We start from the raw sequence: 52194 nt of genomic DNA, 5'->3' as shown, positions 1-52194 counted from the left end.
GTCAGGCTGCGCACCGTCGCCACGTCGATCTCCTCCCGGCGGTAGAGGTTGCGGATCCGCGGCAGCAGGTGACCCAGGGCCAGCGTCCGGCGCACGACCACCTCCGAAAGGCCGAAGGTCGCCGCGATCTGCTCCACCGTCCGGCCCGCCGCCACGAGGCGCGTGAAGGTCTCCCAGCAGGTGACCTCATCCGGGGGCAGCCGCCCGAGATTCTCGATCAGGGACGCCTCGAGCGCCCCGGCGTCGTCGCCGGGTTCGAGGATGCCGATCGGCACGGGGTCGATCTCGACGCCCTCGGCGATGGCGGCGAGCGCGGCCTTCCAGCGCCGCCGGCCGGCGACGATCTCGAAGCGGTCGGGGACCACGGCGCCGTCGACGACGCTCTCCAGGACCAGGAGGGTCAGCAGCACCCCGCGCTGCCGGACGGAGGGCAGGATGTCGGCGATGTCCGGGTCGGGACGACCGTGGTGCATGTTGAGCGGTGACAGGGTCAGGTTTCGGGGGTCGGTGAATGCCAGTCTCATGAAAGTCTCCTTGGGGTGAGCCAGTCCGGGGGCCGCCTTGGCGGGCCGGACAGGCATGTGCGCCCGCGGGCGCGGTCAGCGCGCCCGGGGCCGCGGCCCCGGACGCGTTCGGCGGCGGCCTGAAGCCGCCGGCGAAGGGGCGGTCAGGCGTCGGGCGCGACGCGCGGCAGGGCGGCGACGACGGCTTCGGCCGCCGAGATCGAGCCGGTCTGGCGCGCCGCTTCGGCCCAGGCCGAGATCGGGACCCGCGGCTTGAAGTGGACGTCGCGCTCCAGGGTCAGGCCGAACGGCAGCTTCACCGAGGTGAGCTCGCGGAGGCTGACCGAGCCGAGCTCGGGAAAGCCCATGCCGAGGTCGCAGAGCCCGAACAGGGTGTCGCCGTCGGGGTCGAGCTCGGTGATCAGCCAGGTCCCGGCGCCGGCCGGATTGAACAGCTTGATCACCGGCAGGTGGTCGCCGCCGGGATCGGCGGCGTTGGCCAGCAGCCGCGGCCGCAGGCTGTCGGGGATCAGGACGAGGCCGTCGTCGTGAGGAATGGTCATGGCAGGCGCTCCGGGCCGGCGGCCCGGACCTCCCGTCCGCCGCGCCCGCCCGAACCCGCCCTTCCTCCGTCCTCCCTCCCCGCCACGGCCCCAGCCGCCGACGCCTCGTTCCAGTCCCCGAACGGCGCCGGCGGGAACCGGACAAGCACGTCGACGCCCTGCGCCCGCAGGCCCACAGCCAGCGCTTGCGCCGAAGCCTCGCCATCGGCGCCCCGGTCGGCGGCGATCAGCACGGAGCGGACGCCGGCGGGCGCGCGCCAGCCCCTGAGGTTGCGGGTGGAGAGCAGCGCCCAGGCCGGCCAGCCGAACCGCCGCGCCGCAGACAGGCAGGTGAAGACGCCCTCCCCGACCAGCAGCCGCTCGCCCGCCGGCGCAAGGCGTACCGCCGCGCCGGCCGGACAGAGGCCGACGGTCTTGCGCGGGATCGCCAACCGGGCCCGTCCGGCGTCGGCGGCGAGATAGGTCAGCTCCAGACCGACGAGCGCGCCGTCCGGCGCGCGGATGGCGGCCAGCAGGGCCGGCCGTCGGGGCCCGGCGGAGGCATAGACGGCCGCCGGAACTGCGGGATGGTGGCGCAGCCCCTCTATGGGCGCCCCGACGCCGCGCTGGGCCAGGTGTCGCTCCGACAGCGTGCCCGCCAGCGCCCGGCCCTCGTCCCAGAGCGCCCGCGCCGCCGCCACCCGCGCGCGCCGGCTCGGCTGCGCCGCGGCGGCGCGGTCGGCGCCCGGCAGGCGCCCCTCGGCGTCGGTGAGCCCGCGGGCGGCCAGGTCGGCGCGGACGTCACGCCAGTCGTCGCCGGCGAAGCAATGGATGATCACGCGACCGCCGGACACCAGGAGCGAGACCGACCGGTCCTCCGGACCGTGGCCGGGACCGGGCACATTCGCGCGCCGGCCGCCGGCCCAGAGGTCGCCGCCCAGCGCGCGCACGATGGTCGCCAGGCTGGCCCCATTCCGAGTGGAGGAGCCGCTCACAGCAGCCCCAGGGCGCGGTAGCTGACCACCGACTCGCCGGCGACCAGGAAATGGTCGTGGACGGCGATCCTCAGGACGCGGCCGGCCTCCTGGACCTGCCGGGTGGCGTCGACCTCAGCGGCGGAGGGCGTTTCCAGGCCGCCGGGGTGATTATGGGCCAGCACCACGGCCGCGGCGTCGAGTTCGAGCGCACGGCGCACCACCTCCCGGGGATAGACCGGCACATGGTCGATGGTGCCTTCGCCGAGCACCTCTTGGAGGATCAGCCGGTTTCGTTTGTCGAGGAACAGGCCGAGCAGCTGCTCGCGCGAGCGCCCGGCGAGCATGGCGCGCAGATAGCCGGTGACGGCGTCCCAGCCGCCGAGCACCGGACGACGGCGCAACGGCGCAATCAGCAGCCGGCCGGCCAGGTCCTGCGCCAGGCAAAGACGCGCCGCCCGCGCGGCGCCCACCTCCCGGGCGAGCGAAGCGTGGGCGGCGGCCAAGACCTCCGGAAGGGAGCCGAAGCGCGCCAACAAGCCAGCGGCCTGCGCGGGCGTCAGGCCGCCAGCGATCTGCAGCGCCTCACGATCGTCGAGCGCGGCCGGCCCGGCCGCCAGGAGCCGGGCGAACGCCTCGGCGGTCTCGGGATGGGAACGGGCCATGGCAAGGCCCTCCGGAGTCAGCGACCCCCAAGGCGGGGCCGCTCGCCCGTCCCTCCCTCCACCTCCCGCCGCCTCTCAGCGCCGGATGATCCTCCTCTGCGCATCGAGGGCGGCCCATCTTCGTACGGGGCGTTACGGCCGCCGCCTTGCCCTGCGCCATGGCCCGGCCGGAGCGGACCTCCGCTGCGTATCTCCCTTGGCCCCGGCTCCAGCCTCCGTACAGACAGAATTTGACTTTTTGTCTGTACAGGATATGTACAGACAGAAATCAGAAACCTGTCTGTATGACCCCGTTCGCACTCTCGCCCGCGATCCAGACGTTGGTCAGCGACCTGCAACAGCAGGTGGCCACCGCGCCCCAAGCCGGCTCCGTCTACCGTCGCACCCGGGACGGCACGGAATACATCTACGCGAAGGTCCCGGTGGGCGCCGCCCGGATCGACCGTTTCATCGGCAAGGCTGGCGACCCCGACGCCGAGGCGGCGGCCGCCTCGCTGCAGCAGGGCGCGGCGCTGGCCGCCGAACGCCGTCGGCTGGTCTCCATCCTGCGCGGCGAAGGCCTCCCGGTCCCGGACCGCACAATGGGCGCCATCCTCGACGCCCTTGCCCACGCCGGCCTGTTCGCGGCGGGCGGCGTGCTTGTGGGCACGGGCGCCTACCTGGTGAGCGCCCCCTGGTCGGCGCCCGCCTGCCCGCCCCCACCCTGATGACCGGCGACCTCGACCTGGCGACGGCCAGCGTCGCCCTGCGGTCCGATCCCCCGAGGCGTTCGAAGCCATCCTCAGGCGCGCCGACCCCACCTTCGAAGGCGTCGGCCAGATCCGGCCCAGGGCCCCGCCGTCGCGGTTCCGCAATGCCCGCGGCTACCTCGTCGACCTGGTCACCCCCCACCCGCCACCGGGACGACGAGACCCCGGTGGTCCTCGAAGGCCTGGCGGCCGGCGCCCGCGCCCCTGCAGCACCTCGCCTGGCTGATCGACGCTCCGGTCCGCACCGTGGCGCTCAGCGGGGCCGGCGTGCTGGTGAACATCCCCCAGCCGGCCCGCTTCGCGGTGCACAAGCTGATCCTGGCCCAGCGGCGTGACGACGCCAGCCGCCTCAAGCGCGCCAAGGACCTCGCCCAGGCGAAGGCGCTGATCGAGGTCCTCCGTGACCTCGACCCTTTCGCCCTGGACGATGCGCTCGCCGACGCCCGGGCCAAGGGAGAGAAGGGATGGCGCAGCCCGATCGCCCGGTCGCTGAAGGAGATCGGCCATGACGACCTCGACGCCTGAGGCCGGTCGGCCGCGGGAGACGATCCCGGCGCGCGCTGCCGTCCGCCTGCTGGCCGCCTGAGGGATGCGCAACGACCGGCCGCCGACCGGGCCGACGCGGCGCGCTGCGGCCGCCGCCCTGTTCAACCGCCGGTCCGGCCGGAACGGGCGGCTTCAGCAGTAGGCGCGCCCGGCCACGCCCGCTCCCGGCCTCGCCGTAGCGCCTGCATGGGACCGGCGGCCCTCACCCCACCCAGAGCTTCAGCAGGACCACGGCGCCCAGCAGCAGGATCACCACCGGCACGGCGAGCACGCCCCAGCCGGTCGCGTTCGCCTCGAACCACTGGCCCAGCTTCAGCGACAGGGTGGCGGGCGGCGAACGGCGGCGGGCGGAACGGGTCGACATGCTCGCAGTATAAAACATACAGTGAACATCGGCAAAGAATATCTAACCTACAGGGCGGTGATCCGGCGGGTCATCGGTCAGGGCCCCGCGCCGCGCCTGCCTCCGCGCATGCCAGTCGAGATGGCGCTGCTGGGCGGCGTCCGGCGTGTAGCCGAGGCGCGCATAGACGTTGGCCATGCCCCCGAACCTCCGGCAGAACCAGTCGGCGCTGGCCAGTTCGGGATCGGCGTCGATCGTGTTGGCCGAGATCCGCCCCACCCGCCGCCAGTGGCGTGCGAGGGCGATCAGCGCCTCCTCCTCGTTCAGGGGCGCGTGGCCGCGCCAGCGCGCATCACGGCCGCGCGCCGAATTCTGCTGCCCTGCCCGCTGCCGCCGGGACGGCGTATATCCGAGCCGCGCATAGGCCGCGTCCATGGACCCGAAGGTCTTGATCATGGTCGCGCTGCAATGGGTCTCCGGATGGGAATTGATCAGCAGCGTGCTGATCCGCCCATGCTCGATCCAGACCCGCCGAAGCTCGTCGAGCAGGGCCTCCTGGGTGGGCCGGCGCGACCTGGGGAGATGGAATTGCCGCTGGGCCAGGGCGAACATCTGCGGCGTCACCAGCGGCGCGACCGCGCCCTCCACCCGGACCCAGTCCTTGCGTGGCACGAACCACCGGTGGGTCAGCATCCCCTCGGTCTTCCCGAGGACCAGGACGCCCGCATACTTCTCGCTGGTGAGGATCCGGCGCACACGGTCGAAGGTCCAGCGCACCCCGCCCTCACCGGGCACGCCTTCCCCGTTTAGCAGATCGGCGATCGTCGCCGTCCGCATCCCGGCGACCACGAACAGGCTGTAGATCCGCCGCACCGTGGCGACCTCCTCCGGCGGCCCCGGCACAAGGATCGTCCGGAGGCCACGAAACGCCTTGTGCTGCCCGGACTGCATCAGGTGGTGCTCGCGGCCGTCCGCGCTGACCGCCAGGCGGCGGAATCCGTATCCCGCCGGCCCGCCGGGCCAATAGCCCTTCAGCCGCAGGCCCCGCTTGGCGCGGCCCACCTTCACCGAGAGCTCGCGGCTGTACTCCGCGGCCATCGCCCGCTTGAGCTGCTTGAGGATCGCCGAGGACAGGCTGCCGTCGTTCGGGAACGGCTCGGCGGTATAGATGATCTCTACTCCCGCCTCGCGACAGACGAACTCGTAATGCGCGCCCTGGTCCACGTCCTGGAAGCGGCCCCAGCGGCTGACGTCGTAGACCAGGACGGTCGCATACGGCGCCCCGCCGCCCAACACGTCGGCCAGCAGCTGCTTCAGCCCATCGCGGCCCTGCAGCCGCAGCCCGCTGATCCCGGCGTCCGTATAGGTCTGGACGATCTGCAGCCCGTGCTCGGCGGCATAGGCCGCATTGGCGGCGGCCTGGAACTCCAGGGAGTAGTTCTGGTGCTCCGTCGACATGCGCAGGTACTGAGCAGCGCGGGGACGAACAGGCGTCGGCATCGGACGACCTCCACCCGCCCATGCTAGGCGATACGGCGGCGCGGTCTTATCCGGCAGACGCCCTAGTCGGCGGGCGCCGCCTCAAAGCAAAACCAGAGCCTCTATCCCGGCGCCAGCCCGGCCTGTGTAGCCATGGCGGATCTCGTGAACGGCGGATAAATCGGGGCCCGCCGCCCCGCGACCCACGCCTCCAGATCCACGTGAGGCCCGAAACCCGGCCGCTCCACGGGGCTCGCCGCTAGGCTCCGGCGTCCGGACCGGCCTCAGCGGTCGGGTGCCGCGCCGCCAGGTCCTGATGCTCGGCCTCCCGCACGGACCGGGCCACGTTCAGCCGCGTGAACAGGCGCGCCCCGCGCTGGCCGCCCGGCGGACGGCGGCCGACGCTGGAGAGATCGTTGGTAAGCCCCACCAGCACCACCGCACCACCCCCTCGCCCTTCGGGCGCAGGTAGGCGTAATTCCCGGCGATCCGCTGGTGCTCCGCCCCGTCCGGCAGCCGCCGGAAGCGATAGGTGGCTCCTGAAGCACCTTCGAGATCGACGAATTCCTGCATGGCGGCTCCGGCGGCGGGGCACGGGGGTTAGCCGAGAGCGATGGCGAAATCGAGTCCGCATCCGCCGGACGCCCGTCATCGCCGCGACGGACGGAGCGCGGCGGCCCAGCGCACGACTGTACAGACAGGGCTGCAATTCCCGTCTGTAACGTGGTCCTTTGAGCGCCTCGCTGAAGGAGATCGGCCGCCCAGACGTTTCGCCGGACTGAGTCCGGCCCGCCGCCGGATCAGAACTTCCGTTCGGTGGGCGCCGTCTCGGCCTTCTCGCAGACCCCTGTGAAGTCGCCGTACCTGGCGTCCCCGGTCTGCCGGTCGACCGTCAGCCGCAGCTTGCCGCTCAGGATTCCCCCATAGGGAGCGCGGGCCCGGATCTGGGTCTCTGCGATCTCCACCTCGCCCATCTCATACCAGCCGTCCGCCGACTTCTTCTGGCCAAGGCCCGGCCTGTTGTTCTCCGGCGGCCGGACCCGGATAGCCCCGCCCGCTACGGCGATGCTCATCCGCGCCGGCACCCGCACCTCACCGTAGGTCGGGCTGCTGGTGGTCCGCGTGGTCGCGGTCTGCGCAATGACCGCAGCCCGGTGCGCCGCCCCGCCGATGCCGGGATCCGTCCCAGGCGTCACCGTCACCGTCGAGGTCGAGCCTGTCTGCTGGATCTCCTTCTCCGTGCCGGCGCAGGTCAGCATCAACGTCGGCGGCGGCTCCTGCGCGCCGACGGCGGTTCCCGCTCCGAGGATGCAGAAGACGGTCAGGAGGCGGACGGTGCGCATGGAATCTCGCGGGGCTCAAAGGAGTCATTTACGCAACCGCGCAGCTCGGCTTCCGTCAAGCAGATGCCCGGGGTAACCGGTTTGGTCATGATGACGCCGGACCGCCTCATCCGACTGCTCGCCGCCATCAGCGTGCTGCTAGCGCTGGGCTGCGCGGCCCTGGCGGTCGCCTGGTCGCGCGCCAACGACGAGGCGCTCTGCTGGCGGGACCTGCACGAGCTGGGCGAGGTCCCCCCCGAGGGCGACTGCCGCCGGCTCTAGGCGCAGCCCAGCCCAGGTCGCCAAGGTCTCGCGGTCAGTCCGACCGGGCGCCGCCGAACATCTCCAGCGCCCGCTCCAGGTCGTCCCGGCTCCGGAATCGCACGCGCAGGCTCGCCGTCCCCGAATGGCTCGACCAGTCGCCCCGGCAGTTCAGGGTCAGCCACTCGGTGACGACGGTGTTCCGGGTATAGCCCGGCGGAGCGGAAGCAGGCTTGCGCAGCCGCGCTTGCCAGAAGCCCTTTCCTTCCTCCCCGGTGTCCTGCCACTCCAGTCGCACGCGTCCCTCCCCCGGCGGGCGAGGCTCGGCGAGTCTGTCCAGGTCACGCAAGAGGGCGATGGACCCCGACGCCCCCCAGGCCCCGCGCCCCGGGGCCATCCGGCTGCGCCGGCCGCCTCAGCGTCCCAGGTCCGCCGGCGCCGCCTCCGAGTTCAGGATCGTGGCGCCATCGCCACGCCGTGCTCGGTGAAGGGCCAGGGGCGTTAGCGCGCTCCTCCGCGGCGCGGCGCGTTTGAGGCCGCAGATTGCGACCTCAAACCCTCAGCTTCCTCAGGGGTCAGCTGGAACGCCCCCGGGAAGCGGTCGAGGTTGCGTCGGAACTGCTCATCCAGCCGCCTGGTGGGCCACGCCAGGTCGTCCGCCAGCACGACCGTCGTCGGCGGAGCTCATGGGCGAAACGCCGCTGGCGTCCCGACGCGACCCTGGCTGGACGACGAGGTCTTGAGCCAGGGACCCGGCTCAGCCCCACTTCACTTGCAGCGGTTCGCATGACTGCGCCACGTTCGGCTGCGCGACCTCCGTGGGCTTCGGCGCCGGCGTGGGAACGGGCGCCGGCGCAGGCGGGGGCAGCGCCAGGCCTTCGCGCCGCGCCCAGGCTTCCAGGTCCGACTGCGCATAGACCACCCGCCGGCCGATCTTCCGGAAGACCGGCCCGACGCCCATCCAGCGCCAGGTCTGCAGGGTCCCCACGGTGTTGCCGAGGAAGGCCGCGGCGGCGGGCGTGTCCATCCACCGGGCTCGGCGGACCTCGCCCAGGATCGAGGCGGCCCGTTCCTGGGCGGCGGCGTCCCGCGCCGCCCGCTCCCGCGTCGCCACGTCGTCCACCGGCAGGTCCGGCATCTCGGCGCCGATCAGCAGCGCCGCCTCCTGGGCGATCCGGTCGGCGGCCTTCTTCACCGGGTGGTCGGCGAGGTGGGCGTATCGCGCGGTGGTCTTCGGGCTGCGATGGCCCAGCAGGGCGCCCACCACATAGAGGCTGTCGCCGCTGGCGACGCCGAGGCTGGCGAAGGAATGGCGCAGGTCGTGGATCCGCACGTCCTTCAGCCCGGCGGCCGTGCGGATGCGGTCCCACGGCTTCTGCAGGTTGATCAGCCGCCCCGCTCCGCCGGGCCCCGGCAGCAGGTAGGGATTGCCGTCCACGGGCTCGAGGTCCTGGATGATCTTCAGCGCCGCGGCGCCCAGGTGGACGCTCTTCTCGCCCGTCTTGCTGTCCGGCAGCCGCAGGCAGCGGTGGAAACTGTCCAGGTAGGCGTGCTTCGCCGTCAGGATCTCGTTCTTCCGGCAGCCGGTGAGGATCAGAAGCCGGATCGCCGCCAGCGCGTACCGGTTCTCGACCCCCAGCGACTCGGCCACCGCGATGGCCTCGCCAAGCCGCCCCAGCTCGGCGGGCGACAGGAAGCGCGCGAGCTTGCGCTCCCGGAACCGCCGCACGCGCCACGCCGGGTTGTCGGTGCGCACCCCGCGGGACACGCCGAAGGCGAAGGCCGCCGAAAGGGTCACCACCGAGCTGTTGGCGGCGCCCTTGCCGCCGCGCACCCGGGAGAGGCCGCGCGTCCGGGTCTTCATCCGCTTCGCCGTCTTCCCCTCGGCCACGGCCAGCAGAAGCTTGTCGACGTCCTCGCGCGTCACCGCCGCCGCGGTCTTCGGCCCCAGCAGCGGCTTGATGTGGTTGTCGATGTCGCTGCGGGCCGACTCGATCGAGCTGTCCTTGCAGGTCGCCATCCCCTCGCGGAGGTAGAGGTCGCAGAGCTCCGCCACGGTCATCGCCTTCCGCGCGGCGAATTTCTCGGCCTGCGGGTCCACGCCGTCCGCCACCTGGCCGAGCACCCAAAGCGCCTTCGACCGCGCCGTCTCGACCGTCCAGGGCGAGCCGTAGAGGCCGATCTTGTAGCGCCGGGACTGGCCCGCGAACCGGTACTGGACCAGGAACGTCCGGGTCCCGCCGGGCTGGATGCGCACCGCGAATCCTTTCACCACCGAGTCCCAAATAAATGCGTCTACTTCGCCGACCGGCGCTCCCTCGACGATGCGGAGGGTCAATTTCTTGCGCAGCATCAGACCGTTCTCCTTATGGCCCCGCCAGCGACCTCATCCTTTCCGACCCGGAAGCCCACCGGAAGCAGATTGACTGAAAATCCGTACAAACGGATCGCAGCCGATGCAATTTCCAATGAGCTTTCGTCGAGTAGAAACGTAGCTTATCGTAGATTTCGCGGTCGTTTTTACTGTATTGGTAAGGCTGAGGTCGGCAGTTCAATCCTGCCCGGCGGCACCACTTCTGAAGTGACGACGGCCCCGAGCGCCATGCGCCCGGGGCCGCTTCGTATCGGCTGCTCACCGGGGCACGGGTTTTGGGGCGGCCCCTTGGACAAAGTCGATTGCGTGAACGCCCAAAATGGGCGGTGCTGATCCGGCGGGCCAGTGAAGGCCCGCGATCCGACGAACGCGCATGCCCAGGTCCCGCACCGATCTGACGTCGATCATCGCTCGCAACACCCCCCGCCTCGCGTCGGGGGTCAGCGAGCCGCTTGTTCACTTCCTGGTCGTGGCGCGGGAGTTGTGTGAGAGCGACCTCGATACGCTCCTGGTGATGATGATCATCATCCAGCGGGCCAATCTCCATCCGGATTTCCCGGCCCTGGACGGCCAGGCCGTCATGGAGGGCCGCATCGACCACCTGCCGATGCTCGACGTCAACACCCAGTCGATCGCCGATTCCACGCACATTCCCCGCGAAACGGTCCGGCGAAAGGTCGCTCAGCTGGTCGAGCTTGGTTGGGTCGTTCGTGAGGGCCGGAACCTGCGCTACACCCCCGAGGGATACCGCGCGATGGAGCCCGCACGGGCGGCGCTGGTCCGTATGGTGGCGCGGATCGCCGAGACCCTCGACGCGAACCTCGGCGACGGGCTTGACGCGTCTGCGACCCGGAACTGAGGTCCGCGGAACTTCCAATTCCAAAGTTCTCCGAGCGCCCATTTTGAGCGCTTTCAGCGACCTTGCTTGCCTGGCCAATGGTACTGCTTGGCCATGCTCCGGGTTCTCATCGCCGACGATCATCAGATCGTGCGCCGCGCCGTCCGTGAGGTCGTGGCGGAACATCCCGGTTGGGAGGTGTGCGGCGAAGCCGCCGACGGGCGCGAAGCGCTGGAGCTGGCGATTCGCGAACAGCCCGACGTGGCTGTCCTCGATATCAGCCTGCCGCTGCTGAACGGCGTCGCCCTGACACGCCGGCTGAAGCAGGACCTGCCGAAGACCCGCGTCCTGCTCTTCACCATGTGCGACGATGAGGTAACCGTCAGCGCGGGGCTGTCCGCCGGCGCCGGGGCTATCTGCTGAAGGCCGACGGCGCCGGTGACGTCGGCGCCGCCATCCAGGCCCTGGGGGCAGATCGGACCTATTTCTCCCCGGAGATATCCCAGTTGCTGCTCGACGCGGCTCGGGGCGGGCGGAAGCTGACCGGTCTCGAGGCCTTCACGACCCGGGAATTAGAGGTCGCGCAACTCCTTGCCGAGGGCAGCAGCAACAAGCAGATCGCGCGCCGACTGGTGATCGCGGTCAAAACCGTCGAGACCCACAGGGCGTCGGTGTTCAGGAAAGCCGCCGTGCGCACGGCGGCCGAGTTCGTGCGCTTTGCCGTGAGACACAACCTGATCACGGCCTGATCACGGAGGCAGCGGACCGACGCCGGGGCTCGCGAGCGTGGCGTCACCTCCGGTCAGCGCAATCCGGTCCCGCCGCGCTATGGGCGCCGGTGCGCGGTTCTGTCCGCGGTCTGTCCTGCCGACGGAGATTGCCGCCGGCCCCGTCGCCGACTATCTGCCCGCTCACCGACCATGCCGGCGTTTTCGGCGTCGTCAGTTCGGGCGGGGGATGATCCTTGCGCCGGAGGGCCGCCCGCGTTTGAGGTCCGCCGGTTCGGAGGCAGCATGACGGCAACGAGTTCTGCGTCCGGCGCGGTCGCGGGGGCCCGCAAGGCGCCCTCCAGCGACGGCGCGACGCCGGCGGCGCCGACGCCCGTTCGTGAAGCCGCCCGCCTCCAGCGTCCCGCGGGAGGCCGCCGTTACGACCTCGACTGGATTCGCATCATCGCCTTCGGGCTGCTGATCCTGTTCCACGTGGGCCTGGTCTACGGTCCGCTCGATTGGCACGTGCAGAGCACCCACACCTTCTGGTGGATGGAGGAGGCCCTGCTGGCCACCGGCCCCTGGCGGCTGACCCTGCTGTTCCTGGTCTCCGGCGCCGCGCTCCGATTCGTCGCCTCCGGCCTGTCGGCCGGCGATCTCGCCCTTGAACGGCTGAAGCGGCTGGGGCCGCCGCTGCTGTTCGGCGTACTCATCCTCGTCCCCGTACAATCCTGGCTCGAGGCTCTGGACAAGGGCTGGTGGTCGTCTGGCCTGCTGCCCTGGATCGCCGCCGAGTTCAGCCCGGCCGGGCTCGCCAACGGCGTGCCGGTGAATCACCTCTGGTTCGTGGTCTATGTGGCCGCCTACGCGCTCATCGCCAGCCCGCTGCTGGCGGCCCGCGGGCCGATCGGGATTCTGGGCGACCGCCTGGAGGCCGCTCTGCGCGGCTGGCGGGTGCTGGCGATCCCGACGCTTTATTTCGTCGCCATCCGGATCGCGCTCTTCCCGTTCTTCGGCGTGACCAACAACCTGACCGGCGACTGGTACAACCACGCCCAGTCGTTCGCGGCCCTGCTCTTCGGCTACCTCATGGTGGGCCGCGAGCGGGTCTGGGACGACCTCGAGCGGAACCGGCGAACCAGCCTGACCATCGCCGCTCTGGCCCTGCCCCTGGTCATGATCCAGCACGGCCACCCGGGAGGCGGCGCCTTTCTGGGCGTCCCGCGCGCGGTGGTCTTCGGCGTCTTCCAATGGATGGCGATCGCGGCGGCGCTGGGCTACGCGCGCCGCTACCTGAGCCAGGCGTCCGGTCCGCGCCTCGCCTATCTCAATCAGGCGGTCTTCCCCTGCTACCTCGCGCACCAGACCATCCTGGTGGTCGCCGTCTGGGTGATCCGGCCCGCGCACTTGCCGGCCCTTTTCGAGGCCCTGCTGCTGATCGGCGTCACCTTCGGCGGCAGCCTGCTCACCTATGAGGCAGCCCGCCGCCTTCCCGTCGTGCGCACTCTGTGGGGTCTGAAGGCGCCGAAACCCCATCCCGCCGGACCTCAGCCGTTCGCCCGTCGTCGGCTGATGCTTGGGTTCGGCGTCGCCGCGCCGGCGGTCGCCCTGATCAGCGTGACGCTCGCGGTGGCGTCCTACCCGGGGTTTAACCACGCCCGGCAGTACTTGAGCGAACTGGGCGGCGCCACCGCGCCGGCGGCCATCTTCTTCAATGTCGGGGTGCTTGCGGCCGGTGTCATGGCGGGCGTCGCGGGCGCCGGCTTCGGCCTGGCGGTGGCCGGCCTCGCCAACGCGCGCGTCAGCGGCGGCCTCACCGCCGTCGCCTTCGCCTTGGCCGGGGTCGGCCTCGCGATGTCGGCGGTCTACCCATGGCCGGATCCCCGCCACATGGCGATCAATCTCGGGCTCGGCATCCAGATCGCCCCCCTGCTCCTGCTGTTCGGCCTCCGTAGCCGGCGCGACCTGCCGCGCCTGAAGGTCTTCCTGGCGGCTGTCTTCGTCGTGATGGCGGCGCTCACCGTGATCACCAAACATCTCGTTTTCCCGGGGACGGTGAACGACGCCAACGTCGGCTGGTGGGAGCGGGTCTATGCCTTCGTGCTGGTGGGGTGGGTCGGCGTGGCGGCGATCGTGCTGGAGCGCCGCCTGCACCTGGATGGTTCACAGGCAGATGCGGCTTAAGTGACGCACAGATGCGTCTTGTTATTGCACCATTCACAAGTCCGTGATTGATCAGGCCGGAATCTGACACGAGGCTGAATCCGGTCCGGCTTGGGCGGCGATAGCGCCCCTCGAGTCTGCGGGTGCGGGGTGGACGCAGAATGAGCATTCTCGCAGGGCGATTGGCGGAACCTCTCGAGACCGCAGAGCTGGATTCCCAGCCGTGGCTCCCGGTCGAGGCCCCGCTGGCCATGCCGCGCCAGGACTTCAACGCCGAATCGCCGGCGATCGCGGAAGTCATGGTCACCTCGCCAGCAGACATCGGTCTGCGCCGGATGGCGCTGGCCGCCGGCACGCTGCTCTTCACCCTGCTCGTGGCGATCGCGCCCTACGTGCTCTATGCGCGCAAGGGCTTCGAGCCGTTCGAGGTCCTGGGCCTTGGCGTCTTCCTCCTGCTGGTGACCCCGCTCTCCTGCTGGTTCTGCAGCGCGCTCTTCGGCTTCTTCAACATCCTGAAGGGGCAAGAGCAGGACGACCTCGCCTTCTCGCCGCGTCCGGCCCATCCGACGACGCGCACCGCGCTCCTCATGCCGCTCTGCAACGAGGACGCCTCGGCCGCCTTCGCCCGCCTCGCCGGGATCGACGCCTCGCTGGCCCGCCTCGGCGTCTCGGACTCCTTCGACTTCTTCGTCCTCAGCGACTCGAACAACCGCGTCGCCCCGGCCGAGGAAGCCGCCTTCCTCGCCTTCCGCGCCCACGCCCACAGCCGCATCTTCATGCGCCGCCGCACGGAGAACCTGGAGCGGAAGGCCGGCAACATCGCCGACTGGGTGAGCCGTTTCGGCGGCGCCTACGAGTGCATGATCATCCTCGACGCCGACAGCACCCTGGCGGGTGAAACTGTCCTGCGCCTCGTGGACGCCATGGAGCGCAACCCGACAATCGGCCTGATCCAGACCGCGCCGGTGATCGTGGGCGCCCAGACGCTCTTCGCCCGCGTCTCGCAGTTCAGCGTCCGCATGTACGGCAAGGTCGCGGCCGCCGGCTACGCCTGGTGGACGGGCGCGGAGTCCAGCTACTGGGGCCACAACGCGATCGTGCGCACCGGCGCCTTCGCCGCGTGCGCCCGCCTGCCCATCCTCCCCGGCGAAAAGCCGTTCGGCGGTGACGTGCTGAGCCACGATGTCGTCGAGGCGGCCCTGCTCCGCCGCGCCGGCTGGGCCGTCCATGTGACCGCCGCCCTCGACGGCAGCTGTGAAGAGACGCCGCCGACCATCCTCGACTTCATCCGCCGCGAGCACCGCTGGTGCCAGGGCAACCTGCAGCACCTGCGCCTGCTCACCGCGCGCGGGCCTGCACCCTATGAGCCGCCTTCAGCTCGGCATGGGCGCGATGGCCTACCTGTCCTCGCCCCTGTGGTTCACGGCGCTCGCCATCGGCCTGGCGCTGCAGCTGCAGCATCCGACCAACTGGGCCTCGCTCTGGTACTTCCTGGATCCCGAGTTCAGCCCCTTCATGCTGGGCTCGCTGATCGCCGCCGTCCTGCTGATCGGCCCCAAGATCATGGGCGCGGCCATCGTCCTGATGCGCCCGCGCGAGCGCCGCGCCTTCGGCGGCGGCCTCGCCGTGGTGAAGAGCGTCGCCACCGAGATCGCGCTGTCGGCCCTGGTCGCCCCGATCCTGATGGTCGCCAACGCCAACGCCGTGATCCAGATCCTGCGCGGCCGTGATGTGGGTTGGCGGCCGCAGCAACGCGACGCCGACGGCATCGCCTGGTCCGACGCCTGGCGGGTGATGCGTCCGCAGATGTTCTGCGGCCTGGCGTTCACCGCCGCCCTCTGCTTCCGCCCTGACCTTGCGATCTGCTTCGCGCCGATCGTGCTGCCCCTGCTGTTCGCCGCCCCGATCTCCGTCTGGAGCTCGCGCCGCAGCACCGGCGACGCCTTCGCCGACCGCGGCCTGATGGTCACCCCCGCCGACGACGTCGCCAGCTCCATGCCGGCGGTGTTCGGCGCCGCGCCGCGAGGCGCCGCCGCCTTCCCGCTCCCGGCCCGCGCCGCCGTCATGAGCCAGCCGACGGAGTAGGCTGGCAGTCCCCGCCTACTCTCGGTCGAAGTTGAGGCCGGTCAGGTAAGCCAGTTCGGCCGCAGGCACCCCGAAGATCGCGCCAATGTCACGCGGCAGGAAATGGTCGACCCGATAGTTGGGGAGTTCCCGATATGCTTGGGCCTGCCGGCCTTTGAGCTGCTTATGTGAACGCCCGAACTTCGACTCGATGATGTCCGCGGTTTCTCCGCCCCAGTCGGTGCTACGGCTGTCAGGCACAGTCCACCCCTCGGAAAGATACTCCCGTGTCTTGCCTCCAGGGACGGTCTTCTCACCGCGGGCGGCGGTGCGCAGCTCGGAGAGGTCCTCGCCAAGTCTTCCCTTCGCTCTCCGATCGAGAGCGTCTACCCGCTTCGCGGCCGCGCCCGTGGCGACGCCGCCGGTGATCGCCCCCAGGGAAGCGGCCTGTTGAGCGTTCACGATCGCCGGGACCCAGTCATCGACTGAGCGGATGCGTCCGTTGAACATATCCTGAGCCAGCGAAGTCGCTGCGCCCCCGGCCGCTCCGGCATGCGCGCCGTGAAACTTGAGCGCAACGGGAGCCGCAACCGCACCGCCAACGGCCGCTCCGGCGTAATCTCCGAGCCCGCTGACCTTTCCGCTGAGCGCATCAGCCACGCCTTGCCCAGCGACGCCCGTTCCCGCTCCGACGCCAGCAACCGTCCCGATCTCGCGAAGAGCCAGGGGCGTGGCCTGCTTCATCCGAAGGCCCAGCACTGCTTCTCCGCCAAGGCCAGCTAGCTTGGCCACGCCGGGCACTCCGCCCGTGGCGACGAGTTGTACCGCTGTGGCTCCGAGCTGACCCGCAAGTCTTGCCCCTCCGTGATGCTCGGCATCGTACTTGTCCCGCGCATGCTCTTTCGCCATGCGGTCGTCGTACGCCTTGCGCAGGTCCTTACCGTCGACGGCGTCCAAGACAGCCCCACCGGCAGCCCATGCTCTGTCTGAGATTCCCAAGGTGCCGGCGTCCGCCGCACCGCGTAGAACGGCATACGCTTCATTCCCGACCGGACGGAGTTGCTTTGCAGCTTGACGCAGCTGTGCGGGGGCTTCCTTTGCAGCCGCCCTCACACGCTCTTTGACCGTCTGAGCTGTGCTGTTTAGAGCCGCCGCAGGCGCCTTGACCTGCTGCCGCAGCACCTGCGCTCCCAGCCGAACAACATCGCTCGGCTGGGCCGCCGCAACATTCTTGCCCAGGCGCGTGGCCTTGTCCCAAGCCTCCCGCCCCGCAGCCTCTCCACGCCTGCGAAGATCTCTCCAGTTCGTTGCTTAGCCGCATCCACTCGTTGATCGGCAGTCGATCGCTCAGCCCACGGCGCTGCGTGCCTGGCATGGTGCTATTCCTCGTGATCGGGTTTTGGAGCCCGCGGCGATATTGCCCGGGCGAAAATCGACAAATCGAACATGGCGGGCTATTCCGGCGTATGACCCGGTACACGGCCTTCTCGGCGCGCCGACTGATCGCTGAAGGGGGCGCGGCGGACGTCGCCGCAGCCGCAAAGCAGGCCCGCGGCTCTGTCCTGATCTTCGACGACAGGACCGGTCGCGCGGTCGAGCTCGATCCCTTCGCCGACCCGCCAGCGCTGGCGCTGCCCCTCCCCCGACTGCGCCCAAGCCGGGCCGCGGGCGGCCGAAGCTGGGGGTGGTCGCCCGCGAGGTCACCCTCCTCCCCCGGCACTGGGACTGGCTGGCCGCCCAGCCCGGCGGCGCCTCGGCCGCCCTCCGCCGCCTCGTCGAGGAAGCCCGGCGCAGCAATGAAGGCGCCGACCGCGCCCGCGAGGCCCAGGAGGCGCTCTACCGCGTGATGTCGGCGTTGGGCGGAGACCTGCCGGGCTTCGAAGAAGCGATCCGCGCGCTCTACGCGGCCGATGACCCCCGGTTCGACGCGTTGATCTCGGCCTGGCCCGACGACATTCGGGCCTACGTCACCCGCCTCGCGGCCACCGAGCGCGCCGCGCGGACAGCCTAGCGCGTCCGCGACATCCGGAAGGCCTCGTCCTCCAGAGCATGCTCCGCGTCGTGCGTCTGCACGGCCAGGCGGCGTGCGGAGTCACAGGCGACCAGATCGGCGCCCCGTGTTCATGGCGTCGGCCTCGATGTTGGCGGCCAGCACGCTCATGGCGGGCTCCAGGATGCGCTCGGAGAAGTCGTCCAGGTTCATGGTCAGGTCGACCGAGGTGAAGTTCAGGTCGACGCCCTTCTGGGTCTGCACCTTCAGGTCCACCGAGCTCTCGGTGGTGTCCTGGGCGGCCAGCGTCGAGCCGGTGCGGACCACGTACTGGTTCGGCAGGCGCACCTTCAGGGTGTCGCCGACCTTGGCGCCCTGGCGGGCGAAGCTGTCGTCATATTCGCGCGTGATCGAACCCACGAAGTTGAGCTTCTGGTGGAGCACGCGCAGCGCCTCCCGCGTCACCGCGGTGGCGGTCAGGATCGTATTGGGCATTCAGTTGTCCTTGGGATTGGGTTGGAATTGGCCGCGTGAAGGCTCCCGAGGCGCGAAGGACGCGCATGCTCGAAGGCTGCCGGCGGAGCCGGCGGCGGCCTGGATTTCGGTTCTGAGCGGCCGCAACCGGTATTCCGAGGCGATGGCGGAGATCCGCACGCATCGGAATCGGCATTGCGGCCTGCGCCGGACCTGCTAGAACAAATCAGAAACAACGCGAGGCGTTTGAGGTGAAGACCTTCATCGTCTTACCCGCGCAGGTGCTGGCGGCTTCGATCCTTCTGGTCGCGATCGCCTGGGTTGCGGGCAGATTCCATCCGGGCTTCGAGGTGCTGTATCTGGCCGCCCTCGCCGCGTACTTCGTCGGAACGGTCTGGCTGATCGTGAACCTTGGGCGCGCGCCCGCCGCGTCTCGGCGCGAGGTCCTCATCCGCAGGGTGGCGATCGGCGCGCTTGGCCTCCCGACGCTCCTGCCTGCCGCGGCGATCGCCTGGATGATCGCCGATCAGGGCGACAACGCCTGGATGATGGCGCCCCTACGCCGTCGCCTTGGTGCTTCCCGTCTGGCCCTTCGTCATCTGGGCCTGGATCGCGACGGGTCGGACCGGGAAGGTCGGCAGCTGATCGGCTGGCGCGGGTCAGAATCTGGGCGGCCGGCCTCCGACTGTCTGCCGGTCGCCGACGCTCACGCCGGGCCTTTGGTTCATATGCTCCCGGATCACCGCGTTCGAGTTCGATCCGAAGACCAGGTAGGGACGTCCCGAGCCTTCGATCTGCGCGGCATGGGTTCTGGCCGAGCCGACGGCGTCGGCCGCGGCGACGTTCGGTAGCGTCGTCTCATAGAGCAGCCGCTCGCCTTGATTGAAGTCACGGCTTCTCTCGGCCGGCGTCACCTCGGCGTGAAGGCCGTGCCGCGACGGCCCGGCGCGATAGATAAATCGGTCCCGGCCGTCGTCGTAGAGTTCGTACATGTGGTCTGGGGAAAGCCCCTTGAGGACCTTCGGAATTCCGACGCCCACAGCCTCGCGCAGGATGCGGTCCGGCACGTCGTAGGACCAGACCTGGAGACGCGTATCGCCCGTCGGCGCGGGCCGCCGCCGCGGCGCCTTCGCGAGGCTGACACGCTCTTCCAGTGTCAGCCGATGGGCCGCCGGCGGCTTCGGCGTGGCCGCCGGCCTCGAAAAGCGGTCGACGTCGTCCCATCCAATCGGTTTCGTCGGCTGTACCATCACCGCCCCCGCGCCATCTGCTCGTTGCGCCGGGCCATCCAGTCCTTGAGCGCCAGTTCGTCGCGCACGCCGCCGCTAGCGCCCGCCGCGCCGGTCACCTGCACCGCCGGCCGCACCGCCTGGGCCCGGGCCGCGATTTCCTGCCCGCCGGCCTGATCGGCCCGCCAGGCCTTGTGCAGCAGCTTCCAGAGCCTCGGATCCGCCGCCTCGGCCAGCTCCTCGAGCGTGACGCCGAACGCCTGGGCGTATTCCACCAGCTTCGCCGCGGTCTCCGGCGACCAGCCGTCGATCTCCTCGGCCAGCTTGCGGCCCGTCTCGGCCATCCGGTCGGCCGCCTCGCGCGCGGCCTTCAGTTGGTCGCGCTCGTCGGCGTGGGCGACGGCGCGGGCAAGCTCCTCGCGCGCCCGGCCCATGGCCTGGTAGCGGCCCCAGAGCGTCTCGGCGCCCTGGCGGTCCTCCTCGGCGAAGGCCCGCCAGTCCACGCCGTCGAAGTCGGCGAGCTGCTCGTCCAGCGCCGCCAGCCGCATCCGGTCGCGGCTCGCGCCGGCCGAGAGCTGCGACTGCTGGGCCAACGCCTGCCGTTCGGCCTCCACCGCCCGGCGCTGTTCGGCGAGGTCCTGGGTCTTGCGGGTGTAGTCGGCCTGCCGGAGGAACGCGCCCTTCAGCGCCGCCGGGATCTCATAGACCTGGCCGTCCAGCTCAATCTCAAGCGTCTCGGGCTCGAGACCCTCCGCGCCGTCCTGCTCCAGCTCCTCGGCCTCCAGGCCGAGCTCTTCCGCGCGCGCGAGGTCGTCCCCGCCCGCCATGATGGCGTCGTCGTTGTCCATGGGTGTCCTGTTTGATGAGGCCTCGCGCGGAGGCGGAGTGGCGGCCGCTCAGCGGCCGTTGCGGCGCTGCTCGGCGTTGCGCCGGTCATTGATGCGGCGGGTCTCGGCGACCTTGCGGGCGTTCACGTCGCGCCAGTCGAGGATGTCGGAAACGATCTCCTCGCCGGCGTCGTAGAGTTCGCCGCCGGCCCAGGCGCCCGCCGCTCCGCCGATCGGCGCGGTGATCACGGCGGCTGGCCCGCCGCCGATGCCGGCGATCCACGAACCCGCGGCGCCGCCGGCTGCCTCGGCGATGGCCCGCCCCTTGTTCTCGGCCGTCGCAATGGAAGCGCAGTCCAGAACTCGGGCCGGCCCCCAGAAACGGGCGGCCTTGATGCCCTTGACGACCTTTGGCGCGTGCTTCTTCGCCCGATCCAGGCCGATGTCGAGGATCCGTTGCTGGGCTTCGAGCGCGCCGGCGGCGATGGACTTGCCGGGCGACGTGCGCTCTTCGTTGCGGCGTTTCGAATCCATGTGCGAATTTTCCTGAGGTTGTGGGAATCAGGGGCGACCGCGGTGTTGACCGAAGAACGCAAGGCGCAGTGGTCGCGCCGGGAAATCCGTCGGGGCGGCGCTGACTTCAGCTTCCTGGGGTTCGCTCTCTGGGGAACGGCCCTGTTCACGCGCGACCCAGAACTGTTCGTGATCGGCCCGCTCTCGGCCATCGGCGCTCAGATCACCCTGGGCTGGCTGACCCTTGCCCGGGCCGACGCAAAGCGGTTCGTGGGCGGCGATTTCTGGGTCGCCGCCGCCTGGCTTGGACTCGGCGGAGTTCTGTGGGCGCCGCTCCTCTACGCCTGGGGGCCGATGACGGCCTCGTGGGTCGGCTGGCCCTACTTCGCCATAGTGCTCGCCGTCAGCATGGCGACCCTTTGGCTGGCGGCCTATCGACAGACGCTTTCGTCCCTTTGGGAGACCCGCCTGCTGCGCGGATCCGTCATCCTCTGGACCGCGGTCGGCGTGATTGCGGCGCTTGGCGCTGTCGTCGGCGGGACAATCGGCCGTCTCGGCCTCGTCGTCGGCGGCGTGCTCCTCAGCCCCTTCAGCCTCTGGCTGGCTCGCCGCTTCTTCCTCCGCCACCGCGACGGCCGCCAGACGCGCTGACCCCCTACCGCTGCAACGCTCGCAGCCGGTTGGTTTCAGCCTCGAAGGCCTCGATCTGCAGCTTGCGGGCCTCGTGCGCCCGGTCCTGCTTCAGGGCCGCGATCTCCGCCTTTGCCGCCTGCAGCGCCTGGGCCAGCTGGCCCAGCTGCTGCTTGGCCTGCTCGACCTCAGGCGCCGCGCCCTTCGCCTGCGGCGGCAGCAGGGCCGCCAGGCGCGTGGCGATCTCGTCCGCTCCCGGCCAGTCCAGGTTCCGCGCCAGCAGGTCGCCGATCACCGGCGCCGCGGCCGGGAACGCCCGCATCAGCTCGATCATCTGGTTCGCCGCCTCCTCGCGGCGGCTGGTGAACGACGGTCCCGAGCGCACCGTCAGGTCGTACTTGCCGGCCCCCAGGTCGTAGATCCGCCCGAGCTTCCGCAGCGCCTCGCCGCCCTGCCCCGCGGCGGCCTGACCGCCAGGCGCCGCGGCCACGCTTTTCGCCTGGCCGTCCACCCCCAACACGCGGACGACCCGCGGCGTCGCGTACACCTTCGGGATCAGGTCCAGCATGATCCGGCCCGCGTGCCGGATCGCCCGGCTCAGGTTGTCGATGTAGTGGAAGGTGGAGGTGTCCCCCTCCCGCTGCCGGGCCATGATCGCCCGGCCGCTGGTCTCGTTCGACCGCGCGCCCAGGCTCGCATCTTGCAGGCCCATGATCGCCTTCATGTCGTCGGCGGCGTTCAGCGCCTCCTGCAGCGCGCCGGCCGGCGGACCTGCGAACGGCTGCCGCATCGGCGGGTCGTTCCCGTCATATTCGATGTAGGCGTGGCTCTCGGTGTTGGCCGACGCCCACTTGGCGCTGTCCGTTTCGAACGCCCCCTTCCGCCCGATGAACGGCGTCTTCGGCGCCAGCGCCACCAGCTCGGTCGAGGCCGTGCGCCAGTAGTTGAACATCCGCTGCGGGTCCTTGGCGTCGCGCACCAGTCCACGCAGCCGCCGGCGGCCGTCGACGAACAGCTCCTCGCCATAGACCGGGACGATCGGGATGTACTTCCCCGCCCAGTCGACGGTCTCCAGCACCTCCCCACCGGTCAGGATCCGCTGGGTCACCTTGTGCCCCGCCACCGTCCGCGGCTGGCCGACGACGCTGACCCCCAAGGCGTCGAACATCGTCTTCTGCGCCTTGTAGGTCGCCTCCTCGATCACCTGCCCGTCGGAGAGCGCCAGGATGGTCTTCTCCACCCGCTCACGCCGCCACCACTCGGCGACCATCACCCGCTCCCCCTCCAGCCAGGGCGCGCCCAGGCTCGCATAGGCGTCCGCCGTCCAGTCGACCGCGTCGGCTCCCTTCCAGCGCGCCTCGAAGGCCGTCTTCGGCAGGCTGTCGACCACGAAGGCCGAGTTCCAGTCGGCGCTGTCGGCCGCCGTCGAGTCCGGGTCGCCGTAGATCGAGAACGGGTTGGCCACCCGCTCCACCACCAGGTCCTGGTCGAAGCCGTCGTCGGCCGCATAGCGGGTGTTGATCCGGAAATAGCCGAAGCCGCCGGTCACCGCGAAGTCGAGCGCCGTGTCGTAGGCGACCTCCGCATCGGAGCTCTGCTCCACGTGGCGGATCAGGCCGTTGAACACCTCCGCCGTCTCCGGGTCGGCGCCGCTGTCCACCGGATGCACCGCGATCGCCGGCTTGTTCTGCCGGGCGTCGTTGACCACCTGGCGGATGAAGGCCGGCAGCCGGTTGATGGTCAGGGTCGGCCGGCCGTCCAGCTCGCGCGCCCGCTTCATCGCCGCCGGCCACTGCTCGCCCAGCCTGGCGAACTTCAGGTCGTCGAGGGCGTCGCGCCGGTTCTCCGCCTCGGCGTCGGCCGCCAGCTCGAAGGCTTCGCGGGCCTCCTTGATCAGATCTTCGTCGGACAAGGGTGATGCCCCATAGGCTATCGCCCCGCACGGCGGCCGGGCGGGGTGAGCGGCGCAGACGCCGCGAGGGAATGTCGGGATCGGCGCCCGCCGGGCGCCGGAGCTCAGGTCAGGTCAGGGCGGGCTCAGTCGCAGGGTCAGGGCGGCGCGGACGCGAGCGCCACATGAGCCATAGGCCGGCGAAGAACGCCGCGCCGGCAAACACGTCCAAGAACCGCAGCTCGAAGTTGGCGAGATCAAAGACCAGCGGCCACCAGAGCAGGACCGCGGGTACCGCGAGCAGCAAAGCCGCGCCCCGAAGCGTCAGGGCGGACACAAGCCGCCGGCCACGCGCAACCCGCCAGACCCATGCAGCCGGTACGATCAGCCCCGCCAAGCGCCAGCCGTGGCAGCGCCGCCAGCGCCTCGCCCGCCGGCCTCAGCACCCGCTCGCGCATCCAGTCGCCCACCGGCAGGTCGTCACTCGGCATCCGCCAACCGCGCATCGCGTCCAGCCCCTTCGTTTCAGACTGTTGGGATCGGTCCGCCCACCAGCGGCGCCGCACGTCCGTGGCGATCAACGCCTTCGACGCACCGCACCCGCCGGGGCCCTCAGGCCGCCGCGGGCGCACGCATCAACGCTGACACAACTCTCTCAAAGACGCGCGCGAATGTCAAGAACAAAATGCGAACATCTTCGCTCGCGGTGGCGGCGGATTTCGCATCGCCTCGGAGCCGTCCCCCGCGGCGCTGATGACGCGCTCGCTGCGGGGACCCTCATGAAGAACAACATGCGAACACCGCAGGGCCGTTAACGTTAAGCCCTTAATATTCCATTGACTCTACCGCCAAGCTCTGGCGCCGTCGAAGGAGCGGGGATTGGGGATTTTCGCGATGCGATTCTGCGCCTTCGGGCTCGGAGCATTGATGGCCCTGGCGGTGTCGGCCGGCGCCGCGCAGGCGGCGGACAGCGGCGCGGGCGTCGCCGTGGCCGGCGCGCGGGCGACGGCGTCCGTGGGCTTCGAAGGCCCGTCCGACCGGCTCTGGACCGGGGTCTCCACCAACGAGGAATGCGTCGGCCCGCGCCGCCGCCGCCTGCTCTCCCTCTTCCAGCCCGCCCAGCGCTACGCCGTCGCCGAACGCCGCGGCGAGTTGATCGGCGAGTTCCTCACGCCCACGCCCGCGCCGCAGGTGGTGGCCGCCGCCCGCAGTTGCGCCGCGGCCGCCGGCGACAACGCCACGGCCCGCATCATGCTGGCCGGCGGCCCGACGGGCCTCGTCCGTTTCCAGCGCGCGTTCTCGGCCTGCATGACCCAGCACGACGCGGGCCAGGCGGTGGGGTCGCTGACGCTCTGGGTCGACAATCACTGCAACTGGTGAGTCCGGACGCGTCCGGGCGCCGCTAGGCCTGGAGGTCCTGCCGGTCGCGCTCCAGGAGCCAGCGGCGGCTGTCCGGCGAGCCCAGCGTCGCGCCGGCCAGCCGGATTTCGTCGACCCGCTCGGGACTGAACCCCGGCACGTACTCCACCTCTTCCCAGCTCAGATAGGGCCGGAAGAGGATCAGGTCATAGGCGGCGGCAGGCCCCACGGTCGGCAGGGTGGCGAGTTCGTCCGCGGGCGCGGCGTTCAGGTCGGTCATGACGGAATTCCCGGGCTTACTCGGGCAACGCCGGTGGTCGACCAGCGTTCCTCTCGCGTCATTGTTACATCGAGATTTGATCACCCCTCATCCGGTCGATCCCCCCACGGGCCGCCGGGCCGCCACCGTGCCCGCCACCTCGTCGAGCAGGTCGGTGATCTCGCCCGCCACCTCGCGGGTGAGGTCGGGGGCGTCGATCTTCGCGCGGTAGAAGCCGGTCCTCTGGAAGCCCTCGACCAGGCTGCGGAAGGCCGCGGCGTCCGAAAGCGCCAGTTCCGCGAGCAGGGCGCGGAGCAGGAAGTCGTGGGCGGTCAGCGCGCGCTGGGCGTCGGCGAGCTGAGCCTCCAGCGAAAGGATCCGTCCCGTCTCGTCCATGCGTCCTGCGCCCTCGTCGACCCCAGGCCTCCAACAAGCCGCAGGCCGCCCGCGACGCAACCCCTGTCAGGCCGCGCGGCTCTCCCGCCGGGCGTCGCCGTTGGCCGCGGCCAGCCGGATCAGGCCCTCGCGCACATGGATCGCCACCGCCATGGCCTCGCCGGCGTGGAGCTCGGTCTGGATCAGGCGGGCCACGGCGGGATCGGCGTCCCGCATCGGGGCGAAAGCTGTCTCGAACTGGCGCATCAGGGTCTCCCGGACGGTTCTGGCCTCCCCCGCAGCAAGCCCGGCGCCGCGGTGGCGGCAGATCGCGGGCCTTTCGCCGGACTGCGACCCAAGCGCACGCGGGGCTCTGCTCGCGCAAGTTGTCCGAAGGTGCTGAGCGGCAAGATTCGACCCCGATTCACGACGACTTGCTTCACTGTCATCCAGGATCGACCGTGCGCATCGCGAGTCTTTACCGGCGCCGCGGTCCTGCCATTTGATAAGACACACGCGAACACTCGCGCCTAAGGGAAAACCCTGGGTCGCCAAGCCGTGAAATCTCGGCCTAGGATTTTCGCCATGCCGTGAAGACCTGGTGGGGCGCGATGAGGGGCGAAGGACCGATCAGGTCGGCAGGACGCATGTCCTTGCTGCGGGGCGCCCTCGCCCAGGCGCTGACCCTCGCCCTGTTGGCGCTGGCCGCCCTGGTCCGCGCGCGCCTGGGCGCGGTCTTTCCCGGCCTCACGGCGTTCAGCCTCTTCTACCCGGTGATCATGGCGGCGGCGCTGGCCGGCGGTTGGCCCGCCGCGGCGACCGCGCTGGCGGGCGGCGGCCTGCTCGGCGGGTGGTTCATGCTGGAGCCCGTCGGGGCCGCCAGCCCGATCCCCGCCCACGTCGCCGTCAACCTCGGCCTCTATGCGTTCGCCGGCGCCTGTATCGCGGCGGGCGGCCTGTACCTGCGCGCCCTCCTCGCACGCCAGCGCGCCAACACCCTGCGCCTCGCCGAGCGCGAGTTGCGCTACCGCACCCTCTTCGACACCGTCTCGGAAGGCTTCGCCCTGCTCCAGGCCGTGCGCGGCGCCGACGGCCGCCTCGTCGACTACCAGGTGCTGGAGGCCAACCCCGCCATCCTGCGGCTGCTGGGCCTCGACGCCAGCGTTATCGGCCGACGGCAGAGCGAGCTCACCCCCCGCGCCTCCGAGGCCTGGCTCCAAGCCTGCGGCCGGGCGCTCGACGGCATTCCGGTGAGCGTCGAATATCAGAGCCCCGCCACCGGCCGCTGGTACCAGATCCGCCTCAGCCGGGTGATGGCCGAACAGTTCGCCCAGGTCGTCCAGGACATCACCGACCAGAAGGCGGCCGAGGCGCACCAGGCGGAGATGTTCGACGAGCTGAACCACCGGGTGAAGAACAACCTCGCCATGGTGTCCTCGCTGCTGAACATGCAGGCCCGCGGCGCGTCGGCCGAAGTCTCGACCCAGCTCCAGAGGGCGGTCGGTCGGATCCACGCCATCTCCGATGTCCACGCCAGCCTCTGCCGCTCCGGCCGCAAGGACGACGTCGACCTCGCCGCCTACCTGGGGGACCTCTGCCGTCGGCTCGAGGGCTCCGTGATCGAGAATGAGCGCGTGCGGATCACCCTGGCGGCGGAACCGGCCATCCTGGCGGTGGACCGGGCGGTCGCGCTGGGCGTGGTGGTCAACGAACTGATCACCAACGCCGCCAAGCACGCCTATCCCGCCCCGGCCTCCGGCGAGATCGCCGTACGCCTGTCCCGCACCGACCACACCCTGGTCCTATCGGTCACCGACCACGGCCCTGGGCTGCCCGACCCGCCGGGCGCCGGGCTCGGCATGCGGCTGGTGCGCTCAATGGTCCAGCAGATCGGCGGCGACCTGGAAGTCGAGGGCGGACCGGGCGCGGTGTTCCGCGTCCGCCTGCCCGACGCGCCGGCCGGCCCGTTCGCCGCGGCCCCGCCGCAGGGACGGCTGCTCTAGACGGCTGCCCATCGGGCGGCCGCGCGGCGCGCGGAAGCCCTCAGACCAGGTCCGGCCCTTCCGCGCCGCGGATGATCTCCAGCGCGCGGCGGCGGATCTGCGCCTCGATCTCGCTGCAGTCGGCTGTCTCCCGGCCGATCGCCTCCACGAGCTGGCGGCGGACGGCCGGCGGGTCCAGCGCCAGCCGCAGGCTGACGATCAACTCGAGGGCGAACATCTGCTGTTCGAGCTCTTCCATGCGCGGATATGTACGCGGTAAGCCGACCGCCGCAACTCATTCGCGATTGCGCGGGCACCATGCACGGTTGAACCATCGTCGGATATCCGACCGAGAGTAGTATCTGCTCTGCAACCTAGAATATCCATCGGGTGCGATAGGCCGAGGCCTGGAATCCCGCCTGGAACTGCATGGACTGCATCTGGATGACCTGCATGAGCGGCAGGGCGGCCTGGTTCGCGAACACCGTCTTCGACGTGGCGATCTTTAGCGCGCTGGCCCGCTGGACCTGCTCGGTCTCTCGGCGTTTCGTCTCGGCCGGCGCCACGCGCTTGGAGAATGGCGTGGTCGGATAGAGGGCCAGCGGCTGTTCGTGCAGCCGGTCGCGGACGAAGCCCACGAACTTCGGCGTCGCCCTCTGCTCGGCCGTCACTGGCGGCGGCGGGAGCGGCGCCGGAGGCGCCACGACGGGCGGCGGCGGCGCGACGACCGGCGGCGGCGGCGCGGGCGGCGGCGGCGTCACCACCGGCGGCGGCGTCACCACCGGCGGCGGAGGCGGAGGCGGAGGCGGCGGCGGAGGCGGCGGCGGCGGCGGCGGCGGAGGCGGCGGCGGCGGCGGCCGAGGCGGCCGAGGCGGCCGGCCGTGACCCTGGCCGTTGCCCTGCCCGTGCCCGTGCCCGTGCCCGCGGCCCTGTCCACGCCCGACGGCGCCGAACAGGTCCATGAGGCTATGCAGCGCCTGGCCGAGGGTGGTCTTCGGATCCCTGGAGTTGGCGTCGCGCACCGTCTCCTGCACGGCCAGCAGCACCGACATCACCGCCGACGAGAGCCTCCCGTCGCGGCCACGGTCGCGGCCGCCCTGGCGGACCGCGGCCGGCGCGGCGGGAGCCGCGGGCGGCGGCGTCTCGTCCCTGGTCTCCACCGGCGTGATCGGTCGGGTCTCGATCGGCGCCGGCGCTGGCAGCGGCGCTGGAGGCGCCGCCACGGGCGGCGGCGCGGCGGCAGGCGGCGCGGCGAGGGGCGGCGGCGGGGCGGCGACCGGCGGGGTCGGGGTTGGGGCCGGCGCAGGCGCCTTGTCCTTCTCCGCCTTGGCCTTCGCGGCCTCGGCGGCGGCCTTTGCGGCCTCGGCCAGGGCCTTGGCCGCCTCCGCGGCGGACTGGCCCGGCGTCGTGTCCGGCTTGGCCGCCTCGGCCTTGTCCTTGATCTGGCCGGCGATCGACTGGGCGGCCTTCGCGGCCTGTTCGACCAGCGCCTGCACCGTGGATCCGGCCAGCGGGTTCGCGGCCGTGGCTGGAGCGGCCGCGGCCGGCGTCGGCGCGACCGGCGTCGGCGCGACCGGCTTCGTCGACGTGATCACCGGCGTCGGCGGCGACGGCGTCTGCGCACGCTGGGTGTTCTTGGCCTTCACGGCCTCGAGGGCGGCCAGCGCCTGATCCATCGGGTTTGTCACCCGCGCGGAGCGAACCGCCATCGTTATCCCACCATGTTTTATGAGCTTTTCGCGTGGGATACCGCGGGTATGCTTGACGCTTCGCCAAGGAACATCCTTAGCGCGCAACTTATTTTCCGAGAGCCGCGCCGTTCACCATCCGCGCAAAGAAACCCGCGCCGGCGAGGCCGGCGCGGGCTCTTTCCGACGATGGGTCGTCGCTTACCGCAGCACGCCCCGGCGGCCCTGGAACAGGCCGAGCAGGAACAGCAGCAGGATGGCGCCGGCCGTGGCGACCAGCAGGCTGCCCAGGATGCCGCCGAACGAGATGTTCAGCATCCCGGCGATAAACGCGCCCAGGAACGCCCCCACGACGCCCACCACCAGATTGGTCAGCAGGCCGTGGTTCCGCTTCATCACCTTCTCGGCGATCCAACCGGCCAGGATGCCGATAATGATCGCCATGATCAGTCCTACGCCACTCATAAGCTCTTCTCCCTTCAGGTGTCGTGTCGACCCCCAAATGCGAAGCGCCGCGCACCGGTTGCAGCCGGTAACGTGAAGTTAAGCCTGGATGTGTCACAAGGCGAGCTATGTCGCTGAATGTCCAACCCGTGACGTTCTTCCCGGTCCCCCCGGTCCGGCCGGTCGTCTATGACCGCGATCGGGCTGCCGAGAAGTCGGTCCAGACCCAGCAGGCCCCCGCGCCGGCTCGGGCGCTGACCGGCTCCAGCACCGGCCGCCTGGTCGACATCCGCGTCTAGCCGCCCGCCGCGTCGCGGCAGGAAGACGTGGCGCCACATGAAGGCTCGCCGCTGTCCGGGCTACGAGTAGGATCCCAAGCAGGATCGCTACGTACCCAAGTCCCGGATCGAATGGACCCAGGAGCACTACGACACCTCGCTTACCCTTGAGATCGATGGCGGCCGCGGACGTATCCGGCCGGCCAAGTCCATGGTCCCGCCGGTCAGCTCGGGCTCCGACCACGGCGGGTACGAGCTCAGCGACCTCTCGGTCACGCCCGACCGCATCGCCGGCCGCTTCAGGCTGAATGGCCTCAACCGCCCGACCGTCACCATCGACCGCCGCAGTGGCCGCATCGTGCTCGACGGCCTGACCAAATTCCGTGGCGCCTGCGACCTGGTGGGAGACGGCGACAGGCGGCGGTTCTAGGCCTCAGAGCAGCGCGACGGGCACGACGATCAGCAGCATGTAGCCCAGCGCCCTGACCACGGACCACACTGTGAGCCACAGGCCGCGCGGCCAGCGGACGCTGAGCGTCCTGGAGAACCAGCGCGTCTGGACGGCCCCGAACCAGGTCGCGCCGGCCAGCATGATCGCCAGGCCAAGCGCATTGGGCAGGTCGGGCCGCTGGAGGATCACGCTGCCGAAGCCCACGAAGATGGACACCGCCGCGGCCAGGTAACACTGGGCGTAGAACGGCGGCCGCAGCGTCTCGCGGGCCAGGCGGATGTTCTGCTCGCGCACCAGCGTTGCGGCCGAGACGAGTGGGATCAGGCTGAAGATCAGCGCCCGGAAGAGCGCGAGGTTCTGCGGGGAATTGGACACCGCCGCGCCCAGGGTGGAGTCCACGTGCGGCGTCGGCACGTGCAGGGCCATGCCCACGAGGTTCACCAGCACCACAGAGAAGAGCAGGAACAGCGGCGGCGAGATGGCGTCGTCGTAGCGGCCCTCCTCGTCGTCCGACTGCTCGGCGTCGGAATAGGCCATTGCGGCCAGCGGCCGTGACATGATCCGCCACAGCGTCCGGGGATAGAACAACAGCCAGCTGGCCGCCTCGAAGATCAGTTCCTCGAAACTCCGCAGCAGTTTCAGGAAGTCCATGCGCGCGCCGTGGGTCCGCCGCCCCGTCCGGCGACGCCACCAGCAGGTCCGCTTTCCGAAGAGGCGTCAACCGCCGCCAGGGGCGGCGAAGCGGCAAAAGAGAACCACCGACCACACGGAAGTCCGCGCTCTTCCCGCCCTTCATGGTTTGCTCTCCTCCCTGTGGTCCGTGTATTCCGTGGTTCCCACTCCTATTCTGGGCTTCACCCCATCCAGCTCAGCGGCCCCGGCTCCCGACGGTAGTGCGTGCGCTCCTTCGGCCGCGCCGGGCCCAGCCGGTTGGCCGCGAACTCGCCGAACGCGTCGGCCCCATGGCTGGCGTCGTCGTGCAGCGGCCCGGTGTAGGTCCGCGTCGCCCGGCTCCAGCGCTTCTTGTAGGCGCGCAGCCGGTCCAGCCCGACGGCGCATTTCTCCGCGTCGAACCAGGTGATCGGGATCATCGTCCGCGCCGCGTTGATCCGCTCCTCCCGGTCCATGGCCACGCCCACGGTGATCGGCCAGACGCCGAGGTTCTGCAGCGTCTCGTAGCGGCTGCGGCCCGCATTCCCCATCTCGCGCACCATCACGTCGTGCGGCAGGTGGTGGGTTCCATAGACGTAGGGCTTGGACTTCAGCGCCTCGCGGGCGATGGCGTCGAACCCCTCCCCCGAGGTCTCGTAGTAGTCGATGGCCCGCACCTCCCGGCCGACCTGCTGGAAGAACCAGATCGCCGTGTAGTCGTGGATGCCCAGGTCCCAGGCCGTGTCGACCTTCAGCGCCGGGTCGTAGGGCACGCGTCCGATCCGCCCCTGCGCATCGGCCTCGCGCAGCGCCGAGCCGTAGTAGCTGCCCGGGACCGCCGCGCTGAAGTCCACCAGGTACTCCGAGGCGAACCGGGCCTCGCCCTCCTCCACCGAGCCCAGCTCGGCGATCATCTCGCGCCGCTCCCGCTCGAGCTGCTCGGCCGTGAAGACGCCCGTGTCCCGCGCCGAGGCCTGGATGGTCAGCCACTCCTGCGGCCGCAGCTTGCGCTCTCGAAGGCCCGCGTCGCGTGGTTCAGCCCGCGCGGCGTCCAGAGGAAGAGCGCCCAGCCGCCGTTCTCTGCCAGGATCGGCCGGAGGTAGCCCCAGGCCTCCGGTTTCGCCAGCGACCACTCCGAGAACACCACCCCCACCGGCGGCGAACCGACGAGGGAGTTGTAGTTGTCCGAGCCTGCCACCTGCCAGGTCGAGCCGTTCTTCAGCTCGACCTTCATGTCGGCCTCCCAGCGCTTGTGGCGCACCTCGCGGGGGAAGGCCTCGTCGATCCTGCGCTTGCCGGTGTGCGGGTTGATGGCGTCCCAGATCGCCTTCTTGGCCTGGGCGGCCTCGGGCAGCAGGTGCCAGTAGGTGCCCTGGGTCCGGATCGCCGCCTCCGCCGCCCAGGCCAGCGCCACCTCGTCCTTTCCCCAGCGCCGGTGCGCGGCCACGTCCGCCCGCTTGCAGCCGCCGCGCAGCGCGAAGAACAGCTCCTCCTGGTGGGGCTTGGGCGTCCAGTGGCGCCCGATCGGCGTCACCGGCCCCTCGGCCGCCGGGCAGACCGGCGCCTTGGCGCGCGGCGTGCGCGGCCGCTTGGTCGTCTCCGCAGCGCTCATCGCTCGACCTGCTGCACGCGATCGAAGGCCAGCAGCCGGCTTGTGCCGTCTTCCTCGATGACCTTCTCGAAGTGGCGGATGACGAAGGTCTGGACGTGGCCGCCGCCCTCGCCCGGCCGCCCGGCCGCCCCCCGCCCCCGTTCGCTGAACTGCGACGGGTCCAGGGCCGCCGCCTGCTTCATGCAGAGATCGACGTGCGCCTTGTCCTTGGCCAGCGTCTCCATGGTGGAGCCCACCGACGTCTCGTATGCCTCCTCGAACCGGTCCTCGGCCGCGATCGCCCGGGCGACCCTGACCGCATGATCGAACTCCGGGTGCTTCCGCCGCCAGTCGAAGAACGTGCTGTGCGACGGCATCTTTGGCAGGCTGGACAACGACTTCCAGGTCTTGCCCGCGGCCAGCCCGTCGCAGATCCGGCGCACCGCCGCCTCCGTGTAGCGCACGTACTCGACGCCGCCGTCGGCGCGGCGCGACTTGTTCCGCAGCCGGCGCGGAGCCGGCGTCATCAGGTCGTCCTTCATCAGGTCCTCTCCTAGGGTTTCGAGATTGGTGGGCAGGTCGCGGCCGCCGTCTGCGGCGATCTCGCGGGCCTGGGCCAAGGCTTCGGCGAAGGCGGGATACCGCTTGCGCCATTCGTAGATTGCGCCCGGGTTGGGCATCCGCCCGCGGCGCGCCATATGCGCCCAGACCTCGCCCGCCGCGATCCGCCGGCAGATCTCCGCCCCGAGGTCGGGTGAGTAGCGGGCGTAGATCACGGCGCCGCCCACCCGCGGCCGTTGCAACGACGGCTTCCTCTTCCTTCGCGCCATGCGTCATCGCCGCCGCCGTTTCCGGCGTCGGTCCTCCTGGGGTTTGGGGGTATCAGGGCGGCGAGGGCCGCCCGTTCAACGGCGGTGGCGAGCCTCTTCCTCGCGCTCGCCCTTGAGAGCCAGCTCTGGGTGCTTCGCCACAAGCGCCGCGCGGTCGGCCGCCAGCGTCTCCCAGTGTTGGGCCATTTCCAGCAGTTGCTCGCGCTGCTCGGGCACGTCCATGGCCGCGGCCAGGTTGCGGCATTCCTGGGCGTGTTGCCGGTATTCGGACGCCTTCTTCACGAACCTCATATTTCCGAAGGCGGTCCTCGCGATCAAGCGGCGCCGCGGCCACGGTCGCGGCTTGTTTGCTCAGGGACCGCCGCCGGGCGGAACCGCCGCGCCCCGGGCCGCCTTTGACAGAGCGGCGAAACCCAAAGTGATCAATGAAAACTGCCCAGGAACTTCAGGCCGAGGCCGAGGAGGTCGAGCGCATGGCTCGCCTCGTTAGCTATCGGAAAGACAAGGAAGCCCTGCTGGCCCGCGCCGCGGAGCTGCGCCGCGCTGCCGAGCGTGCGGCCGCTGACGAACGGCGGAATTGATCACGCCTGTCGGAAACCTGAGGCCGTTCCTCGCCGTTGTGTGTCTTGATGTCCGGCGCCCTTTCCAACACCCAGATTCCGCCGTCGGCTGACGACGGCGAGGCGGCGCTGGTCGATCTGCGCCGTCAGCTCGACGCCGTGAAGCAGCGGATGTCCGAGCACCGCTCCCAGCTCCGCGCCGCTGGCCTCACGCGGGACGAGCCGGCCGATTCCCCGGACGCCTGAGCCGGTCCGGCCGCCGGCGGACCCTGCACGCCTGATGATTTTCGAAACGTCGGAACCTCGACCCAGCCTTCGCCGTTGATCGGGTGCATTCGGTCGCCATCGAGTGCTGCTTACCTGGTCGCCGCGGCGTTAGACGAGCCCCCCGACAGTCTGCCCGCACAGGTCTTAGTGAGAGCCCCCGGCCCCTGGCCGGGGCTTTTTTCCTTCGCCGCCGCCGCCATTCCCCGTGCCTTTCGCCGGTCCCTTCACCGCTTCTTCATCGGCACTCGGCCAGGTTGCGCCTGAACACGACAAGGTTGAGGGGGCGGATGGTGTCCGAGTGGTTGGTCGAGGTCTGCTGTCGCGCCTGCGGCTCGCCCATCGAGGCGGCCCTCTCGACCCTTGAGGATCAGTCCGCGCTCGTCTGCCCCGCCTGTGGCGGTTCCGCGCCCCTGCCGGAGGATCTTGCAGCGACCGCGCGCTATCTATTCGAGGAAAGCCGCCGCCGTCTTCGCGACGCGACGTGAAGCCTTGCGTCCGGCGGCGTCACTCCTCAGGAGGCGGCGGGGCCTTCGGACGCGCGAGGATGAAGCCCAGGGCGATCATGGTCAGGACGATGGGCAGGCCGATTCCGGCCACCAGAAGAACAGTCGACACGGTTACGTACTTCCCCCCAACACGAGGGGTTTGCGTAACGCAAAGGCATTAACGCGGAGCTTATCCGTGGGCGGAGTTTATTGTCGGATTCCCGACACTTGGCCGTCTGGCCTAGCCGGCGGACGCCTGCTGCGACCCGCCGTCCCAGCCCCTGGCCAGGGTTTCGGCATCGAGGTGGCCGAGGATGTGCTCGGCAAGATCGCTGACCTTGAGCGGCTTGCGAAGCGTCAGGCTGTCCTCGACGGCGTGCGCCGCCGTCTCCATCTCGAAGGCGGTCATGTAGATCACGGCCAGGCCCGGCTGGATCGCCCGGGCGGCCCGCGCGACGTCGAAGCCGGTGGTGCCGTGGCCGAGGTTGATGTCGGTGACCAGCGCGTCGAAGGTCCGTGAGGCCGCTTCACGCAGGGCGGTGTAGGCTTGCTCGTCGTCGGCCACCGCTGTGACCTGCGCGCCGCGCTGTTCGAGCGCCGCCGAGATCATCTCCCGTTCCGACGTCAGGTCCTCGACCAATAGGATATGCGGCAAAGCCCCCCGAGCCTCTCAAATGCTAAGTCCCGTGAGGCGCGAAACGCGGAACCCGGCTGCGGGTTCCTGGAAAAGGCGCCTTCGTGCCTCCACCGCCGCGCGCAGCCGGGGACAGAGACCCTCGTGACCCTGGCCGCGGGACGCGCTTGGCGCGGTGAGAGCAGCCACCGAGCCGAGGCTGCGGACGAACAGGGCTTCAGGCGGGGACGCTCAAGGCCCGCCCTGCCGAACAGCCGTCTAGCGGTCGCCATCCGTGATGTCGGCGACGGAGCCAGGAATCGGCTCGCCGGCTGCAGGGGCCGGCTCCACGGTCGCGTTCTCGCGGAACTCCTGCGCACGCGTGAACGCCGCGCCGGCGTCGTCCAGCAGCCACATCCCGACGAAAGCCTCGTGCAGCGGATCAAGGTCCTCGTCGAAGAGCTCGCCCTCGTAGAGCGCCACGTGGCTGTAGTCGAAGTCGAGGGAAAGCTGATCCGCCAGGCCGAGCATCTCCTCGGCCATCCGCCGCGAATAGCCCAGGGCCTCGCTCTCGTTCTCGAATTCGTCGGAGAGGGTGTTGACCTCGGCTTGGTCGCTCCCCTTGCGTCGCACTGGTCGTGACGATGGTGTAGGCGGACATGGTCCAGTTCCCTCGGTTCCCCTTCCCCCTACCCTGTTCGCGACGACCCGTCGGGAGTTTCTCGCCGAACTGGGTTCGCAAACCCACCCAGCCCTCCGCGTGCACCGCGAAAGAACGCGCTCATCCTTGGGAAGCGCTCCGACAGAAGCATAAGGGGCGACAGCGGCGAGGCGCCAACCCGGGCGCACTGCTCAACGCTGAAATGTTTCTCGCAGAAACGCGCGCCGCCGTCAAGAACAAACTGCGAACATCGAACTTCGGGAACCAAGCTCTGCCGTTCGCGTTCCCTTTCGCGAAAGGGGGGGCCAGATGAGCCAGAATACGCACAGAGTCCGTGACGACTTCGAGGCGGCGCTCCTTGAGACGACGCCGTTCCTGCGCGCCTTCGCCCGCACCCTCTGCCATGACGCCGACCAGGCGGAGGACCTGGCCCAGGAGACGCTCGTCAAGGCGCTGACCTGCCGCCACCAGTTCCAGCCCGGCACCAATCTGCGCGCCTGGCTCTCCACCATCCTGCGCAACCGCTTCTATTCCGGCCAGCGGCGCCTGCGCTGGCGCGGAGAATATGACGCCGAGGCGATGGAACGCACCCTCGTCGCCCCCGACGACCCGGCCATGACCTGCGAGCTCGAGGACGTCCGCCGCGCACTCGCCATGCTGCCCGACTTTCAGCGCGAGGCCCTGATCCTCGTCGGCGCCGGCGGCCTCTCCTATGAGGAGGTCGCCAACATCGCCGGCTGCCCCGTCGGCACCGTCAAGAGCCGCGTCCGCCGGGCCCGCGACGAACTCACCGCCATCCTCTTCGAGGGGCGGACCGCGCCCCAGCCGAGCGCCCCCGCCCCGCTCGCCGCCATCGTCGACGACTTCGACCGTCTGCGCCGCGGACGCAGCGCGGCCTGATCGAGCCCGACGGACTGCGCCGGCGCCCTTGCGCTGGCGGGCCCGCCGGTCGAGGGTGCGCCGGGGGACGCTCGGCCTATGGGATTCGACGCGGATTTGAGGTCCGACAGTGAGCGTGCGGCGGTCACCCGCCTGGAAGCCGTCCTGGAAGCGGTGAGCGATGGCTTCTACGCCGTCGACCGCGGCTGGCGGATCACCATGTTCAACCGCGCCGCCGAGGCCTACTTCGGCCTCGACCGCAATGACGTCATCGGCCGAAATCTCTGGGATCTTTTCCCGCAGGGCCTCGGCCAGCCCTACGAGCACTACTGCCGGCTCGCCATGGACGACGGCCAGGTCTCCACCTTCCAGGCGCCCTCCGGCCTCCGGCCCGGCCGCACCGTCGAGCTGCGGATCGCCCCCATGCCGGGCGAAGGCATCGCCGTCTCCCTGACCGACATCACCGAGCGCCGCGCCGCCGAGGAGCGCCAGCGCCTGCTGGTCAACGAGCTCAACCACCGGGTCAAGAACACCCTGGCGTCCGTCCAGTCGATCGCCGGCCAGACCGCCCGGCGCGCCACGGGCATCGCCCAGTTCCAGGAGAGCTTCGAGGGGCGGCTGCTGGCGCTGTCCCGCGCCCACGACGTGCTCACCCGCCAGAGCTGGGACAAGGCCGACCTCGCCGAGATGGTCCACAAGGTCCTGGCGCCGCTCCATCCGGGGGACCGCCTGGCGGTCTCCGGCCCGTCCGTGCGCCTGAGCCCCGGCCAGGCCCTGGCCTTCGCCATGGCTTTCCACGAACTGGCGACCAACGCTGCCAAATATGGCGCTTGGTCCGTCGGCGCCGGCCGCGTGAACGTCGACTGGTCGGTCGAGGGCGAGCGGCTGCGGGTCGTCTGGCGCGAGGAGGGCGGGCCGCCCGTCACGCCGCCGGACCGCGAGGGCTTCGGCTCGCGCCTGCTCCGGCAGGGTCTTGTCCGCGAATTGGCCGGCTCGGTCGATCTGACCTTCCCGGCCGAAGGCGCGCTCTGCGTGATCGAAGCCCCGCTGGAGTCCCGCGGCTAGCGCAGCAGCAGCGGCGCCGGCGTCGTGCGCGCGGTCATCACCCAGGCCGCGGCCGGCGAGGCCGCCGGCTCGAAGTCGGCGAACCTCACCCGCCACCGGGCTTTCTGCCGCGCCCGGAGCGGCACGATCTCGTCGGTCACATAGTCCAGCACGCCCCAGTCCAGGCCGTCGAAGCCCTTCACCAGCAGCACGATGTGACGCTGGCCGTCCGGCAGGTCCACCAGCCCGATGGCCAGCCGGTAAGGCGACCAGCCGAACTCGTCGCGCAAGGTGCGGTACTTGGCGGCCGCATAGTTGCCAGCGTCCCACATCCCGTCCGGATCGCTGGACAGCCGGGTCCCCGGCGCATGGCTGTCGTTCACCGACTCGTTGACCATCTGCAGCAGGCCGCTCTCGCGGGCTCCGAACTTGAGGACATCGCTGTTGGCGCCGGCCGCCCCCGCGGCGGTCAGCACGGTCATGGCGGCGATCGCGGCGATCATCTGGCGGAGCATCGGACGTCCCCCCTCGGGAGCTTCACTGTCCGGAGAGCTACGCCCTGCCCGTCCCGTCCGGGGTGACGGGCGTCACATGCCTTGACCACCCTGCAGCGACGGGGTTTCTCGCCGTTCCGATCCGCAGGAGAATCCCGATGCACAAGCGCCGCCTGGGCCCGTTCGAAGTCTCCGCCATCGGCCTGGGCTGCATGAGCCTGTCGCACGCCTACGGTACGCCCCCCGCCGCGCGAGACCGCCGAGGCGGTGCTGAAGGGCGCGTTGGACGCGGGTTACACTTTCTTCGACACCGCCGCGGTCTATGGCCTGGGCCACAACGAGACCCTGGTCGGCGAGGTCCTGAAGCCCCATCGGCGCGAGTTCGTGCTCGCCTCCAAGTGCGGCCTCACCGACGCCACCGGAACGCAGCGCGGCATCGACGGGCGGCCGGAGACCATCAAGGCGCTCTGCGAAGTGAGCCTGCGCCGCCTGCAGACCGACGTGATCGATCTCTACTACCTCCACCGCTTGGACAGGAACGTGCCTATCGAGGACAGCGTCGGCGCGCTTGCCGACCTCGTCGCCGAGGGCAAGATCCGCACGATCGGCCTCTCCGAAGTCTCGGCCGTCACGCTGCGCCGGGCCCACGCCGTCCACCCCGTCACCGCGCTCCAGACCGAGTACTCGCCCTGGACCCGCAACCCCGAGATCGCTGTCCTGGAGGCCTGCCGCGAGCTGGGGACGACCTTCGTGGCCTTCTCGCCGGTCGCCCGCGGCTTCCTGGCCGGCGGCGTCCGCGACGTCTCGAACCTCGTTCAGGGCGATCTCCGGGTGGCCATGCCCCGCTTCCAGGGCGAGAACTTCCGGCACAACCTGGGCCTCCTCGCCCAGTTCGAGGCCCTGGCCCGCGAGGCCGGCTGCACGCCGGCCCAGCTCTGCCTCGCCTGGCTGCTCGCCAAGGACGACACGCTCGTGCCGATCCCCGGCACCGCCAACCCGGACCACATGCGCGAGAACGCCGCCGGCGAGCAGGTGGTCCTGCCGCCCGGCCTGGTGGAGAAGGTCGACGCTGTGATCAACGAGCAGACGGTGGCCGGCCATCGCTACCCCGCCGCGCTGCAGGCGGCGATCGACACCGAGGAGCCCTGAGCGCTCATCTGGCAGCCAGGATGTCGAGCGCGACCTTAAGCACTGCCTCCATCCGGGCGGCGTCGCGGTCGCACCCCGCAGCCTCGCGAGGCGTCAGTTCCTGCCCGCAGACCAGGTCGCAGGCCGCGACGAGGTCCGACTGCTCGAACAGCCGGCGTCGGTAGCCGCCTAGTGTGGCTTCCGCCTCCCGGCGCCCGCGCGCCATCCGCACGAGCACCGCCAACGGCGGGCCGGCCTTCAGGCCGGGGCCGGGCTGCACCTCCAGGGTCGAGCCGATGTGTGGCGTCGCCGCCGCTCGCCGGAAGGCCTCGCCATAGAGTTCTCCGGCCTTGGCCTGCCGTGGTGTGATGCGTCCCTTGCGCAGCAGCCAGGCCAGTCCCGCCTGCCGGCGGTAGGGCGTCGCGCGCGCCTTGCTCTGCGCATCCTTCGTGAAGGCCGCACCGCGGGCCTGCGACAGGCCCACGGTCTCGGCCACGCCCTCCGCCACGGCGCGGGCCTCTGTCCGCGCCCTCTCGCGGGCTTCCAGAACCTGCAGCCGCGCGCGGGTCTCGCGCGCAGGATCGAACGGTCGTCCCATGCTCACTCTCTCGTCAGGGTGTCGGATCAGGGCGCGCCGCGGGCGACGACGGCGTCGGCCAGGCGATAGACCGCCTCCCCCCGCCGCCCGGTCGCCCTCGATCACGACCAGGCCGGCGGCGGTGTGGGCCAGCAGTTCCCGGAGGAATTTCGCCCGTTCCTTGGGCCGGCGCTTCGCCAGCGCGCCCGCCACGACCGCAGCGGCGTCCTGAGCGGGGCTCATCGCCGCCCCCCCGCCAGGGCCGCGAAACCGCCCGCCGCGAGCACTTCGGCGACGTGCTGGTCGTGGCGGGCGAACCTGGGCCGTCGGCCGAGGAACGTCCGTTCCAGACGTAGGCTTGCTTCAGGGTCGAGCCCAAGCTGCCGTTGAACGAAAGCTGGCGGCGCGCCGCCGCAACGAAGCGCAGCGTAGCTGGTGAAGGTGGAGGGGTGCGATGGAGCCGTGGTCATACGAAGACTGTACATTTCCTACAGCATTTGCGCCAGCGGAATTTGTAGGTTATCTACAGCGACGTTCCGCCACAGGCCTGTTCATGGACGACCGCGCCCAGAGACTGCGTGAGGCCCGCATCGCCCGGGGCTTCGAGACCGCCGCCGCCGCGGCCGAGGCCTTCGGCTGGAACCGCAACACCTATGCGTCCAACGAGAACGGCAACGCCCCCTTCTCCTATCGGCGCGCCAAGGACTATGCGGCCGCCCTGGGGGTGCGCCCCGACTGGCTCTACGACGCCGCCGGCCCCATGCGCCCCACCGCCGAACCGGGCTTCGTCCCGATCATCGGCCGCGTGGGCGCCAACCCCGAGGGCACGGTCCTGTTCGCAACGGGCCAGGACCCTACGGATCTGGCGCCGATTCCGCCGGGCGGCACCGAGAACGCCCGGGCGCTCCTCGTCGTCGGCCACTCCATGCGCGGCGTCGCCGACGACGGCGCCCTGATCTATTTCGAAGACCAGCGCACCCCGCCCACGCCCGACATGCTGGGCCACGTGGTGGTGGTCGAGATCGACACCGATGAGGTCCTGGTGAAGCGCCTGCTTCGCGGTTCCGCCCCCGACCTGTTCGACCTGGAGAGCGTCGCCGGGCCCACGCGACAGGACGCCCGGATCCGCTGGGCCGCCCACATCACGGCGATCATCCCGCCCTACCAGGCGCGGCGCATCATCCGGGGCGCGGCGTAGGCCGCCTATAAGAGAGCTGTACATAAGATACGATGTGTAACGAGTTCCGCTTCCGGCAGTCCCTCGACCGCATCGCCCAGGCGTTCAGCGAGCTGAAGCTGAACCTGCACTGGCTCGGCGGTGCGCCGAACCTCGAACCGCGCGACTCGATCAGGCCGACCGATCCTGCCGCCATCCTCATGGGCTCCCCCGAAGGCGTCGAGCTGAGGCAGCTCCGCTGGGGCTTCGCCCAGCCGGGCCGGCCGCCGGTGATCAACTTCCGCTCTGAGGGCCGCCGTTTCCCCACGGGACGTTGCCTGATCCCGGCCGATGGCTTCTACGAATTCACCGGGAACACGCGGCCCAAGTCGAAGTGGTTATTCGAGCGCGCGGACGGCCTGGAGCTCTTCTGCATCGCCGGCCTCGTTCGGGAGGACCGCTTCACCATGCTGACCTGCAAGCCCGGTCCTGATATCGCCCCCCTACCACGACCGCCAGATCGTCATCCTGCACCGCAGGCACTGGGCCGACTGGCTCGGACCGGCGGAGGCTCAGCCTCCGCTCGGCCCCCTGCCCGCCGGCAGCCTCAAGGTCACCCAGGTCCGCTGAGCGGCCGGCCGGGGCGATTAGAACGGGCTCAAGCTTTTGGCGCTAGCGTCCCCCGGAAGGAGTCGCCCGATGCGTCCGATCCTGCCGGTCTTCGCCGCGCTCGCCGTCGGCCTCACGCTCGCCGGCTGTTCCGACGTCCATTGGGCGATGGAGCGCCAGCTCTTCGAGACCTGCCAGCGCAAGCCAACCCCCGACTGCTTCGGCAACGGCTACCTGCGGGCCGGCGCCGGCGTTCTCGAGGATCCCTACTTCGGCCACGCGCCGCGCGCGCCGTCCGACCTTGGCGAACCGGCGCCGATTGCGACTGTCACGACGCCCTAGGGGGAACCCGCCCCGCCGCCTCCGGTTGATGCTCCCATGAGGGAGGACATCCGCATGAAGACGCCGCTTATCGCCCTGACCGCCATCGCCGCCTTGGGGCTCTCCGCCTGCAGCCAGGAGCGCAAGGCCGAGGCCGACACCGGGACGGCGACCGCCACGGTCACCACCGAGGCGCCCGCGAGCGAAGTGCCCGACGCCCAGCTCCAGGCGCAGGCCCAGCAGGCCGCCACCGCCGCCAGCCTCCCCCGTCGACGGCTCCGGCCCTGTGGAGAGCACGACGCCGGTCCCGCCCGCTAGCAGCGAGGCCGCCCCGCACTAGCCGACCGCCCGGGGCCCCAGGTCCGTCCCATAGAGTTCGCGCGCCCAGCCGGGCAGGTCCGGGGCGACCAACCCCGGGCGACCGGCGATGAAGGTGATGAGCAGCCGGGGTCTCACGCCGATCCGGCTGTTGTCGAAGACGTGCCCGACATCGGCCAGGAGCACGGCCTCACGGATCAGGGCGGGGTTACGCTCGTAGCGACCGCGGAGCTTGTCCTCCGGCACCGGATGGCCGCCCAGCTCCGTCCGCGAGGCGACACGTCCAAGCGCCTGATCAACCGTGGCCACGTTCACATGATAGACGTCGACCTCATACCCCAGCGCCTTGGCCCGCCGGAGCAGGTCCAGCTTCGAGCTGTGCGAGAAGGTCGACTCGGTCACGAGGCTCTGGCCCTCCGCAATCAGGGCGTCGCGGCGTTCGTTGGCGAGACGCTGGCCGAGTTGAGCCTCTTCGAGCGTAAGGGCGTGGTGGCCAAGCGCCTGGAAGGCCAGCAGGTCGGCATTGACGAACTCGCCGGCCAGCGCATGGCGAAGGACGAGACTGTAGAGCGTCGACTTTCCAGCGCCGTTCGGCCCGGCCAGGATGTGGAGGACCGGTCTCCCGGCCATCACTCGATGGGTACGAGGCGCCCGCCGGCCTCACGCCGTACGAGCCGGCCATTCTCGTCGGACCCCACCGCGCCTTCCTGCATCCCGAGCGCCGCATAGGCCGCCTCGACGTCCGGCGAGAATATCTGGCCGAACTGTAGCTGAAACGAGACGCGCTCGGCTTCGCTCAGGTCCTCGTATTTCAGCTTCCCCTCGAGCGCCTGGCGGACGCGGTCGATGCCCACCCCAGGGGGTCGCCTCGAACATGCGGCCGAGGCGGGCCCAATGCTCCACCTGGGCGCCCAGGGAACGGTTGAACACTTCCGCTTCCCGACGGGCCTGATCCAGGAAGTCGGCCGAAAGCTTCACCGATGCGTGGCGGGGCGCCATGGGGCAAACTCCTTCGCTGGTGGCAAAATGCCACCAATCGATCGGAATTTCAAGTTTTGCCCTGGTGGAGCGCCTTACGGCAGGTCCTCGGCAAGGATGGCCATCTCGAACATGTACGAGCCGTCCTCGTCCTCGTCCTGGAAGACCACGCCTACGAACTCCTCGCCGACATACACCTCGGCGGAGTCCTTCTGCTTCGGGCGCGGCACGAGCTTGATGCGCGCATTGGCGAAGGTCCCCCGCAGGTGGCCTTCGATCTTGCGGATAGCCTTCTCGTCCACGCCAAAGCTCCAGAATTCAATCGGTCACGGGTTCGGCGCGAACCTACCCGCTCGGGCGCGAGACGGAAACCTCAGATCACGTAGTCGTACACAGCCTCGGCGAGCGTGTGATCCATGCTGCGCGCCGGTTCCTCGCAGGTCGGGCAGTTCACCAGGCGCGCCGGGACCCCGGCGGCCGTACAGTGGGCGGGCACAGGCTTCAGCACCACCGAGCCCGAGGCCACCTTGGCGTAGTCGCCGACCGTGATGTTGCCGAGCACCTTGGCGCCCGCGCCCAGCAGCACGCCCTTGCCGATCTTCGGGTGGCGATCGCCGCGCTCGGCGCCCGTGCCGCCGAGCGTCACGCCCTGCAGCATGGAAACGTCGTCGCCGATCACCGCCGTCTCGCCGATGACGATGCCGGTGCCGTGGTCGATGAACACGCCGCGGCCGATGACCGTGGCCGGATGGATGTCGACCTGGAAGATCTCGCTGGAGCGGCTCTGCAGATAGAGGGCGAGCGTCTCGCGGCCCTGCTGCCACAGCCAGTGGGCCACGCGCTGCGTCTGCAGCGCCTGGAAGCCCTTGAAGAACAGGAACGGCTGGACATAGCCCTTGCAGGCCGGGTCGCGCTCGAACACCGCCTGCAGGTCCGCCTCGGCGATGGCCACGAGCTCGGGCTGGCTCTCGTAAGCCTCCTCCGCGATGTCGCGGAGGCTCATGGCGCGCAGCTCCTGGTCGCCCAGCTTCCGGGCCAACTGGTAGGAGAGCGCGTCGCCCAGGTTCTTGTGGTTCAGCACCACGGCCGCCAGCAGGCTGGCGAGCGCCGCCTCCGTCTTCGAGGCCGCATAGGCCTCGTTGCGCAGGGCGGCCCAGACCGGCGGCGGGGCTGCCGGGTCGATGACTTCAAGGCGTTGGCTCAAAGCGCGTCCTCCCGACCCATCTGCCGGTCTCCCCTAGCCTAGCATGGCTCGGGCCATCTGGCCCGGCAAGGCTCCCTCGCGAGCCATATGGTAGGCGCGAAGCAGCATCGCCAGGGTCAGCACATCCGGCAAATGCCCGGCCACCGCGGCGTCCAGCGCCTCGCGGAACGGGACCCGGGCCATGACGATCTCCTCGGTCTCGTCGGCCTGGTGGCCCTCGGGACAGGGCGACAGGCCCCAGGCCAGGAAGCCCACGGCCCGCTCGTCGGTGATGGAGTTGGAGAGCTGGGCCCGCAGCACCTCCTGCCAGTGCTCGGCCTGCAGGCCGGTCTCCTCGGAGAGCTCGCGCCGGGCGCTCACCAGGGGATCGACCCCGAGCTTGCCGCCGCCCTCGGGGATCTCCCAGCTGTAGTCGGCGAGGGCGAAGCGGTTCTGGCCGACGAGGACGATGGTCCCGTCGTCGTGGACCGGCAGGACGGCCATGGCCAGGTTCTTCATGTGCACCAGGCCGTAGAGGGCCGGGCGGCCGGTCGGGGCCTCGGCGTCGTATTCAGTCACCGTGATCCAGGGGTTGTCGTAGATCAGCCGGCCGGGGCCCTTGTGGCTCCAGGGCCGGCCGTGCGGCCGCAGCCAGTCGGGTTTTTGCGACATGTTCTCAACTGGCCTTGCGGTTGCGGCGCCAGCCCCCATAAACAGGCGCACGTCCCCGCGCTCAAGACCGGAGCCCCCTTGCCCCACCGCCTGCCTGCCGCGCCCGAGTTCGGGCAAGCCCTGCCGCTGCGCACCGTCCCCGAGGTCCTCGACTTCCTGGCGCTCCGGCGCTCCACCTCGGCGGTGACGCTCGCCGAACCCGCCCCGGACGCCGACGACCTGGCGACCATCCTCAGGGTCGCGGCCCGCGCGCCGGACCACGGCAAGCTGGCCCCCTGGCGCTTCGTGATCCTGGAGGGCCAGGCCAAGGCGGAATTCGCCAGGCGCCTGGAATCGCTCGCCCTTTCGCGGGGCGACAACCCGGCGGCGGCCAAGCTCGGCAAGCTGAAGGCCCCGCCCCTGGCCGTCGCGGTGGTCTCCTCGATCCGCGGCTCGAACATCCCGGAGTGGGAGCAGCTGCTCTCGGCCGGCGCGGTCTGCACCAACCTGCTGAACGCCGCCCTGGCGCTGGGCTACGGCTGCAACTGGATCACCGACTGGTATTCCTACGACACCGAGGCGACCGCGATCCTCGGCCTCTCGGGCGGCGAGCGCGTCGCCGGCTTCATGCTGATGGGCACGCCCTCGGAGCCGCCGCTGGAGCGCGAGCGGCCGGACGTGGCGGCGCTGACCACGCGCTGGGAAGCCTGAACCCGGGCCCGGAAGCACGACGGCCGGACAGCGCGCGACGCTGCCCGGCCTGAAGTGACACGCCCGAGGAGAGTTTGGGCGTCGAGGAGTATAGGCGCGCCCGTCCGCTTTGGAAACCCTGAGCGGGCCTTAACCGCGGCCCCGGTAGGGCGCCACGCCCTGGTCCGGCAGCCACAGGCCGGCGGGCGCAGCCCCGGTCTGCCAGAAGACGTCGATGGGGATCCCGCCGCGCGGATACCAGTAGCCGCCGATCCTCAGCCACTCGGGATCGAGCTCGGCCACGAGCCGCTTGCCGATCGCCACCGTGCAGTCCTCGTGGAACGCCCCGTGGTTGCGGAACGAGGCCAGGTAGAGCTTCAGCGACTTACTCTCCACCAGCCAGGCCTTCGGCGCATAGTCGATGACCAGGTGGGCGAAGTCCGGCTGGCCGGTCACCGGACAGAGCGAGGTGAACTCCGGCGCCGTGAAGCGCACGAGGTAGGTCGTGTCGAGGTGCGGGTTCGGCACGCGCTCCAGCACCGCCGCCTCGGGGCTCGCAAACCCCGGCACCTGCCGGCCGAGCTGGCTCAGATGGGTCTCTTCCATGGGCCGGGAGATAGCGTGTGGGGCGCGGTCGGGCTAGGTGGGCCCTAGTTCAAGCACGAAGGTAAACGTCCCCTCCACACCACCCGTTGCAGCTTCGGGGGGCGGGGGGATCGTCTCGGAGGGCTCGATCATCGGCATTAACGATCCACCAAAACCAAAGCGCAGCGACGCTGCCCACAATTCCGAATAAAATCGCCCAGCCGTCGGCGAGGTTCACGGCGAACACGAGAACTAGCGCGAGGCTGCCGAACACCCATGCCAGCAGCTGACCTAGCGCCCTGAGACTTCGCAGCGTTTCGGAGATTGCTAGCTGCATGGCCGCCCCGCCAAGTATCGCGGGGTAGTATGTCGCGATCGCTGAACGAAGCGCCGAGGTAGATTCCTCAAAAGTTCCGAGGCCAAAGATCATCTTCATGAGCTCGAGCCAGAACCCAGCCCCAGAAAGCAGGATAAGGCTCGTTATGAAAAATAGGAGATAAGTTGGGTCCTTGCTCGGAGCCCGCCACCGCCGGATCACCTCCTCTTTCAGACGGCGATGCCCGTCGTATTGACCTGGCGTAGGCCCTTCTGAGCTCGCCATACGTATCCTCCCCCACCTCGGCCGTTGCCGATCGCCGCCTCGGTCTAAAAAATCGCGCGGGAGTTGTCGAGGTTCTCCGTGCACGCCCGAACTGTTCGGGATCCGGGATGCACGAAGAGGACGCTGCAGCGTTTCGCATTCCCCCAACCTTCCCCCTCCGCGTCCCCCACGCTAGACCTCGGCCCAGACAACCAAGGGAGACGCGTCGTGGCGGGCAGGGATTTCGACGGGTTCGTGGTGCTGGTGACCGGGGCGTCGACGGGGCTCGGGCGGGCGATCGCGGTGGCGGTGGCGGAGCGCGGGGCGGCGGGCGTGGTGGTGAACTATGCCCGTAGCGCGGCGGAGGCCGAGGAGACCGCGCGGCTGGTGGAGGCGGCGGGCGTGCACGCCGGCGGGTGTCGGGCGGTGCTGGTGCAGGGCGACGTGGCCCGCGACGACGACTGCCGGAAGATCGCCGCGGCGGCGGGGGAGGCGTTCGGGCGGGTGGACGTGCTGTTCAACAACGCCGGGACGACCACCTTCGCGGCGCACGGCGACCTGGACGCGGTGTCGGCGGACGACTTCCAGCGGCTCTATGCGGTGAATGTGGTGGGCGCGTTCCAGATGGTGCGGGCGTGCCGGAGCCTGATGGAGGCCGAGGCCGGCGTCGCGGCGCGGGGCGGGCTGGCCGCGGCGGTGGTGAATACGGCGTCGATCGCCGGCGTGACGGGGATCGGCTCGTCGATCCCCTATGCGGCGTCGAAGGGGGCGATGATCACCATGACCCAGTCGCTGGCGCGCGCGCTGGCGCCGGCGATCCGGGTGAACGCCATCTGCCCCGGGTTCATCGACACGCCCTGGTTCGGCAAGGGCCTGGGCGAGGCCGGGGCGGAGAAGGTGCGGGCCAATGCGGCGGCCTCGACGCCTTTGCGGGCCGCCTCCACGCCGGACGACATCGCCGAGGCGACGGTGTTCTTAGGGGGGCGGGCGTCGCGGCACGTGACGGGGGAGACGCTGCTGGCGGATGCGGGGATGCATCTGGGGTATGCGGCGCGGGTGGCGCGGTAGGGCGCTTCGTCCCGCCCTTGATGGGGAGGGGCGGGCTGCGTTCCTCCCTCCCTTGATGGGGAGGGACAGGCCGCGTGAGCGGCCAGGGTGGGGCGGTGTGGGGCTAGAGTTCTGACTCTGAGCTTGGACGTGACTTCCCCACCCCGCTCGCCTTTGGCGAGTCGACCCTCCCCATGAAGGGGAGGGATGGAAGTGCACAAAAATCGGGCGCCATTGCGTGGTTAAGCTCGCTCAGGCGTCAGGGCGCGCCCGATCCGGCGGCGCCTTCCCCTCTCCGTTGAACTCCGCGCCGCGGCCACGACGATGGCCGCGCAGGCAGCCCTCGACGGCGCCGGAGACCAAGGGGATAGATGATGAAAGCTCTGAAACTCGCGCTGCTGGGCGCGGTCGGCGCGCTGGCGCTCGCCGGAACCGCTCAAGCCCAGGAAGACGCGGGCCCGATCTCGCTCAGCTTCAACGTGGGCGCCGCCTCCGACTACGTCTTCCGCGGCATCAGCCAGACCGACGAGGACCCGCAGATCTTCGGCGGCGTCGACGCGACGATCGGTTCGATCGGCTACGCGGGCGTCTGGGCTTCCAACGTCGAGTTCAACAACGGCACCGACCTGGAGTTCGACATCTACGGCGGCATCAAGCCGACGGTGGGCGCGGTGACCTTCGACATCGGCCTGATCTACTACGGCTATGTCGACAGCCCGCCCGGCCCGGACCAGGACTACTGGGAAGGCAAGCTCGCGGCCTCCACCGCCGCCGGCCCGGCCACCATCGGCGCGGCCCTCTACTATTCGCCCGAGTTCTTCGGCGAGACCGGCGACGCCACCTATGTCGAGGTGAACGGCGCCCTGCCGCTGGGCGAGAGCAAGTTCACCGTCTCCGGCGCGCTCGGCTACCAGTCGGTGGACGTCGGCGTCGACTACACGACCTGGAACCTGGGTCTCGGTCTCGGCCTGACCGACAACATCAGCCTCGACCTGCGCTACTGGGACACCGACGAGCACGACGCGCTCGGCAAGCTCGGCGACAGCCGCGTGGTGATCGGGGTGAAGGCCGCCTTCTAGGGCCGGTCCGCCCTCGAGCGTACCAAGGCCGCCACGGGGCTCCGCGGCGGCCTTTTCGTGTGCGCCGGGCCACGCGGCGCCTCGCTTCCGGCCCGCGCCTCAATCCGGGCCATCCCCCGGATTAGGCGCAGCTTTCGCGGGTTTGGCTGACGACCCGTGTAGGCTATGGTGGCGCCCACGAGCCGACGAGCCGACTGGAGCGCGAGCAGATGGAGCGGATGGCCTTCCGGGCCCAGACGATCGTGGTCGACGCCCTGATCGCGGCCGGCGCCTTCGCGCTCGCCTGGCTGATCCCGCTGACCCCGGCCATCGCCTGGTCCGAGCTGCCGCGCAGCGACCTGCCGCAGCTCACCGCGCTCTACGCCTCGATCACCGGCGTGCTGTGCATCCTGTTCCGCCGGGAGCTGTCGCCCTGGCGCTACACCTCGATCCCCGACGCCCTCGTCCTGGCGCGCATCTGCCTGCTGACCGTCGGCGTCTTCCTGCTGGCCGTGTTCCTCGCCAATCGCGCCCAGATGCTGCCGCGCTCGACGCTGTTCATGGCCCCGCTGTTCCAGATGGCCGGCTCCATGGGCGTCCGCGTGCTCCGGCGCGCGCTGCACGAGCGCGTGCTGGAGAGCTTCTCGCCCCTGAAGGCGGTGACCGACCGGGTCGCCCAGGGCCCGTCCCTGCTGCTGATCGGCCCGACCTCGCTCGCCGACACCTATCTGCGCGACGTCGCCCGCAGCCACGACCGCAGCTACACCCCGGTGGGCATCGTCGGCGTCGACGCCCGCGACGTGGGGGCCCAGGTGCGCGGCGTCTGCATCATCGACCACCTGGAGAACCTCGACGCGGCGCTGGCCGACCTGCGCCGCTGGAACCGCTATCCGCGGGCCATCCTGTTCCTCGAGGAGCCGGGCCGGCTGAAGGGCCTGACCGCCGCCCAGCTCGGCCGGCTGATGAGCGACGGCATCCGCCTGCTGCGCCTGCCGTCCATCGTCGAACTGCCGCAGCACGACAGCCTGCGCCTGCTGCCGATGCGCGAGATCAACATCGAGGAGCTGCTGGCCCGCGACCCGATCGAGCTCGACCGCTTCGCCGTGAGCGAGCTGATCCGCGGTCGCCGGGTGCTGGTCACGGGCGCCGGCGGCTCCATCGGCTCCGAGCTCTGCCGGCAGGCCGCCGCCTTCCAGTGCGCCAGCCTGACGCTCGTGGACTTCTCCGAGCCCTCGCTGTTCGCCATCGACCGCGAGATCGCCGAGGGCTACCCGGGCGTCGACCATCGGCCGGTGCTCGCCGACGTGCGCCAGGGCCAGCGGCTGGCGGACATCTTCGAGGCGGCCAGGCCGGACATCGTCTTCCACGCCGCGGCGCTGAAGCATGTGCCGATGCTGGAGCTGCATCCGTCCGAGGGGGCGCTCACCAATGTGATGGGGACCTGGAACGTCGCCGAGGCGGCCCGCGCCTGCGGGGCCGGCCACATGGTGATGATCTCCACCGACAAGGCGGTCGACCCCACCAGCTTCATGGGCGCCAGCAAGCGCCTGGCCGAGGCGCTGATCCAGGCCCAGCAGGGCAACGGCGGCGGGCCCCGCTTCTCGGTGGTGCGGTTCGGCAATGTGCTGGGCTCGGCGGGGTCGGTGGTGCCGATCTTCGCCTCGCAGATCGAGCGCGGCGGGCCGGTGACCGTGACCGATCCGGACATGGAGCGGTTCTTCATGACCATCCCGGAGGCGGCCCAGCTCGTGCTGCACGCCACCGCCACCCGCTCGCGCGAGGAGGGCCGCGACGCGCGGCTGTTCGTGCTGGAGATGGGCGAGCCGGTGCGGATCATGGACCTCGCCCGCCAGATGATCGCGCTGTCCGGCCGCAGCGACGTCCAGATCAAGATCACCGGCCTCAGGGCCGGAGAGAAGCTGACCGAGGCGCTCGTCGACGACAACGAACGCGCCCAGCCCCTGCTCGCCCAATGTGGTGGAGGTGGTCTCCAGTCCGGCGCTGCGTCCGACGGCCGAGCACCTCGACCAGCTCGAGGCCCTCGCCCGCGCGGGCCGGGACGACGAGGTCCGGCGGCTGGTGTTCGACCTCGTGGCCCAGATCCGCGGCGAGAAGCCCGGCCCCGCGCCGAGCCTGCGCGTGATCGCCGGCGGCTGAGCCTCCCCTTCCAGGACGCTAGAGACCCGTGACCCAGACCGTGACCGCCGCCGAGCTGCGGCGCGCCTTCCTGGCCCAGGCGGCCGGCGACGTGACGGCCGCGGAGGCCGGCTACCGCCGCTGCCTCGACACGCCGGCGCTCGCGGACGCGGCGCGGCGCCACCTCATCCACCTGCTGGAGGCCGCACACCGCTGGGACGAGGCGCTGCAGGAATCCTTCACCGCCCACCGGCTGGCGCCCGACGCGGCCGACCTGGCGGTCCACCTGGCCAATTCCTTGCTGGGGCTCGGCCGGTATGCGGAGGCCTGGCCGCTGCTCGAGGCCCGCGCCCGGCTGTCCGGGGCGACGCCGCGGCCGGAGCTGCCCTATCCGGAGTGGGACGGCGGTCGGGTGCGCTCGCTCACCGTCTGGGACGAGCTCGGCGCCGGAGACACGGTCCAGTTCGCCCGCTTCGTGCCGGACCTGGCGGCCCGGGGGATCGACGTGACCCTGTTCGTCCGGCCCGAGCTCGCGAGCCTGATGGAGAGCCTGGGCGTCAGGGTGGTCGCCGCGCAGGGGCCGCCTGCAGGTTCCGCACGCCGACGCCTGGGCGATGATCGGCTCCCTGCCCGGCCGGCTCGGCCTCACGCTGGACAGCCTGCCCGGCCGCACCGGCTACCTGAAGGCGACGACGGAACGCCTCAACGCCTGGGCGCGGCGCCTGCGCCCCTCGGCCCGGATCGGCGTCGCGGCGAAGGGCAAGGCGACGCATCCGAACGACCGCAACCGCTCGCTGACCCCGCCCGCCGCGGCCTTCCTGCACGCCCTGCCGGGCGCGGAGAACCTGCTGCCGGGCGAAGGCCCGCTGCCGCTCAAGGACTTCGCCGACACGGCGGCCGTGGTCCAGCACATGGACCTGATCATCACGGTGGACACGGCGCTGGCCCACGTGGCCGGCGCGCTGGGCAAGCCCTGCTGGGTGCTGCTGCCGTGGGAGGGCGAGGACTGGCGCTGGCTGCACGACGGGCGCACGACGAGCCCGTGGTACCCGTCGCTGAAGCTCTACCGCCAGCCCGCGCCGGGGGACTGGGCGACGCCGCTCCGGCAGATCGCCCTGGATCTGCCGGCGGCCTTCAGCAAGGGCTGAGCCGATGTCGGTGAGCGGCGATCTCGACTGG

Annotated in this window: 66 protein-coding genes and 4 pseudogenes (2 of these 70 cut by a window edge); 30 read left to right on the top strand and 40 right to left on the bottom strand. The window is 70.6% G+C overall.

The window, feature by feature from the left end; all coding sequences use genetic code 11:
* The 4 genes from LRS04_RS14935 to LRS04_RS14920 form a co-directional block, all read right to left on the bottom strand.
* Positions 1 to 524, bottom strand: the 5' portion of a protein-coding gene (locus LRS04_RS14935; protein ID WP_257817041.1) for a ParB N-terminal domain-containing protein. It extends 289 nt beyond the left edge of the window; only the first 524 of its 813 coding nucleotides appear in the window; the start codon lies at positions 522 to 524; its stop codon lies off the left edge, out of view.
* A 143-nt stretch (positions 525 to 667) separates the two neighbouring features.
* Positions 668 to 1066 (bottom strand): DUF2958 domain-containing protein, encoded by a 399-nt coding sequence (locus LRS04_RS14930; RefSeq protein WP_257817040.1) that lies wholly within the window; start codon positions 1064 to 1066, stop codon positions 668 to 670.
* Entirely contained in the window at positions 1063 to 1995 is a 933-nt protein-coding gene (locus LRS04_RS14925; protein ID WP_257817039.1) for a toprim domain-containing protein, read from the bottom strand. Before LRS04_RS14925 ends, LRS04_RS14930 begins: the two co-directional genes overlap by 4 nt.
* Positions 1996 to 2036: 41 nt before the next feature.
* Complete coding sequence (locus tag LRS04_RS14920) at positions 2037 to 2684, bottom strand: RadC family protein (protein ID WP_257817038.1); 648 nt, start codon at positions 2682 to 2684, stop codon at positions 2037 to 2039.
* A 284-nt stretch (positions 2685 to 2968) separates the two neighbouring features.
* On the opposite strand from LRS04_RS14920, the gene LRS04_RS14915 reads away from it, so the two are divergent.
* Together LRS04_RS14915 and LRS04_RS14910 are read left to right on the top strand one after the other, a co-directional pair.
* Positions 2969 to 3391 carry a hypothetical protein gene (locus LRS04_RS14915; protein WP_257817037.1) on the top strand — a complete coding sequence of 141 codons (423 nt, stop codon included), beginning with the start codon at positions 2969 to 2971 and terminating at the stop codon, positions 3389 to 3391.
* Between the two features lie 70 nt (positions 3392 to 3461).
* A pseudogene (locus LRS04_RS14910) lies at positions 3462 to 3958 on the top strand (GSU2403 family nucleotidyltransferase fold protein).
* Positions 3959 to 4181: 223 nt separating this feature from the next.
* Here the strand turns inward: LRS04_RS14910 and LRS04_RS14905 are convergent.
* From LRS04_RS14905 to LRS04_RS14890, 4 genes are all read right to left on the bottom strand, one after another.
* A complete protein-coding gene (locus tag LRS04_RS14905) occupies positions 4182 to 4343 on the bottom strand; it encodes a hypothetical protein (RefSeq protein ID WP_257817036.1) in 162 nt (53 codons plus the stop codon).
* 42 nt (positions 4344 to 4385) lie between these two features.
* Positions 4386 to 5822 (bottom strand): recombinase family protein, encoded by a 1437-nt coding sequence (locus tag LRS04_RS14900; RefSeq protein WP_257817035.1) that lies wholly within the window; start codon positions 5820 to 5822, stop codon positions 4386 to 4388.
* A gap of 238 nt (positions 5823 to 6060) precedes the next feature.
* On the bottom strand, positions 6061 to 6237 hold the full coding sequence (locus LRS04_RS14895) for a hypothetical protein (protein ID WP_257817034.1): 177 nt from the start codon (positions 6235 to 6237) through the stop codon (positions 6061 to 6063).
* Positions 6238 to 6601: 364 nt separating this feature from the next.
* Positions 6602 to 7144: a hypothetical protein gene (locus tag LRS04_RS14890; protein ID WP_257817033.1), complete on the bottom strand. Its 543-nt coding sequence runs from the start codon at positions 7142 to 7144 to the stop codon at positions 6602 to 6604.
* A 63-nt stretch (positions 7145 to 7207) separates the two neighbouring features.
* On the opposite strand from LRS04_RS14890, the gene LRS04_RS14885 reads away from it, so the two are divergent.
* Entirely contained in the window at positions 7208 to 7405 is a 198-nt protein-coding gene (locus LRS04_RS14885) for a hypothetical protein (protein WP_257817032.1), read from the top strand.
* A gap of 34 nt (positions 7406 to 7439) precedes the next feature.
* Here the strand turns inward: LRS04_RS14885 and LRS04_RS14880 are convergent, their stop codons facing one another.
* The 3 genes from LRS04_RS14880 to LRS04_RS14875 form a co-directional block, all read right to left on the bottom strand.
* A complete protein-coding gene (locus LRS04_RS14880) occupies positions 7440 to 7682 on the bottom strand; it encodes a hypothetical protein (RefSeq protein ID WP_257817031.1) in 243 nt (80 codons plus the stop codon).
* Between the two features lie 203 nt (positions 7683 to 7885).
* Complete coding sequence (locus LRS04_RS28020) at positions 7886 to 8050, bottom strand: hypothetical protein (RefSeq protein WP_374576530.1); 165 nt, start codon at positions 8048 to 8050, stop codon at positions 7886 to 7888.
* A 91-nt stretch (positions 8051 to 8141) separates the two neighbouring features.
* The gene (locus tag LRS04_RS14875) at positions 8142 to 9737 is read right to left on the bottom strand and encodes a tyrosine-type recombinase/integrase (RefSeq protein WP_257817030.1); all 1596 of its coding nucleotides are present in this window, start codon (positions 9735 to 9737) and stop codon (positions 8142 to 8144) included.
* A gap of 394 nt (positions 9738 to 10131) precedes the next feature.
* Between LRS04_RS14875 and LRS04_RS14870 the strand changes: the two genes are divergently transcribed.
* The 6 genes from LRS04_RS14870 to LRS04_RS14845 all read left to right on the top strand — a co-directional run bounded on the left by LRS04_RS14870 (position 10132) and on the right by LRS04_RS14845 (position 15554).
* Positions 10132 to 10617: a hypothetical protein gene (locus LRS04_RS14870; protein ID WP_257817029.1), complete on the top strand. Its 486-nt coding sequence runs from the start codon at positions 10132 to 10134 to the stop codon at positions 10615 to 10617.
* Between the two features lie 93 nt (positions 10618 to 10710).
* On the top strand, positions 10711 to 11019 hold the full coding sequence (locus LRS04_RS14865) for a response regulator transcription factor (RefSeq protein ID WP_257819125.1): 309 nt from the start codon (positions 10711 to 10713) through the stop codon (positions 11017 to 11019).
* Between the two features lie 83 nt (positions 11020 to 11102).
* Positions 11103 to 11345 carry a LuxR C-terminal-related transcriptional regulator gene (locus LRS04_RS14860; RefSeq protein WP_257817028.1) on the top strand — a complete coding sequence of 81 codons (243 nt, stop codon included), beginning with the start codon at positions 11103 to 11105 and terminating at the stop codon, positions 11343 to 11345.
* Between the two features lie 264 nt (positions 11346 to 11609).
* Entirely contained in the window at positions 11610 to 13490 is a 1881-nt protein-coding gene (locus LRS04_RS14855) for an acyltransferase family protein (protein ID WP_257817027.1), read from the top strand.
* Positions 13491 to 13630: 140 nt separating this feature from the next.
* A complete protein-coding gene (gene mdoH / locus LRS04_RS14850; protein ID WP_257817026.1) occupies positions 13631 to 15199 on the top strand; it encodes a glucans biosynthesis glucosyltransferase MdoH in 1569 nt (522 codons plus the stop codon).
* Entirely contained in the window at positions 15099 to 15554 is a 456-nt protein-coding gene (locus LRS04_RS14845) for a hypothetical protein (RefSeq protein ID WP_257817025.1), read from the top strand. Before mdoH ends, LRS04_RS14845 begins: the two co-directional genes overlap by 101 nt.
* 15 nt (positions 15555 to 15569) lie before the next feature.
* Here the strand turns inward: LRS04_RS14845 and LRS04_RS14840 are convergent, their stop codons facing one another.
* Entirely contained in the window at positions 15570 to 16490 is a 921-nt protein-coding gene (locus tag LRS04_RS14840; RefSeq protein ID WP_257817024.1) for a hypothetical protein, read from the bottom strand.
* A gap of 416 nt (positions 16491 to 16906) precedes the next feature.
* Between LRS04_RS14840 and LRS04_RS28015 the strand changes: the two are divergent.
* Positions 16907 to 17544: pseudogene (locus LRS04_RS28015) on the top strand (DUF2239 family protein).
* An 81-nt stretch (positions 17545 to 17625) separates the two neighbouring features.
* On the opposite strand, the gene LRS04_RS14830 reads toward LRS04_RS28015, so the two are convergent.
* The 4 genes from LRS04_RS14830 to LRS04_RS14815 all read right to left on the bottom strand — a co-directional run bounded on the left by LRS04_RS14830 (position 17626) and on the right by LRS04_RS14815 (position 20587).
* A complete protein-coding gene (locus LRS04_RS14830) occupies positions 17626 to 18018 on the bottom strand; it encodes a P22 phage major capsid protein family protein (RefSeq protein ID WP_257817023.1) in 393 nt (130 codons plus the stop codon).
* A gap of 638 nt (positions 18019 to 18656) precedes the next feature.
* A complete protein-coding gene (locus LRS04_RS14825; protein WP_257817022.1) occupies positions 18657 to 19247 on the bottom strand; it encodes a hypothetical protein in 591 nt (196 codons plus the stop codon).
* Positions 19247 to 20074 (bottom strand): hypothetical protein, encoded by an 828-nt coding sequence (locus tag LRS04_RS14820; RefSeq protein WP_257817021.1) that lies wholly within the window; start codon positions 20072 to 20074, stop codon positions 19247 to 19249. Before LRS04_RS14820 ends, LRS04_RS14825 begins: the two co-directional genes overlap by 1 nt.
* A 48-nt stretch (positions 20075 to 20122) precedes the next feature.
* Positions 20123 to 20587, bottom strand: a complete 465-nt coding sequence (locus LRS04_RS14815; RefSeq protein ID WP_257817020.1) for a hypothetical protein — start codon at positions 20585 to 20587, stop codon at positions 20123 to 20125.
* 45 nt (positions 20588 to 20632) lie between these two features.
* On the opposite strand from LRS04_RS14815, the gene LRS04_RS14810 reads away from it, so the two are divergent.
* A complete protein-coding gene (locus tag LRS04_RS14810) occupies positions 20633 to 21217 on the top strand; it encodes a hypothetical protein (protein ID WP_257817019.1) in 585 nt (194 codons plus the stop codon).
* 4 nt (positions 21218 to 21221) lie between these two features.
* On the opposite strand, the gene LRS04_RS14805 is transcribed toward LRS04_RS14810, so the two are convergent.
* Both LRS04_RS14805 and LRS04_RS14800 read right to left on the bottom strand, forming a co-directional pair.
* Positions 21222 to 23108, bottom strand: a complete 1887-nt coding sequence (locus LRS04_RS14805) for a portal protein (protein ID WP_257817018.1) — start codon at positions 23106 to 23108, stop codon at positions 21222 to 21224.
* Positions 23109 to 23217: 109 nt separating this feature from the next.
* Complete coding sequence (locus tag LRS04_RS14800) at positions 23218 to 23424, bottom strand: hypothetical protein (protein ID WP_257817017.1); 207 nt, start codon at positions 23422 to 23424, stop codon at positions 23218 to 23220.
* Between the two features lie 590 nt (positions 23425 to 24014).
* Between LRS04_RS14800 and LRS04_RS14795 the strand changes: the two genes are divergently transcribed.
* Complete coding sequence (locus tag LRS04_RS14795; RefSeq protein WP_257817016.1) at positions 24015 to 24467, top strand: hypothetical protein; 453 nt, start codon at positions 24015 to 24017, stop codon at positions 24465 to 24467.
* Positions 24468 to 24489: 22 nt separating this feature from the next.
* Here LRS04_RS14795 and LRS04_RS14790 read toward each other — a convergent pair whose 3' ends face one another.
* The 3 genes from LRS04_RS14790 to LRS04_RS14780 form a co-directional block, all read right to left on the bottom strand.
* Positions 24490 to 24726, bottom strand: a complete 237-nt coding sequence (locus tag LRS04_RS14790; RefSeq protein WP_257817015.1) for a helix-hairpin-helix domain-containing protein — start codon at positions 24724 to 24726, stop codon at positions 24490 to 24492.
* Between the two features lie 87 nt (positions 24727 to 24813).
* Positions 24814 to 25101 carry a hypothetical protein gene (locus LRS04_RS14785; RefSeq protein WP_257817014.1) on the bottom strand — a complete coding sequence of 96 codons (288 nt, stop codon included), beginning with the start codon at positions 25099 to 25101 and terminating at the stop codon, positions 24814 to 24816.
* Between the two features lie 66 nt (positions 25102 to 25167).
* On the bottom strand, positions 25168 to 25347 hold the full coding sequence (locus tag LRS04_RS14780) for a hypothetical protein (protein ID WP_257817013.1): 180 nt from the start codon (positions 25345 to 25347) through the stop codon (positions 25168 to 25170).
* Positions 25348 to 25733: 386 nt separating this feature from the next.
* On the opposite strand from LRS04_RS14780, the gene LRS04_RS14775 reads away from it, so the two are divergent.
* The gene (locus tag LRS04_RS14775) at positions 25734 to 27083 is read left to right on the top strand and encodes a sensor histidine kinase (RefSeq protein WP_257817012.1); all 1350 of its coding nucleotides are present in this window, start codon (positions 25734 to 25736) and stop codon (positions 27081 to 27083) included.
* A 40-nt stretch (positions 27084 to 27123) separates the two neighbouring features.
* Here the strand turns inward: LRS04_RS14775 and LRS04_RS14770 are convergent, their stop codons facing one another.
* The 3 genes from LRS04_RS14770 to LRS04_RS14760 all read right to left on the bottom strand — a co-directional run bounded on the left by LRS04_RS14770 (position 27124) and on the right by LRS04_RS14760 (position 29215).
* Positions 27124 to 27321: a hypothetical protein gene (locus LRS04_RS14770; protein ID WP_257817011.1), complete on the bottom strand. Its 198-nt coding sequence runs from the start codon at positions 27319 to 27321 to the stop codon at positions 27124 to 27126.
* Between the two features lie 115 nt (positions 27322 to 27436).
* Positions 27437 to 28738 carry a hypothetical protein gene (locus LRS04_RS26930; RefSeq protein WP_308238149.1) on the bottom strand — a complete coding sequence of 434 codons (1302 nt, stop codon included), beginning with the start codon at positions 28736 to 28738 and terminating at the stop codon, positions 27437 to 27439.
* Between the two features lie 213 nt (positions 28739 to 28951).
* Positions 28952 to 29215: a GlsB/YeaQ/YmgE family stress response membrane protein gene (locus tag LRS04_RS14760; RefSeq protein WP_257817010.1), complete on the bottom strand. Its 264-nt coding sequence runs from the start codon at positions 29213 to 29215 to the stop codon at positions 28952 to 28954.
* 107 nt (positions 29216 to 29322) lie between these two features.
* Here LRS04_RS14760 and LRS04_RS14755 point away from each other — a divergent pair, with 107 nt between their 5' ends.
* Entirely contained in the window at positions 29323 to 29493 is a 171-nt protein-coding gene (locus LRS04_RS14755; RefSeq protein ID WP_257817009.1) for a hypothetical protein, read from the top strand.
* A gap of 190 nt (positions 29494 to 29683) precedes the next feature.
* On the top strand, positions 29684 to 29902 hold the full coding sequence (locus tag LRS04_RS14750; RefSeq protein WP_257817008.1) for a hypothetical protein: 219 nt from the start codon (positions 29684 to 29686) through the stop codon (positions 29900 to 29902).
* Between the two features lie 3 nt (positions 29903 to 29905).
* Here the strand turns inward: LRS04_RS14750 and LRS04_RS14745 are convergent, their stop codons facing one another.
* From LRS04_RS14745 to LRS04_RS14725, 5 genes are all read right to left on the bottom strand, one after another.
* On the bottom strand, positions 29906 to 30574 hold the full coding sequence (locus tag LRS04_RS14745) for a hypothetical protein (protein WP_257817007.1): 669 nt from the start codon (positions 30572 to 30574) through the stop codon (positions 29906 to 29908).
* A 203-nt stretch (positions 30575 to 30777) separates the two neighbouring features.
* Positions 30778 to 31488, bottom strand: a complete 711-nt coding sequence (locus tag LRS04_RS14740) for a hypothetical protein (RefSeq protein ID WP_257817006.1) — start codon at positions 31486 to 31488, stop codon at positions 30778 to 30780.
* A gap of 68 nt (positions 31489 to 31556) precedes the next feature.
* Positions 31557 to 32186, bottom strand: coding sequence for a hypothetical protein (locus tag LRS04_RS14735; protein WP_257817005.1), 630 nt, complete (start codon positions 32184 to 32186; stop codon positions 31557 to 31559).
* The gene (locus LRS04_RS14730; protein ID WP_257817004.1) at positions 32183 to 32968 is read right to left on the bottom strand and encodes a hypothetical protein; all 786 of its coding nucleotides are present in this window, start codon (positions 32966 to 32968) and stop codon (positions 32183 to 32185) included. The genes LRS04_RS14735 and LRS04_RS14730 overlap by 4 nt, the downstream gene beginning before the upstream one ends.
* 102 nt (positions 32969 to 33070) lie before the next feature.
* Positions 33071 to 33277: a hypothetical protein gene (locus LRS04_RS14725; protein ID WP_257817003.1), complete on the bottom strand. Its 207-nt coding sequence runs from the start codon at positions 33275 to 33277 to the stop codon at positions 33071 to 33073.
* Between the two features lie 143 nt (positions 33278 to 33420).
* Between LRS04_RS14725 and LRS04_RS14720 the strand changes: the two genes are divergently transcribed.
* Positions 33421 to 33576 carry a hypothetical protein gene (locus LRS04_RS14720; RefSeq protein WP_257817002.1) on the top strand — a complete coding sequence of 52 codons (156 nt, stop codon included), beginning with the start codon at positions 33421 to 33423 and terminating at the stop codon, positions 33574 to 33576.
* 48 nt (positions 33577 to 33624) lie between these two features.
* The gene (locus tag LRS04_RS14715) at positions 33625 to 33801 is read left to right on the top strand and encodes a hypothetical protein (protein ID WP_257817001.1); all 177 of its coding nucleotides are present in this window, start codon (positions 33625 to 33627) and stop codon (positions 33799 to 33801) included.
* Between the two features lie 747 nt (positions 33802 to 34548).
* On the opposite strand, the gene LRS04_RS14710 is transcribed toward LRS04_RS14715, so the two are convergent.
* Together LRS04_RS14710 and LRS04_RS14705 are read right to left on the bottom strand one after the other, a co-directional pair.
* On the bottom strand, positions 34549 to 34962 hold the full coding sequence (locus LRS04_RS14710) for a response regulator (protein ID WP_257817000.1): 414 nt from the start codon (positions 34960 to 34962) through the stop codon (positions 34549 to 34551).
* Between the two features lie 237 nt (positions 34963 to 35199).
* A complete protein-coding gene (locus LRS04_RS14705) occupies positions 35200 to 35553 on the bottom strand; it encodes a hypothetical protein (RefSeq protein WP_257816999.1) in 354 nt (117 codons plus the stop codon).
* Between the two features lie 337 nt (positions 35554 to 35890).
* Between LRS04_RS14705 and LRS04_RS14700 the strand changes: the two genes are divergently transcribed.
* Together LRS04_RS14700 and LRS04_RS14695 are read left to right on the top strand one after the other, a co-directional pair.
* Entirely contained in the window at positions 35891 to 36481 is a 591-nt protein-coding gene (locus LRS04_RS14700) for a sigma-70 family RNA polymerase sigma factor (RefSeq protein WP_257816998.1), read from the top strand.
* Between the two features lie 96 nt (positions 36482 to 36577).
* Complete coding sequence (locus LRS04_RS14695; RefSeq protein WP_257816997.1) at positions 36578 to 37525, top strand: sensor histidine kinase; 948 nt, start codon at positions 36578 to 36580, stop codon at positions 37523 to 37525.
* Here LRS04_RS14695 and LRS04_RS14690 read toward each other — a convergent pair.
* Positions 37522 to 38019, bottom strand: coding sequence for a transglutaminase-like cysteine peptidase (locus LRS04_RS14690; protein WP_257816996.1), 498 nt, complete (start codon positions 38017 to 38019; stop codon positions 37522 to 37524). The genes LRS04_RS14695 and LRS04_RS14690 overlap by 4 nt on opposite strands.
* Positions 38020 to 38265: 246 nt before the next feature.
* Between LRS04_RS14690 and LRS04_RS14685 the strand changes: the two genes are divergently transcribed.
* Positions 38266 to 39147 (top strand): aldo/keto reductase, encoded by an 882-nt coding sequence (locus tag LRS04_RS14685; RefSeq protein ID WP_257816995.1) that lies wholly within the window; start codon positions 38266 to 38268, stop codon positions 39145 to 39147.
* Between the two features lie 4 nt (positions 39148 to 39151).
* Here the strand turns inward: LRS04_RS14685 and LRS04_RS14680 are convergent, their stop codons facing one another.
* Positions 39152 to 39946, bottom strand: a complete 795-nt coding sequence (locus LRS04_RS14680) for a hypothetical protein (protein ID WP_257816994.1) — start codon at positions 39944 to 39946, stop codon at positions 39152 to 39154.
* Positions 39947 to 40256: 310 nt separating this feature from the next.
* Here LRS04_RS14680 and LRS04_RS14675 point away from each other — a divergent pair, with 310 nt between their 5' ends.
* The 4 genes and pseudogenes from LRS04_RS14675 (at position 40257) to LRS04_RS14665 (ending at position 42107) form a co-directional block, all read left to right on the top strand.
* Positions 40257 to 40901 (top strand): peptidase S24, encoded by a 645-nt coding sequence (locus LRS04_RS14675; protein ID WP_257816993.1) that lies wholly within the window; start codon positions 40257 to 40259, stop codon positions 40899 to 40901.
* Positions 40902 to 40933: 32 nt separating this feature from the next.
* Positions 40934 to 41254, top strand: a pseudogene (locus LRS04_RS28010) (SOS response-associated peptidase family protein); the annotation flags it as partial.
* 304 nt (positions 41255 to 41558) lie between these two features.
* Positions 41559 to 41810 carry a hypothetical protein gene (locus tag LRS04_RS14670; protein ID WP_257816992.1) on the top strand — a complete coding sequence of 84 codons (252 nt, stop codon included), beginning with the start codon at positions 41559 to 41561 and terminating at the stop codon, positions 41808 to 41810.
* A 54-nt stretch (positions 41811 to 41864) separates the two neighbouring features.
* Positions 41865 to 42107 (top strand): hypothetical protein, encoded by a 243-nt coding sequence (locus tag LRS04_RS14665; RefSeq protein ID WP_257816991.1) that lies wholly within the window; start codon positions 41865 to 41867, stop codon positions 42105 to 42107.
* A gap of 18 nt (positions 42108 to 42125) precedes the next feature.
* Here the strand turns inward: LRS04_RS14665 and LRS04_RS14660 are convergent, their stop codons facing one another.
* The 6 genes and pseudogenes from LRS04_RS14660 to LRS04_RS14640 all read right to left on the bottom strand — a co-directional run bounded on the left by LRS04_RS14660 (position 42126) and on the right by LRS04_RS14640 (position 44940).
* Positions 42126 to 42737 (bottom strand): zeta toxin family protein, encoded by a 612-nt coding sequence (locus LRS04_RS14660; RefSeq protein ID WP_257816990.1) that lies wholly within the window; start codon positions 42735 to 42737, stop codon positions 42126 to 42128.
* Complete coding sequence (locus LRS04_RS14655; RefSeq protein ID WP_257816989.1) at positions 42737 to 42961, bottom strand: hypothetical protein; 225 nt, start codon at positions 42959 to 42961, stop codon at positions 42737 to 42739. The genes LRS04_RS14660 and LRS04_RS14655 overlap by 1 nt, the downstream gene beginning before the upstream one ends.
* Before the next feature lie 16 nt (positions 42962 to 42977).
* A pseudogene (locus tag LRS04_RS28005) lies at positions 42978 to 43106 on the bottom strand (hypothetical protein); the annotation flags it as partial.
* 74 nt (positions 43107 to 43180) lie between these two features.
* Positions 43181 to 43387, bottom strand: a complete 207-nt coding sequence (locus tag LRS04_RS14650) for a DUF3126 family protein (protein ID WP_257816988.1) — start codon at positions 43385 to 43387, stop codon at positions 43181 to 43183.
* 71 nt (positions 43388 to 43458) lie between these two features.
* Positions 43459 to 44289 carry a serine O-acetyltransferase gene (cysE, locus tag LRS04_RS14645; protein WP_257816987.1) on the bottom strand — a complete coding sequence of 277 codons (831 nt, stop codon included), beginning with the start codon at positions 44287 to 44289 and terminating at the stop codon, positions 43459 to 43461.
* A gap of 33 nt (positions 44290 to 44322) precedes the next feature.
* Positions 44323 to 44940: an NUDIX hydrolase gene (locus LRS04_RS14640; RefSeq protein WP_257816986.1), complete on the bottom strand. Its 618-nt coding sequence runs from the start codon at positions 44938 to 44940 to the stop codon at positions 44323 to 44325.
* 78 nt (positions 44941 to 45018) lie between these two features.
* Here LRS04_RS14640 and LRS04_RS14635 point away from each other — a divergent pair, with 78 nt between their 5' ends.
* A complete protein-coding gene (locus LRS04_RS14635) occupies positions 45019 to 45630 on the top strand; it encodes a nitroreductase (RefSeq protein ID WP_257816985.1) in 612 nt (203 codons plus the stop codon).
* A 129-nt stretch (positions 45631 to 45759) separates the two neighbouring features.
* Here the strand turns inward: LRS04_RS14635 and queF are convergent, their stop codons facing one another.
* Positions 45760 to 46215: a preQ(1) synthase gene (queF, locus tag LRS04_RS14630; RefSeq protein WP_257816984.1), complete on the bottom strand. Its 456-nt coding sequence runs from the start codon at positions 46213 to 46215 to the stop codon at positions 45760 to 45762.
* Positions 46216 to 47002: 787 nt separating this feature from the next.
* On the opposite strand from queF, the gene LRS04_RS14625 reads away from it, so the two are divergent.
* The 5 genes from LRS04_RS14625 to LRS04_RS14605 form a co-directional block, all read left to right on the top strand.
* Positions 47003 to 47842, top strand: coding sequence for an SDR family NAD(P)-dependent oxidoreductase (locus LRS04_RS14625; RefSeq protein ID WP_257816983.1), 840 nt, complete (start codon positions 47003 to 47005; stop codon positions 47840 to 47842).
* 353 nt (positions 47843 to 48195) lie between these two features.
* Positions 48196 to 48900: a TorF family putative porin gene (locus LRS04_RS14620; protein ID WP_257816982.1), complete on the top strand. Its 705-nt coding sequence runs from the start codon at positions 48196 to 48198 to the stop codon at positions 48898 to 48900.
* A gap of 209 nt (positions 48901 to 49109) precedes the next feature.
* A complete protein-coding gene (locus LRS04_RS14615) occupies positions 49110 to 51068 on the top strand; it encodes a nucleoside-diphosphate sugar epimerase/dehydratase (RefSeq protein WP_257816981.1) in 1959 nt (652 codons plus the stop codon).
* Between the two features lie 561 nt (positions 51069 to 51629).
* A complete protein-coding gene (locus LRS04_RS14610; protein WP_257816980.1) occupies positions 51630 to 52163 on the top strand; it encodes a glycosyltransferase family 9 protein in 534 nt (177 codons plus the stop codon).
* 10 nt (positions 52164 to 52173) lie between these two features.
* A protein-coding gene (locus tag LRS04_RS14605; RefSeq protein ID WP_257816979.1) for a hypothetical protein crosses the window boundary here: on the top strand, positions 52174 to 52194 show its start. The gene runs 213 nt beyond the window's last position; the window shows 21 of its 234 coding nt (coding positions 1–21); its start codon is at positions 52174 to 52176; the stop codon falls past the right edge of the window.

It is taken from the genome of Phenylobacterium sp. J367 (assembly GCF_024699985.1).
GTDB lineage: Bacteria > Pseudomonadota > Alphaproteobacteria > Caulobacterales > Caulobacteraceae > Phenylobacterium.
This window is presented reverse-complemented; position numbering and strand designations above follow the sequence as displayed.

Bases quoted from the DNA above. Each gene is read 5' to 3' on its own strand.
- LRS04_RS14930 (WP_257817040.1), bottom strand. From the start codon at position 1,066: ATGACCATTCCTCACGACGACGGCCTCGTCCTGATCCCCGACAGCCTG.
- LRS04_RS14920 (WP_257817038.1), bottom strand. From the start codon at position 2,684: ATGGCCCGTTCCCATCCCGAGACCGCCGAGGCGTTCGCCCGGCTCCTG.
- LRS04_RS14915 (WP_257817037.1), top strand. From the start codon at position 2,969: ATGACCCCGTTCGCACTCTCGCCCGCGATCCAGACGTTGGTCAGCGAC.
- LRS04_RS14905 (WP_257817036.1), bottom strand. From the start codon at position 4,343: ATGTCGACCCGTTCCGCCCGCCGCCGTTCGCCGCCCGCCACCCTGTCG.
- LRS04_RS14900 (WP_257817035.1), bottom strand. From the start codon at position 5,822: ATGCCGACGCCTGTTCGTCCCCGCGCTGCTCAGTACCTGCGCATGTCG.
- LRS04_RS14890 (WP_257817033.1), bottom strand. From the start codon at position 7,144: ATGCGCACCGTCCGCCTCCTGACCGTCTTCTGCATCCTCGGAGCGGGA.
- LRS04_RS14885 (WP_257817032.1), top strand. From the start codon at position 7,208: ATGCCCGGGGTAACCGGTTTGGTCATGATGACGCCGGACCGCCTCATC.
- LRS04_RS14875 (WP_257817030.1), bottom strand. From the start codon at position 9,737: ATGCTGCGCAAGAAATTGACCCTCCGCATCGTCGAGGGAGCGCCGGTC.
- LRS04_RS14870 (WP_257817029.1), top strand. From the start codon at position 10,132: ATGCCCAGGTCCCGCACCGATCTGACGTCGATCATCGCTCGCAACACC.
- LRS04_RS14865 (WP_257819125.1), top strand. From the start codon at position 10,711: ATGCTCCGGGTTCTCATCGCCGACGATCATCAGATCGTGCGCCGCGCC.
- LRS04_RS14855 (WP_257817027.1), top strand. From the start codon at position 11,610: ATGACGGCAACGAGTTCTGCGTCCGGCGCGGTCGCGGGGGCCCGCAAG.
- mdoH (WP_257817026.1), top strand. From the start codon at position 13,631: ATGAGCATTCTCGCAGGGCGATTGGCGGAACCTCTCGAGACCGCAGAG.
- LRS04_RS14830 (WP_257817023.1), bottom strand. From the start codon at position 18,018: ATGCCCAATACGATCCTGACCGCCACCGCGGTGACGCGGGAGGCGCTG.
- LRS04_RS14825 (WP_257817022.1), bottom strand. From the start codon at position 19,247: ATGGTACAGCCGACGAAACCGATTGGATGGGACGACGTCGACCGCTTT.
- LRS04_RS14820 (WP_257817021.1), bottom strand. From the start codon at position 20,074: ATGGACAACGACGACGCCATCATGGCGGGCGGGGACGACCTCGCGCGC.
- LRS04_RS14815 (WP_257817020.1), bottom strand. From the start codon at position 20,587: ATGGATTCGAAACGCCGCAACGAAGAGCGCACGTCGCCCGGCAAGTCC.
- LRS04_RS14795 (WP_257817016.1), top strand. From the start codon at position 24,015: ATGGCCCTGGCGGTGTCGGCCGGCGCCGCGCAGGCGGCGGACAGCGGC.
- LRS04_RS14790 (WP_257817015.1), bottom strand. From the start codon at position 24,726: ATGACCGACCTGAACGCCGCGCCCGCGGACGAACTCGCCACCCTGCCG.
- LRS04_RS14785 (WP_257817014.1), bottom strand. From the start codon at position 25,101: ATGGACGAGACGGGACGGATCCTTTCGCTGGAGGCTCAGCTCGCCGAC.
- LRS04_RS14780 (WP_257817013.1), bottom strand. From the start codon at position 25,347: ATGCGCCAGTTCGAGACAGCTTTCGCCCCGATGCGGGACGCCGATCCC.
- LRS04_RS14770 (WP_257817011.1), bottom strand. From the start codon at position 27,321: ATGGAAGAGCTCGAACAGCAGATGTTCGCCCTCGAGTTGATCGTCAGC.
- LRS04_RS26930 (WP_308238149.1), bottom strand. From the start codon at position 28,738: ATGGATCAGGCGCTGGCCGCCCTCGAGGCCGTGAAGGCCAAGAACACC.
- LRS04_RS14760 (WP_257817010.1), bottom strand. From the start codon at position 29,215: ATGAGTGGCGTAGGACTGATCATGGCGATCATTATCGGCATCCTGGCC.
- LRS04_RS14755 (WP_257817009.1), top strand. From the start codon at position 29,323: ATGTCGCTGAATGTCCAACCCGTGACGTTCTTCCCGGTCCCCCCGGTC.
- LRS04_RS14750 (WP_257817008.1), top strand. From the start codon at position 29,684: ATGGTCCCGCCGGTCAGCTCGGGCTCCGACCACGGCGGGTACGAGCTC.
- LRS04_RS14745 (WP_257817007.1), bottom strand. From the start codon at position 30,574: ATGGACTTCCTGAAACTGCTGCGGAGTTTCGAGGAACTGATCTTCGAG.
- LRS04_RS14740 (WP_257817006.1), bottom strand. From the start codon at position 31,488: ATGATCGCCGAGCTGGGCTCGGTGGAGGAGGGCGAGGCCCGGTTCGCC.
- LRS04_RS14735 (WP_257817005.1), bottom strand. From the start codon at position 32,186: ATGAGCGCTGCGGAGACGACCAAGCGGCCGCGCACGCCGCGCGCCAAG.
- LRS04_RS14720 (WP_257817002.1), top strand. From the start codon at position 33,421: ATGAAAACTGCCCAGGAACTTCAGGCCGAGGCCGAGGAGGTCGAGCGC.
- LRS04_RS14715 (WP_257817001.1), top strand. From the start codon at position 33,625: ATGTCCGGCGCCCTTTCCAACACCCAGATTCCGCCGTCGGCTGACGAC.
- LRS04_RS14700 (WP_257816998.1), top strand. From the start codon at position 35,891: ATGAGCCAGAATACGCACAGAGTCCGTGACGACTTCGAGGCGGCGCTC.
- LRS04_RS14690 (WP_257816996.1), bottom strand. From the start codon at position 38,019: ATGCTCCGCCAGATGATCGCCGCGATCGCCGCCATGACCGTGCTGACC.
- LRS04_RS14680 (WP_257816994.1), bottom strand. From the start codon at position 39,946: ATGAGCCCCGCTCAGGACGCCGCTGCGGTCGTGGCGGGCGCGCTGGCG.
- LRS04_RS14675 (WP_257816993.1), top strand. From the start codon at position 40,257: ATGGACGACCGCGCCCAGAGACTGCGTGAGGCCCGCATCGCCCGGGGC.
- LRS04_RS14670 (WP_257816992.1), top strand. From the start codon at position 41,559: ATGCGTCCGATCCTGCCGGTCTTCGCCGCGCTCGCCGTCGGCCTCACG.
- LRS04_RS14665 (WP_257816991.1), top strand. From the start codon at position 41,865: ATGAAGACGCCGCTTATCGCCCTGACCGCCATCGCCGCCTTGGGGCTC.
- LRS04_RS14660 (WP_257816990.1), bottom strand. From the start codon at position 42,737: ATGGCCGGGAGACCGGTCCTCCACATCCTGGCCGGGCCGAACGGCGCT.
- LRS04_RS14640 (WP_257816986.1), bottom strand. From the start codon at position 44,940: ATGTCGCAAAAACCCGACTGGCTGCGGCCGCACGGCCGGCCCTGGAGC.
- queF (WP_257816984.1), bottom strand. From the start codon at position 46,215: ATGGAAGAGACCCATCTGAGCCAGCTCGGCCGGCAGGTGCCGGGGTTT.
- LRS04_RS14620 (WP_257816982.1), top strand. From the start codon at position 48,196: ATGAAAGCTCTGAAACTCGCGCTGCTGGGCGCGGTCGGCGCGCTGGCG.
- LRS04_RS14615 (WP_257816981.1), top strand. From the start codon at position 49,110: ATGGAGCGGATGGCCTTCCGGGCCCAGACGATCGTGGTCGACGCCCTG.
- LRS04_RS14610 (WP_257816980.1), top strand. From the start codon at position 51,630: ATGATCGGCTCCCTGCCCGGCCGGCTCGGCCTCACGCTGGACAGCCTG.